This is a genomic window from Actinomyces naeslundii (assembly GCF_001956585.1).
Lineage (GTDB): Bacteria > Actinomycetota > Actinomycetes > Actinomycetales > Actinomycetaceae > Actinomyces > Actinomyces naeslundii.
This window is the reverse complement of record NZ_MSRR01000019.1, coordinates 115,169-163,266: the sequence shown is the minus strand read 5'-3', so window position 1 is coordinate 163,266 and position 48,098 is coordinate 115,169. Positions and strand designations below refer to the sequence as shown.

The 48,098-nt window shown below is 69.1% G+C and carries 38 protein-coding genes and 1 tRNA gene (1 of these 39 cut by a window edge); 8 read left to right on the top strand and 31 right to left on the bottom strand.

Going from position 1 to position 48,098, the window contains the following annotated elements:
- Nucleotides 1-573 precede the first annotated feature (573 nt).
- The 6 genes from BKH33_RS09865 to BKH33_RS09835 form a co-directional block, all read right to left on the bottom strand.
- A complete protein-coding gene (locus BKH33_RS09865; protein WP_003785347.1) occupies nt 574-1,029 on the bottom strand; it encodes a universal stress protein in 456 nt (151 codons plus the stop codon).
- 28 nt (nt 1,030-1,057) lie between these two features.
- Nucleotides 1,058-2,470 carry an MFS transporter gene (locus BKH33_RS09860; RefSeq protein ID WP_003785356.1) on the bottom strand — a complete coding sequence of 471 codons (1,413 nt, stop codon included), beginning with the start codon at nt 2,468-2,470 and terminating at the stop codon, nt 1,058-1,060.
- A 202-nt stretch (nt 2,471-2,672) separates the two neighbouring features.
- Nucleotides 2,673-3,782, bottom strand: coding sequence for a putative glycoside hydrolase (locus BKH33_RS09850; RefSeq protein WP_003785357.1), 1,110 nt, complete (start codon nt 3,780-3,782; stop codon nt 2,673-2,675).
- Nucleotides 3,779-6,460 carry a GT4 family glycosyltransferase PelF gene (gene pelF / locus BKH33_RS09845; RefSeq protein ID WP_076142719.1) on the bottom strand — a complete coding sequence of 894 codons (2,682 nt, stop codon included), beginning with the start codon at nt 6,458-6,460 and terminating at the stop codon, nt 3,779-3,781. The genes BKH33_RS09850 and pelF overlap by 4 nt, the downstream gene beginning before the upstream one ends.
- Entirely contained in the window at nt 6,457-7,905 is a 1,449-nt protein-coding gene (locus BKH33_RS09840) for a hypothetical protein (RefSeq protein WP_076070323.1), read from the bottom strand. The genes pelF and BKH33_RS09840 overlap by 4 nt, the downstream gene beginning before the upstream one ends.
- Before the next feature lie 640 nt (nt 7,906-8,545).
- Complete coding sequence (locus BKH33_RS09835) at nt 8,546-11,146, bottom strand: ATP-dependent Clp protease ATP-binding subunit (protein WP_076067373.1); 2,601 nt, start codon at nt 11,144-11,146, stop codon at nt 8,546-8,548.
- Nucleotides 11,147-11,413: 267 nt separating this feature from the next.
- On the opposite strand from BKH33_RS09835, the gene BKH33_RS09830 reads away from it, so the two are divergent.
- Nucleotides 11,414-11,767: a DUF6054 family protein gene (locus BKH33_RS09830; RefSeq protein ID WP_003784794.1), complete on the top strand. Its 354-nt coding sequence runs from the start codon at nt 11,414-11,416 to the stop codon at nt 11,765-11,767.
- Between the two features lie 171 nt (nt 11,768-11,938).
- On the opposite strand, the gene BKH33_RS09825 is transcribed toward BKH33_RS09830, so the two are convergent.
- The 4 genes from BKH33_RS09825 to BKH33_RS09810 all read right to left on the bottom strand — a co-directional run bounded on the left by BKH33_RS09825 (nt 11,939) and on the right by BKH33_RS09810 (nt 15,657).
- Nucleotides 11,939-12,688, bottom strand: coding sequence for a response regulator (locus tag BKH33_RS09825; RefSeq protein WP_003784819.1), 750 nt, complete (start codon nt 12,686-12,688; stop codon nt 11,939-11,941).
- Nucleotides 12,685-13,821 carry a sensor histidine kinase gene (locus BKH33_RS09820; RefSeq protein WP_003784805.1) on the bottom strand — a complete coding sequence of 379 codons (1,137 nt, stop codon included), beginning with the start codon at nt 13,819-13,821 and terminating at the stop codon, nt 12,685-12,687. Before BKH33_RS09820 ends, BKH33_RS09825 begins: the two co-directional genes overlap by 4 nt.
- On the bottom strand, nt 13,818-14,663 hold the full coding sequence (locus BKH33_RS09815) for an ABC transporter permease (RefSeq protein ID WP_003784811.1): 846 nt from the start codon (nt 14,661-14,663) through the stop codon (nt 13,818-13,820). Before BKH33_RS09815 ends, BKH33_RS09820 begins: the two co-directional genes overlap by 4 nt.
- Before the next feature lie 130 nt (nt 14,664-14,793).
- Nucleotides 14,794-15,657, bottom strand: a complete 864-nt coding sequence (locus BKH33_RS09810; protein ID WP_003784807.1) for an ABC transporter ATP-binding protein — start codon at nt 15,655-15,657, stop codon at nt 14,794-14,796.
- 199 nt (nt 15,658-15,856) lie between these two features.
- Between BKH33_RS09810 and BKH33_RS09805 the strand changes: the two genes are divergently transcribed.
- The 4 genes from BKH33_RS09805 to BKH33_RS09790 all read left to right on the top strand — a co-directional run bounded on the left by BKH33_RS09805 (nt 15,857) and on the right by BKH33_RS09790 (nt 22,220).
- The gene (locus BKH33_RS09805; RefSeq protein WP_232621479.1) at nt 15,857-17,845 is read left to right on the top strand and encodes a hypothetical protein; all 1,989 of its coding nucleotides are present in this window, start codon (nt 15,857-15,859) and stop codon (nt 17,843-17,845) included.
- A complete protein-coding gene (locus BKH33_RS09800) occupies nt 17,842-18,795 on the top strand; it encodes a YncE family protein (protein WP_003784820.1) in 954 nt (317 codons plus the stop codon). Before BKH33_RS09805 ends, BKH33_RS09800 begins: the two co-directional genes overlap by 4 nt.
- Nucleotides 18,796-18,891: 96 nt before the next feature.
- The gene (locus tag BKH33_RS09795; RefSeq protein ID WP_003784813.1) at nt 18,892-21,006 is read left to right on the top strand and encodes a PQQ-binding-like beta-propeller repeat protein; all 2,115 of its coding nucleotides are present in this window, start codon (nt 18,892-18,894) and stop codon (nt 21,004-21,006) included.
- Entirely contained in the window at nt 21,003-22,220 is a 1,218-nt protein-coding gene (locus BKH33_RS09790; protein ID WP_003784815.1) for a hypothetical protein, read from the top strand. The genes BKH33_RS09795 and BKH33_RS09790 overlap by 4 nt, the downstream gene beginning before the upstream one ends.
- 112 nt (nt 22,221-22,332) lie before the next feature.
- Here BKH33_RS09790 and BKH33_RS09785 read toward each other — a convergent pair whose 3' ends face one another.
- Entirely contained in the window at nt 22,333-23,316 is a 984-nt protein-coding gene (locus tag BKH33_RS09785; protein WP_003784810.1) for a ribokinase, read from the bottom strand.
- Between the two features lie 53 nt (nt 23,317-23,369).
- A complete protein-coding gene (locus BKH33_RS09780; RefSeq protein ID WP_003784828.1) occupies nt 23,370-24,287 on the bottom strand; it encodes a LysR family transcriptional regulator in 918 nt (305 codons plus the stop codon).
- A gap of 82 nt (nt 24,288-24,369) precedes the next feature.
- On the opposite strand from BKH33_RS09780, the gene BKH33_RS09775 reads away from it, so the two are divergent.
- Nucleotides 24,370-25,410, top strand: coding sequence for a threonine ammonia-lyase (locus tag BKH33_RS09775; protein ID WP_003784823.1), 1,041 nt, complete (start codon nt 24,370-24,372; stop codon nt 25,408-25,410).
- Between the two features lie 264 nt (nt 25,411-25,674).
- Here BKH33_RS09775 and BKH33_RS09770 read toward each other — a convergent pair whose 3' ends face one another.
- The 8 genes from BKH33_RS09770 to BKH33_RS09735 form a co-directional block, all read right to left on the bottom strand.
- Nucleotides 25,675-26,550, bottom strand: coding sequence for an endonuclease domain-containing protein (locus BKH33_RS09770; RefSeq protein ID WP_232621481.1), 876 nt, complete (start codon nt 26,548-26,550; stop codon nt 25,675-25,677).
- Nucleotides 26,551-26,780: 230 nt separating this feature from the next.
- On the bottom strand, nt 26,781-27,287 hold the full coding sequence (locus tag BKH33_RS09765; protein ID WP_003784796.1) for a DUF3995 domain-containing protein: 507 nt from the start codon (nt 27,285-27,287) through the stop codon (nt 26,781-26,783).
- A 209-nt stretch (nt 27,288-27,496) separates the two neighbouring features.
- Nucleotides 27,497-28,321, bottom strand: a complete 825-nt coding sequence (locus BKH33_RS09760) for an arginase family protein (protein ID WP_003784800.1) — start codon at nt 28,319-28,321, stop codon at nt 27,497-27,499.
- Nucleotides 28,322-28,550: 229 nt separating this feature from the next.
- Nucleotides 28,551-28,979 (bottom strand): D-aminoacyl-tRNA deacylase, encoded by a 429-nt coding sequence (gene dtd / locus BKH33_RS09755; protein ID WP_003784829.1) that lies wholly within the window; start codon nt 28,977-28,979, stop codon nt 28,551-28,553.
- Nucleotides 28,979-29,377 (bottom strand): DUF2516 family protein, encoded by a 399-nt coding sequence (locus BKH33_RS09750; RefSeq protein ID WP_003784824.1) that lies wholly within the window; start codon nt 29,375-29,377, stop codon nt 28,979-28,981. Before BKH33_RS09750 ends, dtd begins: the two co-directional genes overlap by 1 nt.
- Nucleotides 29,378-29,514: 137 nt before the next feature.
- Entirely contained in the window at nt 29,515-30,747 is a 1,233-nt protein-coding gene (gene ygfZ, locus BKH33_RS09745; RefSeq protein ID WP_076142718.1) for a CAF17-like 4Fe-4S cluster assembly/insertion protein YgfZ, read from the bottom strand.
- Nucleotides 30,747-31,487 carry a heme-binding beta-barrel domain-containing protein gene (locus tag BKH33_RS09740; protein ID WP_003781708.1) on the bottom strand — a complete coding sequence of 247 codons (741 nt, stop codon included), beginning with the start codon at nt 31,485-31,487 and terminating at the stop codon, nt 30,747-30,749. Before BKH33_RS09740 ends, ygfZ begins: the two co-directional genes overlap by 1 nt.
- A 300-nt stretch (nt 31,488-31,787) precedes the next feature.
- On the bottom strand, nt 31,788-32,867 hold the full coding sequence (locus BKH33_RS09735; protein ID WP_043539018.1) for a hypothetical protein: 1,080 nt from the start codon (nt 32,865-32,867) through the stop codon (nt 31,788-31,790).
- A 186-nt stretch (nt 32,868-33,053) separates the two neighbouring features.
- Here BKH33_RS09735 and BKH33_RS09730 point away from each other — a divergent pair, with 186 nt between their 5' ends.
- On the top strand, nt 33,054-33,725 hold the full coding sequence (locus BKH33_RS09730) for a winged helix-turn-helix domain-containing protein (RefSeq protein WP_075409212.1): 672 nt from the start codon (nt 33,054-33,056) through the stop codon (nt 33,723-33,725).
- Between the two features lie 392 nt (nt 33,726-34,117).
- Here BKH33_RS09730 and pstB read toward each other — a convergent pair whose 3' ends face one another.
- The 7 genes from pstB to BKH33_RS09695 form a co-directional block, all read right to left on the bottom strand.
- Complete coding sequence (gene pstB, locus BKH33_RS09725) at nt 34,118-34,897, bottom strand: phosphate ABC transporter ATP-binding protein PstB (RefSeq protein ID WP_076142717.1); 780 nt, start codon at nt 34,895-34,897, stop codon at nt 34,118-34,120.
- A gap of 72 nt (nt 34,898-34,969) precedes the next feature.
- Nucleotides 34,970-36,187, bottom strand: a complete 1,218-nt coding sequence (gene pstA / locus BKH33_RS09720) for a phosphate ABC transporter permease PstA (RefSeq protein ID WP_171972003.1) — start codon at nt 36,185-36,187, stop codon at nt 34,970-34,972.
- A gap of 1 nt (nt 36,188) precedes the next feature.
- A complete protein-coding gene (gene pstC, locus BKH33_RS09715) occupies nt 36,189-37,205 on the bottom strand; it encodes a phosphate ABC transporter permease subunit PstC (RefSeq protein WP_003785829.1) in 1,017 nt (338 codons plus the stop codon).
- Nucleotides 37,206-37,305: 100 nt separating this feature from the next.
- Entirely contained in the window at nt 37,306-38,379 is a 1,074-nt protein-coding gene (pstS, locus tag BKH33_RS09710; protein ID WP_003785830.1) for a phosphate ABC transporter substrate-binding protein PstS, read from the bottom strand.
- 169 nt (nt 38,380-38,548) lie between these two features.
- Nucleotides 38,549-39,577: an NUDIX hydrolase gene (locus BKH33_RS09705; protein ID WP_003785823.1), complete on the bottom strand. Its 1,029-nt coding sequence runs from the start codon at nt 39,575-39,577 to the stop codon at nt 38,549-38,551.
- 12 nt (nt 39,578-39,589) lie between these two features.
- Nucleotides 39,590-42,427 carry an RNA degradosome polyphosphate kinase gene (locus BKH33_RS09700; RefSeq protein ID WP_043540015.1) on the bottom strand — a complete coding sequence of 946 codons (2,838 nt, stop codon included), beginning with the start codon at nt 42,425-42,427 and terminating at the stop codon, nt 39,590-39,592.
- Between the two features lie 458 nt (nt 42,428-42,885).
- Nucleotides 42,886-43,548 (bottom strand): hypothetical protein, encoded by a 663-nt coding sequence (locus BKH33_RS09695; protein WP_076142716.1) that lies wholly within the window; start codon nt 43,546-43,548, stop codon nt 42,886-42,888.
- Between the two features lie 209 nt (nt 43,549-43,757).
- Here BKH33_RS09695 and BKH33_RS09690 point away from each other — a divergent pair.
- A tRNA-Lys gene (locus BKH33_RS09690) sits at nt 43,758-43,831 on the top strand.
- A gap of 203 nt (nt 43,832-44,034) precedes the next feature.
- Here the strand turns inward: BKH33_RS09690 and BKH33_RS09685 are convergent.
- The 4 genes from BKH33_RS09685 to BKH33_RS09675 form a co-directional block, all read right to left on the bottom strand.
- Nucleotides 44,035-44,892, bottom strand: coding sequence for a hypothetical protein (locus tag BKH33_RS09685; protein WP_003781153.1), 858 nt, complete (start codon nt 44,890-44,892; stop codon nt 44,035-44,037).
- 184 nt (nt 44,893-45,076) lie between these two features.
- On the bottom strand, nt 45,077-45,916 hold the full coding sequence (locus BKH33_RS14155) for a helicase-related protein (protein ID WP_232621482.1): 840 nt from the start codon (nt 45,914-45,916) through the stop codon (nt 45,077-45,079).
- A gap of 6 nt (nt 45,917-45,922) precedes the next feature.
- Complete coding sequence (locus BKH33_RS14150) at nt 45,923-46,603, bottom strand: DEAD/DEAH box helicase (RefSeq protein ID WP_003781166.1); 681 nt, start codon at nt 46,601-46,603, stop codon at nt 45,923-45,925.
- A gap of 229 nt (nt 46,604-46,832) precedes the next feature.
- Nucleotides 46,833-48,098, bottom strand: partial view of a GntP family permease gene (locus BKH33_RS09675; protein ID WP_003781168.1) — the 3' portion only. The gene runs 147 nt beyond the window's last position; only the last 1,266 of its 1,413 coding nucleotides appear in the window; its start codon lies beyond the right edge, outside the window; it ends in the stop codon at nt 46,833-46,835.

The window sequence follows — 48,098 nt, the reverse complement described above, 5'->3', positions numbered from 1 at the left end:
CCCGCCGACGCCGCGGGGCTCGGCGGCATGGGCGGCCGACGTCGAGGGGAGGAGATTCAGGGAACGCCGAGCGCCGCGTCCCGGAGCGGGTCGGGGCGCGGGGCCACCCGGGCAGACGCAGCGCCACCATGCGCCCAGCCCGGCCCCACGTATCACAGGAGTTACGACAACTGCTCAAAACGGGTTCTTCGTGTCGTGGGGATGGGGTTGTGCGGGGCTTTCCTCGTCGGGGTCTCGGGGTACGTGGTCGTACGCGATCCCACCCGGTCGTACGTAAAACCGCGTGGTCGTACCCCCAGCGCACGCGGTCGTACGTAAAACCGCGCGGTCGTACCTTAGAGCCCCTCTAAGGTACGACCGCGCGCCGCCGGGTACGACCACGCGACGCCGAGTACGACCGCGCAGGACCCCGAGACGCCGAACCACCGGCACCCGCTCACCCCGACCACGCCCTCACACACGAAGAACCTCAAAACATAGCGGCGGATGCCCGCCACACTTCCGCGTGGCGGGCATCCGCCGCCGGTCCGATCGCGCAGGATCCGACGCGTGCGTCCGACGTCTATCCGGCGACTAGGGAACGACGACGAGGACGTCGCACTTCGACTTGCGGAGCACCTGGACGGAGACGGCTCCGAAGATGCGGCCGAACAGCGAATCGACGCCTTTGGATCCGACGATGACGAGGTCCGCCTCGGTCTCCAAGGTGACGAGGGTGACGGCATCGACCGCCGTGCCCTCGACGACGACGCCCTGGGCGAGGGCGACGCCGCGCTCAACGGCGGTATCACGCGCCTTCTCGACGACGGCGTAGGCCTGGTCCTCGGTGAGCCGAGCCTCGACGACCCGCACATCGGCGACGGGGGCGGACTCGTTGATGCGAGCCTTGTCCCGCGCCGAGACGGGGTCGAAGCCGGCGACGAGGAGAAGAGCGGCGTCGCACAGGCGAGCCATCTCGCAGGCGCGATCGATGACGTGGGTGTTCGCCTCGACATCGCCGACTCCGGCGACAATGGTGGTATAGGTCACGGATGACATCCTTTCGTGGGGCACCCGGTCAGGCCACGGCAGTCTCAGTGGCGGACACGGCGGCGGCGCGCACCCGCGGGTCCGCATCCTTGACGGTGTCGATCCACTCGATGAGCAGACCGGCGATGATGAGGAAGACTGCGACGAAGAGCAGGGCGTTGACCGGGTGATCGCCGAGCAGGTGCTTGTAAATGGGACCGAAGGTGAGGGTCTGGATGAACTGGGGGATGACGATCATCATATTGATAACGCCCATGTAGACGCCTCGGCGCTCCTTGCGGATCATCTCAATGGCCATGATGTAGGGTACGCCCGTAATAGAAGCCCAGGCCACACCAATGCCGATCATGGGCAGGTAGAGGACCGCGGTGTGGCCGGGGCTGCCGATGCGGGTGAGCAGGACCAGGCAGACGGCGGCGAGGCACAGCGCCGCGGTGTGGACGTGCTTGGGGCCGATGCGGTTGGCCAGTCGCGCCAGGAAGAGGGCGACGACCGTGCAGGAGACGTAGTAGACGACCATGAGCCCGGTGGCGAAGCCGGAGGCGTTGTTGAAGGCCTCGGTCTCGGCGTACCCCGGGTCGGACAGGTTCACGCCGAAGTAGGTGACGGCGCACATGAGGCCCAGGTACTGCCAGAAGACGTTCATGGCGTACCACTGGAAGAGGTAGACCAGGGCCATCTTCTTCAGGCCGCGGGGCATCTCGACGATGGCGACGCCGATGTCCTTGACGAAGCCGAAGGGGCCCTCCTCCCGCTTCTTGCGCTCGAGCTCGACCAAGCCCTCCGGCGTGGGCGGCAGCTCCTTGGTGGAGAGCACCGAGATGAGCACCGAGCCGATGGAGCACACCGAGCCCACCATGAAGGCGCCGAAGACCCAGTAGGGGATGCCGGCGGCGGTGGCGCCCGCCAGGGTCTTCTCCAGAACGACGAGGGTCCCGGCGGCCAGGGCCGAGCCGGCGCCGATGAACAGGGACTGGGCGAGGAAGCCCTTGGCGAGCTGCTTGGAGGGCAGGCGGTCGCCGATGAAGGCCCGGTAGGGCTCCATGGCCGTGTTGTTCGAGGCGTCCAGCAGCCACAGGCACAGCACCGCCATCCACACGGCGGTGACGAAGGGCATGAGGAACAGGAACACGGAGCAGCCGACGGCCCCGATCAGGAAGAAGGGCTTACGGCGTCCCCACTTCTCGCTCCAGGTCCGGTCCGAGAGCGCCCCGATGAGCGGTTGGATGAGCAGGCCGGTGACGGGTCCGGCCAGATTGAGGATGGGGATCTCGTCAGCGGAAGCCCCGAGGAACTGGTAGATGGGCGACATGGCGTTCTGCTGCATGCCGAAGGAGTACTGGATGCCGAAGAATCCGACGTTCATCAGCAGGATCTGAGCAGTGCTCATCATGGGCTTGTGCGCGATGTCCGCCGCGCTATTCTGGGAAGTCTGTGCCATAGGTCATCCTTGTCCTGGGCCCTGTGGAACTCTGTCGACGCCGCCCGAGACGGACGCCGCGCTTCCTGCCCGAGAGAACGCTGTACGGGACGGCGGGGATCTCAGGAAGTCAAGCAGGTCAATGATCCACCCAACATGACTAACGTTTGACAGGTCTTTAGTCCCATTATCGGATCTCGCACGAGCCGGACCGGGTCATGACTCAGGCACGCAGAGCGATCATCCCACGATGCGCGCTGAGGCGCACCTCCAGAGCCAGCGCCTCACCGTCCGGGTCCCCGGTGGGCCCCGGTGACCTGAGGCCCGCCGGGAGACGCACGGTGCCGCCTCCCTCCTCGCCGAGCGCGACGGCGGCCACTCCGCCCTCGAACTCGCGCACCCAGGCGCCCGAGGTCCTCCGGGGCCGTCCCAGCGGGCGCCCCAGGTCGGCGTCGAGGGCGGGGAACCAGGGAGTGCGCGAGTAGTCGTCGTGACCGGTGGCCGTGTAGGCGCCCTCCCCTCCCCCGAAGACCCAGAAGGCCGCCAGCCCGTAGAGGCCGGGGGACGTGCGGGCACCGGACATGGAGCCGCCGCCCCCGCCGTCGGGCGTGCGCACGATGGACAGGCCCGGCCCTCGCAGCTCGTGAATCTGGGCCAGGGCCGTGGCCTCATCGAAGAGGTGATGGTCCCCCCAGCCCAGCCAGCACTCGTCGAAGCCACCACCCCAGGCCGAGTGGCGCTCCCAGCGGCCGGGTTCCCGGCGGGCCTCGGCCACGTTGGGGATGAGGATCTTGCCGACGCCGTTGAGGCCGGCACCGGCCTGGTCCACGAAGATGTTCAGCTCGGCGCGCAGGGCGGCGGTGTCGGCGATTCCGTCCAGGGGGAGGTCCAGTCCGTAGTAGTCGTCGAAGACGTCGTTGTCCGCCATGACGCCGTCGAAGGCGGTCTCAGCGGTGGCCTGGCAGACCTCCTCCACCCAGCGGGCGCGGTAGTCGGGGTCCCACACACGGGCCTGGAAGTGGCCGGGGTAGGTGTTCCACTCGACCAGGTCGCCGTTGTCACGCCTGGCGAGCCAACCGCGGCGGAGGGCCTCGCGGTAGGACAGCCCGGAGGCGCGCATGGAGTCCGGCTCGAAGTCTCGCGTGGAGGACAGGCACCGGTAGGCCAGGACCGTCATGTCCGGTCGCGCCTCCTTGAGGCGGGCTGCTGCCTCGGTCTCCCAGGGCTGGAGGATCGCGGCCCGGTAGTGGGCGATCGCGAAGTCCAGCTCCCCGGGCTCGAGCGGGTTTCCGTAACGGATCCAGGCGCCGACGCCGCCGGTGCTGCTCCTCATGCTCCTCCTCGGTCGGCGCGGGTACCGGTCTGCTCGCCGGCACCGCCCTGACGGTAGATCTTGTTGTAGGAGGCGTTGACCTTGACCAGGTCGTAGGCCGCCTCCACGCGGCCGCGGGCGTTGAGGCTCAGGCGCTCGTAGAGATCGACGTCGCTGATGACCTCCTGGACCTTGTCCGCCATGACGGCGGGGTCACCGGGCTCGATGATGATGCCGCAGGGGTCCCAGGTCTCCCCCTCGTCGGTGACGATCAAGTCCTCGACGACGGAGCGCACGGCGCCGACGTCGGTGCTCACCGTGGGGATGCCGGCCCCCATGGTCTCCAGGGAGACGACCGGCAGGCCCTCGTTGTAGCTGGGCAGGACGAACAGGTCGAACTCAGGCAGGAGCTCACGGACCTTGACGGTCCCGCGGATGGTGATGACGCTCTCCAGGCCCTGCTCGACGATGCGGGTGAGGCACTGCTCGAAGTAGGAGGGCATGTGCTCGGTGGGCCCACACACGTCCAGGTGGATGTTCAGGCCCCGGTCCACCATGAGGCGCACCGAGTCGATCATGTCCAGCAGCCCCTTGATGGGTACGACGCGGGCGATGTACACCAGCTTCCACAGGTGCTTGTCCGCGCCCTCCTTCTTGATCTCCTCGATGGCGGCCAGGCGGGCGGCGTAGGAGGCGTCGAACTCCTTGGTGACGATGCCGTTGGGGATGACGATGGCTCGCCCGGAGTCACCGCCGAGCTCATTGGCCTCGGTGATGGCCCGAGGGTAGAGGTAGGTGGAGGCGTAGGCGTAGGGGTAGCACAGGCGCCCCATCTCCAGCCACCAGGCCATCCACATGCGCTCGCGGCCGGTGACGTCGAAGGTGCGGTAGTCGGTGAGCCTGACGTTGAGGTCCAGCCGGCGTTCCAGGAGGGTGTTGACGGTGTCTCGCACATAGAGGTTGTGCTCGGTCAGCAGCACCCGGGTGCCGTGCTCGCGGGCGGCGTTGACCCCCAGGAGCATGGCGTAGCCGGTGGTGTGGGCGTGGTAGACCTGGGCGCGCGGGACCGGCTCGGCCAGGACCGCGTAGGCCAGGGAGAAGAAGTCACGCAGGCACCAGAAGATGTCGGTCATCGACATCCCCAGGTCCGGCATCAGGTCGTGGTAGGCCTCCATGAACTCGCGTGTGCCCAGGATCGCCCAGACCGGGTAGCGCCGTGAGGCGCTCAGACCCTCGCTGATGATCTCCCACAGCGGCTCGGTGCGCCCCTCCTGGGCCAGGGCGAGCAGTGCCCCCAGGACGCGGCGGGAGAGCTCTCGACGCTGGCGGCGGCTCATGCGCAGGTCCCGCGGGCGGGCGCGCAGGAAGTCCTCCTGGTGCTCCTCCATGGACAGGTAGAGGACCCTGACCCAGGCGACATTGTCCGGCATGCCGTAGAGGTCCTTGCGCGGCGAGTGGGAGTCCCAGGTGATGTGGATGATCCCGAAGGTGAGGTCCGGGTTGCCGGTGATGATGTCGTGGACCACCGCGGAGACACCGCCCTTGAGATAGGGGTAGGTGGACTCCATGACGATGGCGACGTCGACGTCGACGTAGACACCGTCCTCGGGGACACCATCGGGCAGGGCCTGGGAATCCGGCTCCGGCTCGGGCTCCTCGGGCGGCAGCGCGATCTCGGCCGCCCCGGCCGGAGCGTCCTCCGTCTCCTCCTCGTCCTCGCTGGTCTGCTGGGACAGGGGAATCGCGGCGGCGTCGGAGGCGGCCGAGGACACCGACTCCCAGGCGATGGCGGGGGGAGCCGAGGGGGTCGAGAAAACCTCTCGCGCTTCGTTGTCGGAGGCGCCGGGACCGTCGGAGCCGGTGACCGGGGCGGTCTGCCCCGGCTGGATCGGCACCGTCTCCTGGAAGGGGCCGGCAGCGGTGGGCGAGGGCTCGGCAGCCCCATCGGCCCTCTCCGCGAAGGGCTCATCGGGAGCCGACGGCGCGGCCGGGGTATCCGGGGAGGCGGTGGGTTCGGGGAAGGCCGCGGGAGCCGGGGATGCCACAGGTCGTGGGGAGGCAGCGGGCCTTGCAGGGGCAACGGGCTCGGGTGAGGCCGCTGAAGCCGCGGGGGCGGAGCGCACGGTCCCGAAGATCGGGGAGTCCAGGACCTCGGCATCGCCTGAGGAGGCGGGAGGCTCCGGGGTCCTGGGCCGCGGCTGAACCAGGCCGTAGCCGGCTGGGGCCGGGGTCTGCACGACGCCGTAGATCGGCACCGCGGGCACCTCAGGAGTGGAGGCCGATCCGCTCGAGGAGGGCGTGGCGTGGGCGGCCGCCGCCCTGGAGGGCGCAGGGGCCGCGGCGTCGGCCTGATCCGGAGTGCCGGCCGACGCCGTCGCGGCTGAGGGCTCGACCCGTTGCCGGCCGTAATCGGCTCGCCGCCCTCTGGAGGCCTCGGGCGCGACCGGGGCACTGTGCGCGCTGCGGGCAGTGGCGGCGCTGGGTGCCGAGGAGCCGCTCAGAGCACTGGAACCGCCGGCGGTGACGACGACGCCGTAGCCGTCGGGACCGACCTTGACCGTGGGGCCGGTCTCCTGGCCCCGGTCGCCGATGCCGGGGGCGTCGTCGGGACTGGGCATCGGGGCGTAACCACCGGCTGGGGCCGAGTAGCGAAGCGGAAGACTCTCCAGCCGGGCGCGGAAGGACGACGAGGAGCTCACCAGGACATGGCCTTTCCCCAGAAGAAGGAGTACTCGGGCGAGGCCCACCGCTTGCGGTAGAGCAGCAGGCCCAGCGCGCACAGTGCGAGGTCGACACCGGCCAGCGGCAGGTAGGCGCCGGTACCGGCCACCCGCAGCAGCAGGGCCGCGGCGACAGCCACATGGATGCCGGACAGCAGCAGCGCGGAGGTCGAGTCGCCGATGTGGTCGATCTCGTAGCACAGGAGCGTCAGCACCGTGAATAGGGTTGAGGACAGACACACCTTGAGGACCAGCACCACCTGCTCGGGGGCGATGAGGGCCATGGAGCAGATGACCACGATGACACCGGCGACCCCCACGACGCAGGCGCGGATGAGGCTGGCGTCCAGCAACCGGCGCAGAGTGCGCCCGCGGTCGCGCAGACTGGTCATGCCCTCGCGCTTGAGAACCGTCTGGAACAGGGCGATCTCAGTGTTGACCCGGGGTGCGGTGACCGCGAAGTAGTAGCAGTAGGCGACGACGGCGGGCTGAAGGCACAGGTAGACCAGTGCCACGTCGAAGTCGCGACCGGCACCCAGGAAGAGGAAGAACTTGTCTGACCACAGCACTCCCCCCAGGATCCCACCTCGAAGCATGTCCTGCACGAGGATGCCGGTGGAGACCGCCCGGGGGCGCAGGATCCTCCCCAGGGACCGTCCCATGGACGGCACCTGACTGAGGGTGCCCAGCAGCGGGGGCAGGTACCACCAGGTGGGTTCTGCCAGGAGGGCGACGGCGTAGAAGAGCCAGCCCACCGACCACAGGCGCCGTCGGCCTGAGACGTCGGCGACGATGAGCGACTGGACGAAGACGACGTGCAGGAGGAGCAGGGCGGTGTGCACGCCCATGACGTGCAGGTTCCAGCCGGTCACGGTGGCCATGACGAGGATCTCCAGCGCCGTGGGAACGAGCGCCCACAGGAACAGGGCCGGCCAGATGGAGCAGTAGCGCTCCAGAACAGCCCGAGGGCCCCGTCCGATCGAGTCACCCAGGAGACGGTAGACGGGGGTGCCGATGATCTGGCTGAGCCAGGGGACCGCCACCGACACGCTCAGGACGATGACCGGCAGGCCGGTTCCGTCGATCTGGCTGGCGGCCATCTTCTGAGAGACGACGGGGAAGCTCAGACCCAGGAGGATCGCCGGGGACATCCCCAGGAGCATCGCCGCCCCCCAGTGCCAGCGGGCTCCGGGGGCGATGCCGCCGCGCTTGAGCGCCCGGGTGGGAGGCGCCGTGACGAGCCCCAGACCGAGGAGGACAGTAACGACCAGGACGCCGATCGTCCCCGCCGTCGGCCAGGCGAACCAGGGCAGCACCACCGTCACCACGCCGACGGCGCTCAAAGCCGCAGCAGCGTTGGCGGTCCGCAGACGCGGGAAACGGTGCTGATGAAAATGTCGCGGTTCGTATCTGAGTTGGGTCATGGGAGTAGTGGCACCAAGGATGCGTCAGCACGCAGGGCGATCCGAGCCGGGCATTCAGAACCGTGGGTGAGGAGCGCTACGGCGGCCTGAATGAGGGCGGGTAGGACGGTTACGGACAAGAACGGGCAGAGACGGTTGAATGAGCCCCGCACTTCACGGGCGACGACACCGACCGACCAGGTCCTCGGGACGACTTTCGCCGGAGCGTCACTCCACTGTATCCGTCAGAGGACGCACATGAGTCAGTCAGGCCAAACTCTCAGGTCGTTCTCCCGACACACCCAGGTCGCTTTAAATCTGAGCCCACCCACCCCACCGGGACACCGACGATAAGAACAGTAAGTATTGACAATCACTGACCTCCGACCGCCGGGGCTGCAGGCACATCGCGATGACTACCACCTGGAGAAATATGGCGACCGGACGATTTTGCTCCGCTCGCATCACTGCGGTTGATGCCACAGCGGAAGGGCGGGCACAAGCGCCAACCGGGCACCGACGACGATGGGCCGCACCTCGTCCAGGTTGCGGCCCATCGTATTGAACTGATAAGGAAATCTGCTCCAGACGCCCCGACCGGAGGCCGACTCAGCCCCTCCGAGCCGGGATCCCGCTCAGCGGCCAGTCTCAGCGACCGACCTCAGTGACCGGTCTCAGCAGCCGGCGAGGCACCTCCGTCACGACTGATCGGCGTCGAGGAGATGCGCAGGGGACTGGAGGCACTGCTCCCGCCACCGGCTGCGGCCTCCTCGGCCTCGCGCAGCGCGGCGACCTCGGCCTCGCCCTGCTCCCAGGGCTCACCGCGGAAGATGAACTCGCCCAGGATGGACTCGCCCTCGGCATCGACGATGACCTTCTGTCCCCGCTCGATCTCCCCGAAGAGGATCTTCTCGCTCAGGGCGTCCTCGATGTCGCGCTGGATGGCACGACGCAGCGGACGGGCGCCGAGCACCGGGTCGAAGCCACGCTCGGCCAGGAGCTCCTTGGCGGCGTCGGTCAGCTCAATGGTCATCTGCTGCTCGGCCAGGCGCTTGTCGAGGCGCGCGATCATGAGGTCGACGATCTGGCGCACCTCCTCCTTGGTCAGCTGCGGGAAGACGATGAGGTCGTCGACGCGGTTGAGGAACTCGGGCCGGAACTGCTGCTTGAGCTCGCGGTTGACGTGGGACTTCATCTCCTCGTAGTCCATGGCGCCGGACTCGGTGGACTGGAAGCCGGTGGCCACCGACTTACCGATGTCCTTGGAGCCGAGGTTGGTCGTCATGATGATGACGGTGTTCTTGAAGTCCACCACGCGGCCCTGGGCGTCGGAGAGGTGCCCGTCCTCCAGGATCTGCAGCAGCGAGTTGAAGATGTCCGGGTGGGCCTTCTCGACCTCGTCGAACAGGACCACGGAGAAGGGCCGACGGCGCACCTTCTCGGTGAGCTGGCCGCCCTCGTCGTAACCGACGTAGCCGGGAGGGGCACCGAAGAGTCGCGAGACCGTGTGCTTCTCGGCGAACTCGGACATGTCGAGCTGGATGAGGGCGTCCTCGTCGTCGAACAGGAACTCCGCCAGAGCCTTGGCCAGCTCGGTCTTTCCGACGCCGGTGGGGCCGGCGAAGATGAAGGAGCCGCCGGGACGCTTGGGGTCCTTCAGGCCGGCGCGGGTGCGACGGATCGACTTCGACAGCGCCTCGATAGCCTTGTTCTGGCCGATGATGCGCTTGTGGAGCTCGGACTCCATGTTGAGGAGCTTGGCGGACTCGGCCTCGGTCAGCTTGACCACCGGGATGCCGGTGGACATGGCCAGGACCTCGGCGATGAGCGCCTCGTCGACCTCGGCGACCTGATCGAGGTCGCCGGACTTCCAGGCCTTCTCCTTGGCGGCGCGCTCGTCGGCCAGGCGGCGCTCGTCGTCGCGCAGGGAGGCGGCGCGCTCGAAGTCCTGGTCGTCGATCGCGGACTCCTTCTCCCGCTTGACCTCAGCGATCTTCTCGTCGATCTCGCGCAGCTCGGGCGGGGCGGTCATGCGGCGGATGCGCAGGCGGGCACCGGCCTCGTCGACCAGGTCGATGGCCTTGTCCGGCAGGAAGCGGTCGTTGATGTAGCGATCGGCGAGCTTGGCGGCGGCCTCGATGGCCTCGTCGGTGATGACGATGCGGTGGAAGGCCTCGTAGCGGTCGCGCAGGCCGGTGAGGATCCCGATGGTCTCCTCGATGCTGGGCTGGTCGACGGTCACCGGCTGGAAGCGGCGCTCCAGGGCCGCGTCCTTCTCGATCTTGCGGTACTCGTCCAGGGTCGTGGCCCCGATGGTCTGGAGCTCGCCGCGGGCCAGCATGGGCTTGAGGATGGAGGCGGCGTCGACGGCGCCCTCGGCGGCGCCGGCCCCGACGAGGGTGTGGATCTCGTCAATGAACAGGACGATGTCGCCGCGGGTGCGCACCTCCTTGAGGACCTTCTTGAGGCGCTCCTCGAAGTCGCCGCGGTAGCGCGAGCCGGCCACGAGCGAGCCCATGTCCAGGGAGTAGAGCTGCTTGTCGCGCAGGGTCTCGGGAACGTCGCCGTGGACGATGGCCTGGCTCAGGCCCTCGACGACGGCGGTCTTGCCCACGCCCGGCTCCCCGATGAGGACGGGGTTGTTCTTGGTGCGCCGGGAGAGGATCTGCATGACCCTCTCCATCTCCTTCTTGCGCCCGATGACCGGGTCCAGCTTGCCCTCGCGGGCGGCGGCGGTGAGGTTACGGCCGAACTGGTCCAGGATGGCGCTGCCGGACGGTGTGCCCTCCTTGGAGGGGCCGCCGGCGTTGACGGTCTCCTTGCCCTCGTAGCCCGAGAGCATCTGCATGACGGTCTGGCGCACGCTGGACAGGTCACCGCCGAGGTTGGTCAGGACCTGGGCGGCCACGCCCTCGCCCTCGCGCAGCAGGCCGAGCAGCAGGTGCTCGGTGCCGATGTAGTTGTGGCCGAGCTGGAGGGCCTCGCGCATGGAGAGCTCGAAGACCTTCTTACCGCGCGGCGTGAAGGGAATATGGCCGGTGGGGGCCGACTGCCCCTCGCCGATGATCTCAATGACCTGGCCGCGCACGGCGTCCAGGGAGATGTCCATGGACTCCAGCGCCTTGGCGGCAACTCCCTCGCCCTCGTGAATGAGGCCGAGAAGGAGGTGCTCGGTGCCGATGTAGTTGTGGTTCAGAGCCCGCGCCTCGTCCTGCGCGAGCACGACGACGCGGCGGGCGCGGTCGGTAAAGCGTTCAAACATCAGTAGTTCCTCCTCGGCACGTGCTCGGTGCGGTACCGCTCGTCCGGTAGTGGCGAGGGATGTCGCAGCGCTGTGGAGAGACGACGCTGGGAGCACGTGCTGACAAGGCTAACCAGCCGGATGCCTCGCCCATGCCCCTGTTCGCGGTAGGCGTGAGTAAGCCTTGAGCCGGGTCGGCTCAAGATGAGGAGCCGCACGCTTGGGCGCTCGCACATACCCTGGTGGACGCGGAGACAGTTCCAGCGAGGACAAGGAAGGAAAGTACCCATGGCAACGACCACTCGGACCGTCGTCGGACAACTCAGTGAGGTGGTCCCGTTCCTTGAGGCCGGAGTACTGGGCCGGTCCCGTTCGGCCTCCGCAGAGGCCGCTGTAGACCTGGGGACCTCCGCCGGAGGTATAGCGGTCAGGGGTTACGAACGCTTCAGCATGATGGGGAACAACCGTGTGGGAATGTCCGTCACCGCCATCCAGGACGGGCCCTACGTTCACATCGTCGGGATCACTCTGGGTGGCAGTCAGGCGATGTTCCTCAAGCTCAACACCATCGGTGAGGAGGAGTTCCTGGCCACCCTCAACTCCACGATCTCCCAGTGGGAGGAGGAACACCCCGGCGGGTGAGGGAGCACCTCGGCAACCAGCCCGCCCCGGCCGACCAGAGCCCCTGCTCCCGCCCCGTCGCGATCAGGACAGGTCGCGCGTTCGTGCCCTCTATCCCCCGAACGAGTGCCCTCAGGTACGAGCTCGCGAGGGCTCAGCCGAGGTGAAGAGCCCGGGACGCAGCGACGCAGCTCAGTCCAGCTCGAGCAGGCCACGGCGCAGCGCCTCGGTGACGGCGGCCGTGCGTGAGTCGACGCCGAGCTTGGCGTAGGCGCGCAGCAGATGGGTCTTGACGGTGGCCTCGGTGATGTAGAGCTCGGCCCCGATCTGGTTGTTGGACAGTCCGCGTGAAGCCGCCTGGAGCACCTGCCTCTCACGTGGGGACAGACTCACCGGTGCCCCCGCCCGGCACGGCGAGCCGTCGGCGCCGCGCCCGGTCCCCCGCGCCGCCCCGACGAGGCGAGTGGTCACGGCCGGGCTCAGCATGCTGCGACCCACCGCGGCGGAGAGGACCGCGGCGAGAATGTCCTCGCGCGGGGAGTCCTTGAGAAGGTAGCCGATGGCTCCGGCCTCGACGGCGCGCAGGATGTCCCCGTCGGTGTCGTAGGTCGTCAGGACCACGACGCGGGGCGCGTCGGGACGAGTGGAGATCCGGCGGGTGGCCTCGACGCCGTCGAGTCCGGGCATGCGCAGGTCCATGAGGATGACATCGGGGACGAGCTCGGCGGTCAGGGCGATGGCCTCGGCGCCGTCGGCGGCCTGCCCCACCACCTGGAGGTCCGGCTCGCCGGAGAGCATGCCGACGATCCCGGAACGCACCACCGGATGGTCGTCGACCACCAGGAGGCGGACCCGGCGGTCGTCCGCGCGGGGCGCCGAGCACACCTGAGCCGGGTCCGCGGAGCCCGGAGCACTTGCTGAGGAGGAGCCGACGTCGTTCACAGGGGCATTCTGGCCTCGACGACGGTTCCGACACGCCCGCGTTCGTCGGGTTCCTGGAGCGGGTCGACGGTCAGCGTCCCGCCGAGGGTCTCCACGCGTGATCGCATCCCGGTCAGCCCGGTTCCCTCCGGTACCCCTCCCGCGCCGACGCCGTCGTCGGCGACGGTGACGATCAGCTCGCCGGTTTCGGAGGAAACGGAGACGACGACGTCGACGTGGCTCGCATGGGAGTGGCGCACCACGTTGCTCAGGGACTCCTGGACGATACGCAGGACCGCGACCTGGAGCCCGGAGGTCATGTGGGCCGGCAGCTCGGCGATGAGGGAGATGCTCAGACCGCGGTTCTCCTGGGCCCGGGTCAGGCGCCGCAGCGCCGCCTGCAGGCCGTCGTCGCGCAGAGCGCAGGGGCTCTCACCTGCCACCAGGGCCCGAGCCTCGGCCAGGTTGTCGCGCGCGACGGACTCGATCTCGGCGAGCAGCCCGTGCACTGCCCGTGCTTCGCGGGGGTCGCCTCTCGAGCCCTCGGCGAGATCATTGAGGGCTGTCTGGGCGAGGTTGACCACGGAGATGAACCCCTGCGCCAGGGTGTCATGGACCTCGCGGGACCAGCGCTCGCGCTCGGCGGCGATGCCCGCGGCGCGCTCGGCGGCGACCAGCTCGCTCTGCGTACGGGCCAGCGCTGCGAGCGCCTCCTCCTTGTCGGCCAGGGCATGGACGGCCTCGTAACGGACGATATGGACCCAGGTGACCCAGGTGCCCGTCACCAGGACGACGATGACCATGATGAGGGGGTTGATCCACCACGTCTCGTCACCCTTGATGTACCCGACGGCGGCGAAGCCCGCCGCGAAGACGAGGTGCGCAACGACGGCGGCCCACCACTTGGTGTAGACCCACCAGAGCAGCGGCAGGACGACGAAGAAGGTCAGTGAGGCGAAATCGGAGTAGAACACGCCCAGGAGCGTGGCGGCCGCGAGCGTCCATGTCAGGACGCACCAGACCCAGCGAGGCAGATCGGCCCGATCGAGCGGCGGGTAGACGCCCGTGGGGCTGTCCGTGCCCTCGCAGGCCAGGCGCAGCTTGCCGCACAGGCCGCGGGGCCAGGACACGAGATCCTGCGTCTCCTGGCTCATCTGTCCACTGTATCGCGGCGGGTGATGATAATGGCGGCCACGACGCCGCCCACGAGCCAGGCGGCCACAACGGCCAGGCCCTTGCCGGTCTCCCAGGCGCCGGTGGGTTCTGCGATGGCGGCGGTGGCGGGCAGGAACGCCTCGCGCATGAGCTCGGCCGACCAGCGCACCGGCAGGACCGAGAAGCCGTGAACCATCCAGGCCGGCAGCTGGGACAGGGGCAGGAAGAGGCCGGAGACGAACTGGAGGATGATGATGATCGGGGTGAGGATCCCGGAGGCGGCCCGCGAGGAGGGGCAGCAGCGGCCGATAGCCAACCCCAGAGCGGTGCAGGCGCCGATCGTGAGCAGGAGGGCCAGGGCCGCCAGTGCCCAGGATCTCGCCGCGGAGGGCAGGCTCAGCCCCAGGGCGAGGCGGCCGATGCCGATGAGAACGACGATGTTGAGCCCGGACAGGGCGACGTTGGCCAGGCACTTGGCGGCCACGTAGGCCCAGGCCGGCACGGGCAGGACGGCCAGGCGCTTGAGCTCGCCGTTCTCGCGCTCGGCGGCCACGGAGATCGCCAGGATCTGCGTGCAGGTCATGAGCACGCCCATGGTGATCATGGCCGGCAGCATGTACTCGCCGAAGGTGATGCCGCCTTTCATCTCACCGGGGAAGACGGCATTGAACAGGATGAGCATGAACAGGGGGTAGAGGAGCCCCATGACGAAGGCGATGGGTTCGCGCACGAAGCTGACCAGGCTCGCCCAGGTCATGGTCATGACGGCGGTCGCTGCGCTACCGGGCCGTTGGGTCGGGGCCGCGGGTACGGCGGCGGAGGGGGCGAGCGCGGTGGTCATGAGGGCTCCTCACGTGGGCGGGTGAAAGGCTGGGCGGCAGGCAGCGAAGAGGCTGCAGGAGGGATGGGGACGCCGGCGCGCCGGGGAGACGGAAGGGGAAAGACGCGCCGGCGGGTCAGGTGAATGCGGATCAGGTGGAGTGGTGGCGGGAGACGAGCTCGAGGTAGTGGTCCTCCAGGCTCGGGGTGTGGACCTGGAGTCCGGGAACCTCGCCGTCGGGCCCGGTGAGGCGGCCCATGAGGCCGCGGACGACGGCGGTGGGGGTGGCCGTGTACTCGGTGCGCTCGACACCGTCCTCGATCCAGCTGACGGTGCGCTCGCTGCCGGCCTGGCGGGCCAGGGCCTCGGGCGTGCCGTACTCGATGACGCGGCCGCCCAGGATGATGGCGACCTCGTCCGCCAGCTGAGCGGCCTCGTCGAGGTAGTGAGTGGTCAGCAGAACGCTGGTGCCGTCGGTGCGCAGATCCTTGACGAGGTCCCAGAAGACGTGGCGGGCCTCGGGGTCGAAGCCGGTGGTGGGCTCATCGAGGAACAGCAGCTCGGGGCGGCCGATGATGGCCAGGGCGACGTCGAGGCGGCGACGACGTCCTCCGGACAGGCGCGAGGCGCGGGTGCGGGCGTCGTCGGAGAGTCCCACGCGATCGATGGTCTCGGCGATGTCGGCGGGCCGAGCGAAAAAACGGGCGATGTGGCTGACGGCCTCGGTGACAGTGAGGTCCTTGAAGTCCGCGGAGGTCTGGGAGACGACGCCGATGCGGGCGCGCCAGGTGCGCGAGGCGTGCCCGGGGTCCTCCCCCAGGACGGAGACGGTGCCGCCGCCACGACGGCGCAGACCCTGGAGGATCTCGACGACGGTGGTCTTGCCGGCACCGTTTGGCCCCAGGAGGGAGAGGACAGTGCCGGCCGGAACCGTGAGGTCCAGGTTCTCCAGGACGCGCTTGTTCCCGTAGGACTTGTTCAGGCCGAGGATCTGGACGGCGGGGAGCTGCGACATGCCTCCAGTGTGTGATCTGGATCGCGGCGCCGGTAGCAACCGGTCGGACCACGGGGGCGTCCACCACTCGGTGGACAGCCGGCCCACGGCGAAGGCGCGCCGGCTCACGTCTTCACACCGGCGAATTCGAACGCGTCGGGGAGAACTACCCCCGAGAAATCGGCCGCATGATCCGGATCGGCCCATCACAATAGGATCCATGCCTCCCGTGAGTTCTCCAGCCGATGCCGACGACACCCCAGAGGTCTCGGATGCCTCGGACGGAACGGCACCCCCTCCGCAACGCATCCTCACGATGCTGCGGGCTCTGCGGGCCCTGCGCCTCGGCTGGCTCCTGGCGGTCGGAGCGATGGCCGTGCTGCTCCTCGTCTACCAGAGCGGGCTATCGGATCCCGGTCAGGTGATGAAGACGGCCGGGGGCTTTGTTGGCGGCCTGGCCCTGCTCATATGGATCGCTGGCTACCTCAAGTGGAGAGAGATCGCGCGTTTTCCCTTGAAGAGCTATCCCACCTCACCGCGAGCGCTTGTCAAGAAGACGGTGCTCTTCCAACCGCTGTGCTTTCTGGCGGTCTCGGGCGGCTTCTCCGTCATCGCCCTTTGCTTGTGGTACACCCAGTTCCGCAGCACCTCGGTCAGTATCGACCAGCTGCTCACGCTGGCTGCCGGTGTGCTGAGCCTAGGTCTGCTGGCAGCCACCGATCTCCTGGTTCGCGCTGCCCGGGCCACCTATTTCCCACCGCCGAAGAAACGGCGCTTTCCAGAGCGGCTGCGTCGCCTGCGGAGGACTCGGATGCCCAGGCTCTCGTGGCGCTCCGCCCTCGGCGTGGCTGCTCTGATCCTCATTCCGCCGCTCACCCTCGGAGCAGCGGCCACAGTCCCGCACCTGGTTGCGAGCCGGTTCACGCCGTCGACCGCTGCGAATATCGACACCTCTGCGCTTCCGGCCCTGCCCCGGTCCTTCGCCTCTGCGGCAGCCTGGTCGCAGGACGTCCACGGCAAGATGGACGTGGTGGCCGGTGCGGCCGGGCCGGTCGTCCTGAGCAGCAACGGCGTCGTCGGCCTCAATTCCACCGATGGCTCGACCCGTTGGGCCTATCCGCGCAAGCACGCGCGCTTCATCCGCTGCCACCCGAGCCCGGATCGTCGCTACCTCGCAGTAACGCTCGATTCCATCGACGAGGAGGCGCCGAAGGGCATGAGCGTCAAGCCTTTGGTGGTAGTTCTCGACACTGTGACCGGGCACGTCACCTACGAGGGCTTCATGCAGGAAGGCGTCCTCCAGCTCACGGACTCCGTCCTGCTCAACGGCACCACCGGCTACTCGCTCACCGACGGCTCCCGACTGTGGTCCATTGATGCGGAGGACGTCTCCGTGTCACCTGGTACCAGCCCCTACTCGGGCACGGCCGGTCACTCCTCCTTCCTCCTGCGGGGCACACAACGAGGCCCCGATGGGCAGAAGTCCTGGGATGGACTGTATGGAACCTACACACTCATGCCCGACACCGCCCCCTCGGTACGCCGCGAGAGCGCCCCGATCCTCACCGACGGCCGGGGCAGTCCTCTCGTCGTCGGCGGGTGGGTGGCCGTCTTCACTGAGACTCCTCAACCGATCGACTTCGAGACCTCCCCAACGGGCTGGACGGCCCAGGCCGTCAACCTGGACGCCATGGCCGGTGTCGACGGCGCCGACACGACCACCTACGACCTGGGCCTGACCTCCGGAGCCAACATCACTGCCTCCCACGCCACGGGCACGCTGACGACTCTGCCTCGACGGACCGTAGGTAACGGAGCCAGCAGCATGCCGTCATCTCCCCAGGAGCTCGAGGGCGGCACAGCCGTCGCCGCGATCTTCGACCCGCAGACCCGTACCGTCTTCCACTCGGCGCAGGAAGCCGGGGTCCTATCCTCCGCCAGCCTCGCCCATGACGAGTCCAGTGGCAGCGGTGTCCTCAGTGTCAGCAGCGGGGAACGCACCCCGATGACGGTGGGCGTCCCCGCAGGCTCCACCTACTACCCACCCGGGACTCGGCACTTGTGGACCAGCGACGATCCTTCGCCGTTGTCTGATCCGCTGCTCACCACACTGAGCACGCCGGGCACGACCCTCGTCGTCCTTGCAACCGGCCCGGACAAGGGCTCCCACTCCTTCCGCATCTTCGGCATCCCAGGAGCCTCGTCATGACCAGGACACAACCTCATCTCGGTCGTCGGCGGCTCATCGGCTCGGCCCTCGCTGCAACGGTTCTGTTGGGGGGAACCATGAGCGCCTGCAGTCCAGCCCCCTCACAGCTGCAGCAGGTGGAGACCACGGCGTTGAGCGCCTCACAGGTCAAGGAGCGCGTCTCGGAGACTCCCACCAGCACTGACGATGACGCCTTGCCCGTCGGCGAGGACTACCTCTACGTCTCCGCCCCGGAGGTAACGGAGAAGGAGAAGGCGGGACGCAGCAGGCAGGACCGGTTGGGGCCAAACAGCTCGATCGTCGCCAGGTACCGCGGCTCGGACGGCTCGGTGCTGTGGGCGCGTGAGATCAAGCCTGCCGTCGTCAACTGGCGCGACGACGACGGCAGCTCTGCCCAGGACGTCGCCCACGACCTCCTCGCATGGAGACCGGCGGGCTACGCCGTCGTGAGTCCCGATGGCCGCTACGTCTCCCTCGTCCTGCGTCCACCGCGGATGAGGCCCGTGCTCTCCGGCTCGGACGACGACCGCAACCCGCTCGACGTCGCTGCTCAGCGCACCCACATTGTCGTCCTCGATGCCGCCACCGGGAAGACGGTCCGCACCGTGGAGGTCTCAGGGCTCGTCCTGGGCCAGGTGCTCACCGACGATGCCCTGGCCGTGGAGACCGCCCGGAACTACTACCCGGCCGGAGACGGGAAGGGGACGGTCAACGTCTACTCCCTGACCGACACGTCCGCCGCACCTACCTCGTTCCCCACCGACCAGTGGCTCATCGGGATCGACAATGGCGCCCTACTCCTGTCCCCTCAGTCACTGGTCACCGAACGGCGCACTGACGTGTCGGTGACACTCACCCGCGTTGATACCCGGGGGCGAGAGCTCGGCACCATCGACGGCGTCACCGCGCCCGATCGAAAGCACTGGGAGCGACCGAAGCCGCACCAGTAAGTCCGGTCCTCTGAAGCGTCCCCCCTTGCCCGTTCAACCGCGCGAATGCCCCGCAAACACCTGACATAGTCACGGACTGGTCATCACAATAGGCTCATGCCTTCAGCGCCCGACGCCGACGAGAACAGCCCCGATCAGCCCGACACCCAGCCAGGCACTGCCACCTCCACCGATGAACCCTCGACGGAGCCAGACACGGGTGAGGCCGAAGGCAAGAGCGAGGGTGTCCCCTTCCCACCACGCGGCACCCTGACCCTGCGCGCCCTGCGCTGGGGCGGACTCATCGACGCCGTCGTGCTCGGAGTGACCGCACTGGTGCTGCGTCGAGAGCTCAAGGAGGCCGGCAGCCTCATACCCGATGAGGCCTTCACCATGACCGGCCTCATGATCTTCGGAGGAGTACTGGTCTGGCTATTCCTCAGCTTCAGGAAGAAGAAGCGCCCCATCCTGGTAACGATCATGATCACGGTCATGGCGGCCCTGGGGATGGCAACGGCGGCATCTCTAACTCTGGCGTGGTGGAACACCTACCAGGAGACCGGATTCTCCGTCCTGTTCCTCCTGGTCCTGGCTGGAGTGGCACTTTCAGCCACGCTCTTCCTGAGCGTCGGACCATTGCTGCACTACCTGCGCATGCGCACCACCGCGGTAGGTATCGGCGATCCCGATGACCCTAGCCGCTGGCGCCGCCTCCAGCGCAAGACCGGAGAGAAGACTGACAAGGGACTCCCCCGGTACGAGAGCATTCGGGTACCTCGCCGTACGCGCACCTACCTCATGGCCATGGTCATTGCCCCCGTACTGATGCTCGGTTCCGCCCTCGCGGGAACATGGGCACTTGTCAACCCGGTCCACCATGTCATGGCCACGCCCCCTGCCGACACCTCGCTGGCACCTCCCACATCATTGGCACCGACGGCCACCTGGAGCACGGAGATCTCCTCCACCGAGCTGACAACCGTTGCGGGCGCAGGCGGCCCCATCTTCCTCACCGACGACGGCGTCATGGCACTGAGCCCCAAGGGCGGCAGTGTCCTGTGGAGCTACAGCCGCAAGCACACAACAGTCGCCCCCAACAGTTACTCCGACAGCCGTCGGCTCATCACCAGTCCCGACGGCAAGTACGTGGCCACCCGAATCCAGCTACCCGCATTCGTCGCATCCCCGCAAGGGAGCGAAGCAGCTATCACCCTGGTCTTCGACGCCCTGACCGGCAGGATCGTCTTCGAGCGTCAGAGCACCAACGGCAATCTTCAACTGACTGACTCCGCAGTCCTCGACGGCGACACCGCCTTCTCACTTACCGACAGGTCTCAGATGTGGACTCTCCCGGAGAACTCCGACGTGTCCTACTCCGGTCCGGCCGGACACGCCTCATTCATCCTGAAGTCTTCCGAGGAACCTCCCTCCGAGGACGCACCCACCAGCGTGTACAGGTCGACGGTAACCACCACGGTCTTTCCTCAGAACAACCCCACCGCCGAGGTCGAGGTTCAGAACATCCTGTCAGAACTGCCGTCTGAACCGAATGCGTTCGATAACCCTTTCAGTTCCTTCATCAACGGATGGGCTGCCCGCTACACCGGCGAGGCCGATTCGTCAGGAAACCCTGTGGCTGAGGTGATCAGTCTGGACGCGCTGGCCAAGGTCGACGGCGCCGACACCAAGACCTTCCCACTAGGAGCGACCTCGGGGATCAATACGGAAGCGTCACGCGTCTCGGGCAGCATCGTCACCTATCCCATTATCAACCGGGAGGTGAACATTCACGATCACCCAGAGAAATCACGGTCCGAAGCAGTATTCGACCCAGTCACCCGCACGGTCACCCCCGTATCCCAGGATCGGAGCCTCGCTGGTGCGAGCACTGGGCTCGTTGAGGTAACGGCCGACGACGGCTCCACCTCCGCGGCACTCGTCATTCGGCCCGGCGACGGCTCGCCCGGCACCACCATCCCCATCACACCCGGTTCCACGTATCAGCCGCCCCAGGAACTGGCCGACAAGGAAAATACGCCGGCCCAGCCACTAATTCCCCAGGACACCGACTCCGAGAGCCGAGCGAGGGCCGTAAGGACTCCTGGCGCCGTCATCGCCATTCTCAAGGCAACTCGTACGTCTTACGCCGACTGCAGTGTCGGGCCAAGCAATCGCGATCAGCGCTGCCGCACCACATATCGGATATTCGGCGTCACAGGAGGCCAGAAATGAGAGCCACACATCCCCTGCGCCTCCGCAGGTCCTCCACTCTCCGGCGACTGACGACGTTCACCGCAGCCACGACGCTCGCGCTCACAATCGGTTCATGCAACATTGGGGGGAGTGATGAGGCGCCAGTCATCTCCTCCCTCAATGCCCAGGAAGCAGATGCCGCCGCCCCAGATAATTTTAGAAACCTCATGGACAACAGGCCACTGTCATCCGCCGAAGGCACCGTAATCATGAGCACATCAGGCAAGAATGGCGCGAAAGATACCGTCACTGGCGACCTGACGACGACCGTGGTGAGCCGAGATCCTTCCTCCACTAGATTCCAGTGGGCTGTGTCCATCAAGCCCGCAGTCGCCGACCAAGAAAGGACCAAGTACACAAACAGCGCCCAAAGCACTATAAGTAAAGACATGGACCGGTCGTCGACGGGAAGCGCCGTCGTCAGTCCTGACGGACGTTACCTGTCGCTGATCCTCCTTCCCGCCGAGCAGAAGACGGAAGATACGGCAGCTGATCAGCGCACGCACATTGTCGTCCTTGACGCCAAGACCGGCAAGACAGTAAGGGACGCCACAGTTTCCGGAGTCATCCTGGGGCAGGCCCTCACCAACAGCACCCTTGCCGTCGAGACCGCCCAGAACTATTTCCCGGCCGGATCCGGCAAGGGAGCCATCAATATCTTCTCCCTGAAGGACACGAGCGCTCAGCCCTCCTCATTCCCCACCGACAAGTGGCTGGCGGGTGCCACCCGGGAGAACCTCGTGCTCGCACCCAACCTCCTCTCGGACGACTGCTTCTACGGATGCTCGCTCACGACCATCTCCCTCGTCAGCACCGACGGGACCACGGCCGGGAGCGTCTCCGGAGTCGTCGCTGTCCACCCCGGCGGCTGGATACACAGGTTCGCGGACCCGAAAGCAGCCGGCGACCTTCAGCAACGCTCAAAGGCAGCGTCAGAGGAGGAGAGGAAGTCACTCAGTCCCTCCTGGGACGCGCTTGAGCAACAACTCGTCAATCCCAGCACCAAGAAGACAATCGATATCACGGGAAAGACCACCGTCGAACGTGGCGTACCGACTGGCCCCGGACTGGTCGTCAAGCAGGACGTCCCCACAGGGAAGGGCTCAACGGAGGCCAGGCCCGCGTTCTGGCTCAGTTCCAACGATGACGGTCACCCCCACACCGAGAATCTCGAGCAGTTCAAGGATGACTGAGGCGAGATAGGCCTGCGCCCCCGCCTCCTGTCACCCCACTCCCGAGGTTTACACGCATTCTGCCGTCGCGGTAGGCGGACGCGGCTCTCTCGCCTCGCCCGTCGAGCCTCGCCTATCCGAAGTGCCGCTCGACAGCGGCGATGTCCCCGTAGGAGGCCTGCGCCCCTACTGAGGTCGTCGCGAAGGCGGAGACGGCCGAGGCCGCACGTGCCGCCTCCCTGAGTCCGGCGCCTGCAGCGAGCGCCGCCAGCAGCGTGCCCAGGAAGGAGTCGCCGGCACCGGTCGTGTCCACGACGTCGGCCGGGAAGGGATCGATCGGGGTGATCTCCTTCCCCTCGATCACCATCGACCCGCGTCCCCCCAGGGTCACCACAGCGGAGGGGATCCCCATCGCGGCCAGTCTCCTTGCGCAATCGCCCCAGTCCATGGCGTCGTCGCCTCGCTCGTGCTCCGGCTCAGCCGCTGTCTCAGGCATGCCCGGCTTCAGCATGTCGGCGAGCTCATGCTCGTTGACGACCAGGACGTCGATCGCCTCCAGGAGCCCCGCAGACAGGACAGGGTGGAATGGAGAGTTGTTGAAGACCACGCGGGTGCCGGCGTCGTGGGCGATGCGGGTCGCGGCCTCGACTGCGTCGGGGCTGACCTCCATGCACAGCCCCAGCACACGGGCCTCGCGGATGACGTCCTGGTGCCGCTGCGCCGTCGAGACGTCCACTCTCCCGTTCGCTCCGGGAGACACCACGATGGTGTTGTCCCCCGTGCTGTCGACGGTGATGATGGCGGTTCCGGTAGCCACGTCCTCACGCTGAACCGCGGCGGTGTCCACGCCGGCGCGCTGGAGGGACTCGATGAGCAGATCGCCATGACCATCCCCTCCGACGGCCCCAATCATCCTCACGCGAGCACCGAGAAGACCGGCCTGAACCGCCTGATTCGCCGACTTGCCTCCCGGCAGGATCACGAGGTCCTCCCCGCTGACCGTCTCACCGGGCTTGGGGAAGCGCTCCGTTCGGACCGTCAGGTCAGCATTGAGCGACCCGAAGACGGCGACCTCTCCGGATACGTCACCCAGGACAGCTCGCACACCAGACCCCATTTTCGGTTCCTCTCTGCGATGCAGCACGGATACACGCCCCATCACACCACACCTCACCGAGAGGCAGCACTCCCGCCGGTCCTGACCGCGGGCCGGCGCAGGCTCGTACGGCGGCCCGCCGTCCGGCACGCCTCCACCAGGACGTCAATGGCCAGAGGCCGGGGCCTCTCGGCGCGGGCGACCACCTCGACGCGCCGCTGCTCGCGGGCCAGCGGCCGCACCTGGACTCCCTCGTGCCGGTAGGCGCTCAGCGCCATCCCGGGCAGCAGGGCCGCCCCCACCCCGGCGGCGACGAGCGCCTGCACGGCCACGTAGTCGTCGGAGGCGTAGGCGGTCTCGGGCGTGAAGCCGTTGGCCCGACCGACGGCGATGAGCTCCTCGTGGCAGCGCGCGCAGCCGGTCACCCACCGGCACTGGGCGCCGTCGGCGATGCGCGTGATGCCGCCGGGGTGGGTGACGAGGTAGAGGACATCGTCGAGCAGGTGCACCGACTCCAGTCCCTCACCGGCATCGTCGTCGATGTAGGAGAAGGACAGGGCCGCGTCCACCCGCCCGCGCCGCAGCGCGTCGAGGGCCTCGGGCGGCTCGGCGTCGACGAGCTCGACCTCCAGGCCCGGATACTGCTGGCCGACGACGTCGAGCACCCCCGGAACCAGGGAGGCCACCGCGGAGGGGAAGGCGGCCAGGCGCACCCGCCCCGCTTCCGCGTGCGCCATGGAGACGACCTCGCGCTCGGTGCGATCCAGCAGGTCGAGGACCTCCTGGCCCCGGGCCGCCAACGCCCGTCCCTCCTCGGTGAGCCGCACCCCGCGCCCGGCCCGTGTCAGCAGGACCGCGCCGGTCGCACGCGACAGGGCGGCGAGCTGGTGGGAGACGGTGGACTGACTGAAGCCCAGTGACTCCGCGGCGGCCGAGACGGTGCCGAGCCGGGAGAGCTCCACGAGGGCGCGCAGCTGCTGTACATCGATCACGCCACCAAGTATGGCTCATATCGATGGGTATTCCATAAAACATTCATTGGACCGATAGCCCGGCCGTCATCATCATGGAGCCATGACCGCAACCGACACCCTGCCCCAGGCGCCCGCCACCAGCACGCAGGCGATCCTCGACTTCGATGCCGTCCTGCGCACCTACGAGGCCGTCTCGCGCGTCCTGCCCGAGACTCCCGCCTGGTCCTACCCGCTGCTCAACGCCGAGGCCGGGGTCGAGGTCGTGGTCAAGCACGAGAACGTCCAGCCCACCGGTGCCTTCAAGGTCCGCGGCGGGGTGGCGCTCATGGCGACGCTCAGCCCCGAGGAGCGGCGCCGCGGTGTCGTGACCGCCTCCACCGGCAACCACGCCCAGTCCCTGGCCTGGGCCGGCGCACGCAGCGACGTGCCCGTCACCGTCGTCGTCCCGGTGGGCGCACCGGCCCGCAAAGTGGCCGCGGTGCGCGCCCTGGGCGCCCGCGTCGTCGTGGAGGGCGAGACGATGTGCGACTCGCTCGCCCACGCCGAGGCCCTCTCGCTGGCCGAGGGGATGCGCATGGTCTCCCCCGGCGACGAGCCGGCCATCGTCCTCGGACACGCCACCGTCTACCTCGAGCTCTTCCGTCGCCACCGCGGCCTACGGAGCGTCTACGCCCCGGTCGGCTCAGGCTCCGGGGCCGCAGGCGCCTGCCTCGTGCGCGATGTCCTGGCGCCCGAGTGCTGGGTCATCGGCGTCCAGTCCAGTGCTGCTCCGGCCGCGCACCGTGCCTGGAAGTCCGGCAAGCCGGCCACCGTCGTCAGCCGCACCCGCGTGGCGGGCCTGGCCGTCGGGGCGAGCTTCGCCCTCACCCAGTCCGTGCTGGGCCGCAGCCTCAACGACTTCATCCTGGTCGACGACGACGCGATCCAGCACGCCGTCGGCCTCATGTCCACCCACGCCCACACCCTGGCCGAGGGCGCCGGGGCCGCGAGCCTGGCCGGACTCATGGCCGACCCCGTCCGCAGGGGTCCCTGCGCCATCGTGTGCACCGGCGGCAACGCCGACGACCACGAGCTCACCGGCATCTCCACCTCCACCACTGTCGGCTCCACCGTCACCGACGACGTGACTCTGACCTGCTGAACCAGGGATCTACCCATCGGACGATTTGGGGAATACTCCCCGTTGAGCCGGGGTGGCTGCCCGAGTGACACTCAGGTGAGGGCCGGGAAGCGCAGTCGGGGGCGCATACCCGGCCCTCTCCCTTGCTCCGACCGGATTGAGTGACCACCGCGCGGACATGAACACGGTCTCAGTCTGAGCCCCAATTTGAGATCCGCAGAATTCCGCGGTTCTCTCGCACGACTCCCTTCCTCAATGGCTTTTATGTCCGCTGGGTGGACATCCTCATGCGCTGCGAGACGCCATCCTCACTCTTGCCGCGCCCGGATGGGCAGCGAGGACCCTCCTGACCTCGTCGACGATCCTGCCCGAACGCACGTTGTTCGCCGTGAACCGGATGGAGGTGTATCCCAGCCGCGCCAGCTCCCGGTCACGGGAACGGTCCTGGTCGAAGGACCACATGTCCGAGTGGTACTCGTAGCCGTCAAGCTCGACGACGAGCCACCCCGCGATCAGAAGATCCACCTCACCAACGCCACCAATCTCCACCCCATCAACCACGTCGAGACCGGCACCCCGCAGTTGGATACGCGCCAACGTCTCCAGCGGGCTGCGCGCCCGGCTGCTCGTCCGCTGCAGGCGCCGGCGCCCCAGCACCCGGCGCGATCCACGCAAGTAGGTACCGACCTGCTCGTACGTAACCCGGCCCTGATGGAGGGCGGCGTCAGCCGCAACCAAGGCGGTCCATTCCTGCGCACAGCACAGAAGATCAGCGAGACAGCGTGCCAGGGGAGCAACGGGGAAGGCGCTCAAGGGCACGGGCGGGAGATCCCGGGTCTCATGCTGATGCTCACCCCATAACGGCGCCGCCTTGTGCCCCAGCGGTATGAGGACATGAAGAGTCTTCGGCGACGACGGCAGCGGCAGCCGGTAGTGCGCAGCCGCGTGCTCACACGTGATCAACCCCCGATGAACGCGAGCGATCAGCACTCTCTTGTCGACGTCGGGCAGGGCCACCACACCATGCGGATACCGCCTAAGGTGGCCGGAGTCCACAAGTGCTTGAAGGCGACGACGTTCCGAACGCTCTAGGTGAAGATCCACCTGACGAGCCGCACCATGAGCATTACTGATACGAGTGAGCAACGCGCTGGTGTCCATGACCAACATGTTGAGCCGATACGGAGACAGACACCAGAAGAACGGAGATGCCTGTGGATAACAACCGGTGGCCGCCGGCATTCTCAGCGGGGCAGGTGTCCACAGCGCGGACATGAACCGGCTCGGGCTCACTACTCCATCCGGAGAACCGCGGAATGACGCGGTTCAGAAACTGCGCCCGACGACGTCGGCGGCTTGATGTCCGCTTGGTGGACACTTGCCGCGGGGAGTCAGCGTTCAGCAGGGCCCGCGTGCACAGTGGAACCGATCGACGCCAGCCGGCTCGAGCGCAGGTAGGCGACCGTTGCGGCCAGCACCAGGATCCCGCCCACCCAGAAATGAGGCATCCACAGAACCAGCCGCCACCAGCCGTAGCGCGAGAGCGGCTCCCCCGCCAGGAGCCTCGGGATCGCCGGCGCCGAACCGGCCATCCCGTAGGCCATGAGCAGGACCCCCGAGACCCAGCCGAAGGCCAGGCGCATCCAACGCGGCACCCTGATGACGTCCGGGCGCAGCAGGGCGAAGCCGAAGACGACGAACCCCAGCTTCACCAGCCCGGAGACGAAGACGACCACGACGAACCAGGTGGGCCGCTCCTGGGCGAGCCGCAGGGCATCGCCCTGAAGGACCGTATCGACCAGCCACGGGGAGCCCAGTGACCAGGACACGCTGACGCAGCCGAAAAAGGCCCACCACAGCATCATGACGACGACCACCACCCGCGAGCGCCCCGTCATCTCAGCACCTCCTCACATCACATCGGCCACGGCATCGCATCGTCGGCCTCCTTCGACCTAAGTCCTGTTGCGTATGTCCGGACGGCGCTGCGAGGCCCACCCCGGAATCCAGATCGAAGAACGCACCCGCGCGCTTGATCATGCCTCTTTGTCGCCCCACAGCAGTCACCCCATCCATGGGCGGGACAGACCGCAAGGGCCGGCCCGGCTCAGCCGACGGCGTCGAGCACGGGGGACAGGGCGTCTAGCAGTGGGTCGAGGTCCTCCTCCCCAGTGGCCGTCTCGAGCTCGCCGATCTGGATGCCGACGACCTCGCCGCGGGCGAGGACCTCGGCCGCCTGGCGCAGCTCGGCCAGGCTCAGGCCTCCGCCGACGAGGTAGTCGGTCGGCACGACACCGGGCTCCAGCACGTCGCAGTCGATGTGGATATAGACGGGCCTGCCGTCCACCACCCGCCCGAGCCGCTCAGCGAAGCCCTCTCCAGGCCCGACGAGGGGGATGCCCGCACCCTCGATGAGATCGGCCTCGGGCGGGTCGATGTCGCGCACCCCGGCCAGGACCACGTTGTCCGTGCCCAGCCCTGCGCCGAGTCCGGAGTCCCACAGCCCCAACGGTCCGGACAGGGCCAGGCCGCCGAGGTAGCCGCTCGGCGTGCTCTCCGGGAAGTTGAGGTCGGCGTGGGCGTCGAACCACACGACGAGCGCGTCGGGCCGGTTGGCAGCAACGACGGGCAGGGTCGCCAGCGCCCCGGCACAGCGGCTCAACGCGGTCACCGGTACGGCAGAGCCGGCCCACAGCACCTCGTAGTGGGCCGCGAGCGCCTCCAGTTCGTCGCGGGCGGCGTCGAGCTCGACCTGCCAACCCACGCTCAGCGCCGGGCGGGGTGATCCGATGACGACGGGCTCGACGTCGTAGCGCCGCGCCAGGGCGGCGGCCAGGCGCGGTGAGGCCGCCATGGCTCGGTCGTTGTGGTCGCCGATCCTCCCGGCGACGTGAGTGACCACGACCCTCTCTCTTCTGGCCCCTGTGCTCATCTCCAGCTCCTCTCGTTGCGCGGGTTTCACGTTACCCGCAACGCTAGGGACCGGCGGTGCCGTGCCTCAGCCACCGAGGAGGAGCCGTAGCCCCCGCCTCCCGTCACGACTGTGGGCTGATGTCCGCACGCCAGTCGCCGACGTCGCGGTCGTACCTTACTTAGAACTCGCGTTCGAGGGGTAGAGGGTACGAACACGCGGACGCTTCACCCCACTTTCGCAACAGGCCCTACTCGGCCTCGACCAGGATCGTCACCGGGCCGTCGGCCTCCATGTCGATCTTCATGTCGGCGCCGAAGCGGCCGGTGGCCACCTCCAGGCCGCGCCCACGCAGGTCCTCGGCCACGGCCTCCACCAGGGGCTCGGCCACCTCGCCGGGGGCCGCCTTGTTCCAGGTGGGGCGCCTTCCCTTGCGGGTATCGGCATAGAGCGTGAACTGGGAGACGACGAGCACCGGCGCACCGGCGTCGGACACCGAGAGCTCGTCCTCCAGGAGCCGCAGGTCCGCAATCTTGCGGGCGACCGTGGCCACCTGCTTGGGGCCGTCGTCGTGCGTGGCCCCCACCAGGACCATGAGGCCGGGCCGGGTGATCTCCCCGACCACCTCACCGTCGACGCGAACGGCCGCCCGATTGACTCGCTGAATGACCGCGCGCATCAGCGACCAGCGCTCCAGTCGCGCGGGCCGCGACCACCGCGCCCCGGCCGACGCTGCGAGGCCCGCCCCGGGATGCGGATCGAGGAGCGCACCCGCACCGGCGCCAGCGCCTGCAGGGCTGGACGCACGTCCACCAGGTAGACGGCACTGGCCACCACACCCAGCAGGCCGAGCATCGAGGCGGCCCCGAGGACGCCGACGACCACTGTTCCAACGGCGTTGACCACGGTCCAGAACCGTTTGGTGTTCTTACCGGCCGCCACGTAGTACTGCGTCGGGCGCAGCAGCGAGTCGACCAGCGCCCAGACACCCATGAGGATCGCGACCACCTGGGCCGCGAGCCAGGTCCACTTGACGGCCGCAGCGAGGAAGACGGCAACTTGAAGAAGGACGCTCACGCGCACCAGGCTACCGGTCGGTGGCCCACGAACCCAGTGATACAGCCACGCCCAGCGAGAACACTTGACACCTCAGGCACCCGGTGGCTGCTTGGTGACGCGCCGGCCGACGAGAGGCCCCCGCAGCCGGGAAACGCTCAGAGCCGCAGCCCCTTGCGCAGCTCGGCTCCGGGGCGCTCGGCGGGGCTGGCCTGGGCGCGTCCCTCAGGTGAGACCAGCGGCTCCTGGGCGGCGTCGACCCGCCCGACGACGACCGTCTCACCAGTGGCCTCATCAACCTCGGTGATCTCAACGGTCAGCTGCTCGCCCGCAGGCACGGCGCGGCGCAGCAGGGCCAGGGCGATGGGGCCGAGCTCGTGGTGTCGCGCCACGGAGGTCACCGCTCCCACGGGCCTCTCCCCCATGCGCACGCTCGCACCCGGCCGGGGCAGGTCGCCGCCGAGGCCGTCGAGCTGGAGCACCGTCAGGCGGCGCGGCGGCCGCCCCAGGTTGAGGGTGCGCGCGATCGTCTCCTGGCCCGGGTAGCAGCCCTTCGTCAGGTGCACCGCCGTGCGCAGCCAGTCCAGCTCGTGCGGGATCGCGCGGGCGTCGGCCTCACGGGCGCGGCGCGGGCGTCCCGCCTCGATGCGCAGTGCCTCCCAGGCCAGCGCCCCGGCCAGCCGGCGCCTCGGCTCGGCGGCGAGGAAGGTTCCCGCCACGACGTCCACGCTCCGCGCGGGCACCAGGACGAAGCCGGCCCGGTAGCCCTCGCCGGGATGCGGCCGGTCCGCTCCGACGTCGTAGCTCGTGCCGCCCTCGACGACGCCCGGCCACGGGTCGCGCCACAGACCGATGAGCGAGCCCCGCACCTCGGCTGTACCGGCCTGCACGTCGGGGGCCTCCGACGCGTCCAATGCCGTGTCGCGTGCCGCCTGCGCCAAGGCGTCGAGCCCCTCCCCCACGGCAGCCAGCACCATGACGTCGGGCCGCTCGGCGATCTCGACGCGCAGCATGAAGCGCATGGAGTCCAGGAAGGCCGCCAGGTCCGCGCCGCTGCCCGCCTCGGTGGTGAGCCAGAGCGTGTGGCCGTCGTCGAGGGCCGCGAGCGCGTGGGTGATGTGCCCCTGGGCGTCGAGGAGCAGCGCCTCCGCGCCGCCGTCGCCGGGTTCCAGGGCGGTGAGGACCTGACTGGACAGCGTGGTCAGCCAGCTCAGGCGGTCCGGCCCGGTGACGGCGACGACGTCGCGCGCCAGGGCGCAGGCGGCCCGACCCTCGGCCAGGGCGGCCTGCTCGCGCCCAGGGTCGCCGAAGTGGGAAGGGACGGTCTCGTCGGGGTCGCCCGGGGCGGAGGCGACGGCGCCAGGGCGGGTCAGCAGTGGGGAGGTGAGCATCAGGCGGTCGGCTCGGCGTCGTCGGAGGCGGGCTCGGAGGGCTCAGACGCCTCGTCGGCCGGTTCGAGGCCGGAGCCGGGCTGGGCGGCGGGGTCGTCGGGGTCATCGACGCGGCCGAGCCGGCCGGAGGCGTAGGTGGTCACCTCGCTCTGACCGAAGGCGGCCATGTCCTGGGTCCACATGAGGTCGCCGCCCACGAGCCCGAACATGCGGGTCATCTCCTCCACGGGGGCGGCGGTGCGGGCCCGGCCCACGGCCTGGGTGCCGACCTGGGCGCGCGGCCCCTGGATCCAGCCCTCCCAGACACCGACGTGGCCGGCGGGGTCGGTCGAGACGAGCTCGAGCCGGGTGACGGGGATGAGCGGGCCGGTGCTCTCGGCGTCGTCGGCGGCCTCGGTGCTCTCAGCGGCGGCGTCTGCGCCGTCGGGCTGCTCCTGGCCGACGGGCCGCCAGTAGGTGGTCTCGGTGGACCAGATCTGGGCGGGGGCAAGCAGGGAGGCGCCCTGGAGGCCGGGCATCTCGAAGTCGAGGTTCTTGGAGCGCGTGGCGTCGACCGTCCAGATGGTGGTGGTCTGGCGCAGGTAGGGGCCGCCGTCGTGGTCGAAGCTCATCTCCTGGTAGACGGCCTGCTCGGGCACGGTCTCGCCGTAGGTGAGAATGCCGTAGCCGCGCCAGGTGCCGACCAGCCAGGCCAGCGGATAGAGCTCGGGGGCGAGGTCGTCAGGAAGAGTGAATGCCATGCCCGCAGCCTACGACGTCACCCCAGCCCGGGACACGCGCCGCCCGCCCGGGCCGTGCGGAACCGCCAGCGCCCTGAGTGTCCGGCGCGGTCCGGAGCTGAAGATCCGGACAGGATCAGCACCGCAGTGTCCAAATCGGAGACAAAGGCGGTGAAGAACACTGAGCGCGCCAGATGAAACCGCATGATTCCGCGGTTCCTTCGCTTGACCGCAGAGACTCGGAATCTCTTTGTCACCAATTTGGACATTCAGACACCTTGATGCGGGTTTTCGGGCCCTCGCAGGGCTGGGTGGCCGTCGTCAGCCGGCGAGGAATCCGCCCATGAGGCGGGCGATGGCGTAGACCGGGACGCCGACCGACAAGATCGGCACGAGCGCGGAGGCCACCGCCGCCCGCCCGCCGGGCACCCACCGGTGGGTCCACAGGACCCGGTTGCCGGCGGCCATGAGAACCCCGGCCACGAAGCCGACGACGAGGCAGGCCACGGCACTTTGCAGGGCCGCCATCGCGCTGATGTGGGACAGGCCGAAGAAGCCGGCTGCCGCCAGCACGTAACCGGCACCGCCGGCGAGCAGCGCCGGGACCATGACGGTGAGGGCCTCCAGCATCCGGGCGCGCACGTTGAGGACGGTCAGGACTGCGCCGACGAACAGCGCCAGACAGGTGGGCACGACGACGGCCGGGTCGGCCAGCCCGGGCTCCAGGGCGCACCAGGCCGATCCTGAGACCACGACGAGGCATCCGGCGACTGTTGAGGACAGGTCCTCCACCAGATTGTGCCGGCCGTCGCGCCGCAGCATCTGCCCGACGAAGGCCACCAGGATCGAGAAGGCCATGACCAGGCCGGCCACCCCCATGTCGTCGAGGAAATAGACACTGGCCGCGGCCGCCAGCCCACTGATCGTCATGACGATCGTGGCCCCCAGGTCGTGCCGGGCGCGTACGAGCGCGGGCCAGCCCTGGGCGGCGGCCGGCACCAGGACGGCCACAAGGGCCAGCCTCACCCAGCCGGGCAGCACCGAGCCGACCGCCAACAGCAGCGGCACGAGGCCCGCGAAGGCGAGCCTGGTCCAGGCCGGGTCCACCAGGCCCGGCTCCTTGGGGCGGTTGGAGGCCCGGCGGGTGGCGTAGCCCAGATCCTCGGCGACGTCGAGGGTGTCCACCGAGTCGGCCGAGCGCGCGGACGCCGGAGAACCGGCCGAGGACGCCGATGCGCTCGTCCCCCCGGACTCACTCGTGCCGATGACGCTGGCCCAGTCGGTCGCACCGCGCACGTCAGCGGGGGCCATAGGAATGGCTCCATCGTTGGAGTCGCGGGAGGCTCCACGGGCGCGCGCAGCCGGTTGGGCTCGTCGGTGGTGGGTAGTCACAGGAGGCATCGTCCCACACCCCGGCGACCGTCACCCCCACTCCGACCTCCCTCGGCCCGGATCCCCCTATCCGGTCGGTTGCCGTCCGAAGGATTCCTCACTCGGCCACGTGTGGTTGACTTACCCTGACAGAACCGCCGCTGCTCAGGTCGTACGCACCGGCGAGTCCCGGTCGGAGCCCTGGAAGGAGCGGCCATGCGGATCATCATGTTCACTCATGCGAGCGACGCCACCAGCGTCCTGCCCGCCGCCGCCTTCCTCGACTCCCAGGTGGAGTGCCTCCCCCCGATCCCCTCCTCCTACGTGGAGGTGGACAGCGCCGACGTCGTCATGATCGACGCGCGTGGGGACCTGACCCGGGCCCGTGCCCTGTGCCAGCTGTTCACCGGCCCCATGGACTGCCCGCCCATCATCCTCATCCTGGAGGAGGGCGGCGCTGCCGCGGTCCAGATCGACTGGGGAGCCGCCGATTTCGTCATGTCCGGTGCCGAGCCCGCCGAGCTGTCGGCCCGGCTGCGGCTGCTGCGAGCCCACGTCCCGGTGGTGGCCGAGGTCGATGACGACCGCATCGAGGTCGGGGACCTCGTCATCGACGTCACTGCCTACACTGCCCGTCTGCGCGGGGTGATCCTGGACCTGACCTACAAGGAGTTCGAGCTGCTGAAGTTCCTGGCCGCCAACCGGGGAAGGGTGCTGACCCGCGATGCGCTCCTGCACGAGGTGTGGGGCGAGGACTACATCGGCGGCTCACGCACGGTGGACGTCCATATCCGGCGCCTGCGCGCCAAGCTGGGCACCGAGCACGACAACCTCATCGGCACGGTCCGCAACGTCGGCTACCGTCTGGACGCACCCGAGGACGTGTAGGGGCGGTCGGCACTCACGGGAGCTTCGACCGCTGGGCGGACACCGGGACGGTCACAAGCCCGGACCTGTAGACTCGTGGGCGGCGTCGGGCCGTGACGGGCCCCGGGCTCCAACTCAAGCCGCCGCGAGCGGCATTCGCGCCGACTGGCGCTCTCCGGCCCGACGTCCCCATCTCTCCCGAGCGGCCTGTCGCCCGCCTCCGTCTCGTGACCGCACCGCCCTGTCACGCAAGGCGCCCAAAAGTGTCACTCCGGGCGACTTTTACCTGCGCGGCACCAGCCCCCGGAGCGACATATCACGCACTGACCTGCACAAACGTGAATCAGGGTGCGCTCAGAGCGGCCTCAGACGGCCTGAAAAGTCGCCATTCGTGACACCTGGCCTCTCATTCCTCAGCCGAAGCGCCCGGAGATGTAGTCCTCAGTGGCCTGCTGGCTGGGGGCGGAGAAGATCTTGTCAGTGGAGTCGTACTCGACGAGGTGGCCCGGCTTGCCAGTGGCCTCCAGGTTGAAGAAGCCGGTCATGTCACTCACGCGCGAGGCCTGCTGCATATTGTGGGTGACGATGACGATCGTGTCGTCCGTCTTGAGCTCGGAGATGAGGTCCTCGATGGCGAGCGTGGAGATGGGGTCCAGGGCGGAACAGGGCTCGTCCATGAGCAGAACGGCGGGCTTGACCGCGATGGCTCGGGCGATGCACAGGCGCTGCTGCTGGCCGCCGGACAGGCCCAGGCCGGGACGGTCCAGGCGGTCCTTGACCTCGTCCCACAGGTTGGCCCCGCGCAGGGAGGCCTCCACCAGGTCGTCGGCGTCAGACTTCTTGATGCGGCGGTTGTTGAGGCGCACCCCGGCCAGGACGTTCTCGGCGATGGACATGGTGGGGAACGGATTGGGCCGCTGGAAGACCATGCCGATGGCGCGGCGCACCTGGACGGCGTCGACGCCGGGTCCGTAGAGGTTGACGCCGTCGACGATGACCTGGCCCTCGACGCGGGCGCCGGGGATGGTCTCGTGCATGCGGTTGAGGGTGCGCAGGAAGGTGGACTTCCCGCAGCCGGAGGGGCCGATGAGGGCGGTGACGGACTTAGGCTCGATGACGACGTTGACGTCCTTCACGGCCAGGAAGTCGCCGTAGTAGATGTTCTCGCCGATGACGTCGATGCGCTTTGACACGTCGGTTCCTTTACCTGAGGTGAACGGTGGTGGGCTCTGGTGGCGCTGCGGGCGCGGTGGGCCCGGCGGGGCTCAGCGCCGGCCGCCCTTGGGGCTGAAGTACTTGGAGATGAGGCGGGCCGCGAGGTTGAGCAGCATGACCAGGATGATGAGCGTCAGCGCCCCGGCCCAGGCTCGCTCCATGGCGGCGGCCTCCCCGCGGGAGTACTGGTCGTAGACGAGTACCGGCAGGGTGGACATGGAGCCGTTCAGCGGGTTGGTGTTGGTGCGGATCGTCAGCCCCACGGTGATGAGCAGCGGGGCGGTCTCGCCGATGACGCGGGCGATGGCGATCATGACGGAGGTGGTGATGCCGGCCACCGCGGTGCGCAGCACGACCTTGACGATGGTGAGCCACTTGGGCACGCCCAGCGCGTAGGAGGCCTCGCGCAGGTGGGAGGGGACGAGCTTGAGCATCTCCTCCACGCCGCGGATGACCACCGGCGTCATGAGGACGCTCAGGGCCACGGCGCCGATGATGCCGGCCTGGTAGCGGGGACCGGCCGCGATGAGGAAGATCGAGTAGGCGAACAGCCCGGCCACGATCGAGGGGATGCCGGTCATGACGTCGACGAGGAAGGTGATGGCCCGGGCGATCCAGCCGCCGTTGTACTCCACGAGGAAGACGGCGGTGAACAGCCCCAGGGGCACGGAGATGAGGGTGGCGATCCCCGTGATCTGGAGGGTGCCGACGATGCCGTGGTAGAAGCCGCCGTTGGAGGCGTCGGCGCCGCGCATGTTCGTGGTCAGGAAGTCGTAGCCGAAGCGGGCCGATCCGCCGGACAGGACCATCCATACCAGGGAGACCAGGGGCACCATGACGATGGCGAAGGACAGGTAGATGAGAAGGGTCACCAGGGTGTTGCGGCCCCAGCGATCGCCCTCGCGCACCCAGGAGACGGCCGTGGCGCCCACCACCCAGACCAGGGCGGTCAGGGTGACGACGGCGGCGATGCTCCATCCGGCCAGCAGGCCGATCCCGCCGACGACGACGAAGGCGGCTCCCAGCGCCGCCCAGATGAACCAGTCGGGCAGACGGTAGGAGGTCAGGGGCACGCCCTCGATGGAGGGCGGGTCGGCCAGCGGGTCGACCGGGGCGGCCGGGGCCTCGGCGGCCGCGAGCGCGGCCTTGAGGGACTTGGGCGCGGGGGCACCGGTCTCGCCGGCAGCACCGGTGGCCGGGTCGGGGCGGGAGGCCGCGCCGTTGGAAGCGGCGTCGGAGGTGGGCTCGGGCGTGTGTGTGGGCGTCATATCAGCTGGCTCCTGAGAAGTCGGAGCGGCGCGCGATGATCCACCGCGCCAGGGAGTTGACCGCGAAGGTGATGATGAACAGGACCAGGCCGGTGGCGATGAGCACGTTGACGCTCAGCCCGTAGGCCTCGCGGAACTGCGAGGCGATGTTGGCGGCGATGGTCTGGTGCTGACCGGCCTGGAGGACGCGGAGGTTCAGCCCCATACCGGGCGAGAGGATCATGAGGACCGCCATGGTCTCGCCCAGGGCGCGCCCGAGCCCCAGCATGGACGCGGAGATGATGCCGGATCGGCCGAAGGGCAGGACGGCCTGGCGGATCATCTCGTAGCGGGTGGCGCCCAGTGCCAGGGAGGCCTCCTCCTGAAGCGTCGGCGTCTGGAGGAAGATCTCGCGGATGGTGGCGGTGATGATCGGCAGGATCATGACGGCCAGGACCAGCGAGGCGGTGGTGATGTTCTTGGCCGGGGCCGTGTAGTCGGCGAACAGCGGGATGAAGCCGAGGTTGTCACTCAGCCAGGTGTTGATGGGGTCGAGCAGGGGCACCAGCCACAGGAAGCCCCACAGGCCGAAGACCACCGAGGGGATCGCGGCCAGCAGGTCCACCATGTAGCCCAGGGCCTGGGCCAGGCGCCGCGGGGCGAAGTGGGAGATGAACAGGGCCACCCCAATGCTCAGCGGCACCGCGACACCCAGGGCGATGGTCGAGGACAGCAGCGTGCCGAAGACGAGTGGGGCCACGTAGCCCCACAGGCTGCGATCGCGCATGAAGGAGACCGACTCCAGCGTCTCGCGCGAGGCCGTCAGGGCGGGCAGCGCCTCCCGGATGAGGAAGGCGGCCACGAGAGCGAGCACCACCATGATGAGGGTGCCAGCCCCGAAGGACAGCCCGGTGAAGATCCGGTTGCCGGTCTGCCCGGGGGCCTTCCCGGGCTGGATGGCGACGTCGTCGGAGCTGCTGGGCGCGGTCACGGCGCCGGGCGGTGGGGCCGACGACAACGGTGCGGTGGTGCTGGCCACGGCTGACCCTCCTCGGGGTGTCTGAGACGGCGGCTGGGTGGGCGGGTGCTGGCTGGACATGTGCGGTTCGGTGCGGCGTCGTGATGGCTGGCCGGCCGGCTCAGGCGGAGATCTTGTCGATGGCGGCGTTGATCTTCTCGCGCATCTCGCGGGTGATGGGGGCGCAGCCGGTGGCCTTGGCAGAGGCATCCTGCCCTCTTGTGGAGGCCGCGAAACGCAGGTAGGCCTTGACGACGGCGGCGATCTGGGCGTCGTCGTAGCTCAGGCGGGCGGCGAGGTAGGAGACCAGGACGATGGGGTAGGCGCCGTCGGCGTCGTGACTGGGCGTGTAGAGCAGGCGGGTCTCGTCGGCCTCGGCGCCCAGGGTGGCGGCGTCGAGGGCGGCGGCCGCAGCGTCGGCGGAGACGGGCACGTAGGCCCCGTCGCTGCCGACGGCGACGGTTCCCAGGGTGGCGGGGACCTTGGAGGCGTCGGCGTAGCCGATGGTGCCGGTGGCCGCGGAGACGGTCTGGATCATGCCGGCGGTGCCGTCGCCGGACTGGCCGCCGCGCAGCGGCCAGGTCTCCTCGGGCTCATGGGTCCACACCTCGGGGGCGACGGTGGCCAGGTAGGTGGTCAGGGCCTTGGTGGTGCCGGAGTCGTCGGAACGGCCGACGACGATGATCCGCTGGTCCGGCAGCGCGGCGCCGGGGTTGAGGGCGGCCAGGGCGGGGTCGTTCCAGCGGGTGATGGCGCCGGAGAGGACCTTGGCAAGGACCTCTCCGGTCATCTTGACGTGGGATTCCCCGGTGAAGCCGGGCAGGTTGTAGGCCACGGCGATCGGGGAGATGTAGAGGGGCAGCTCGACGACGCCACCGATCCTGCTGATCTCGTCGGTGGTCATGGGGGTGTCGGTACCGGCGAAGTCGACGGCGCCCTCGACGAGCTTGGTGCGTCCGGCCCCGGAGCCGCCACCGGCGTAGTCGACGGTGGCGCGCAGGTTGGCGCCCATGAAGGCGTTCATCCAGGAGTCCTGGGCATCGGACTGGGAGGTGGCTCCCGCGCCGCGGATCTCCCCCTTCAGGTCGCTGGAGGCGTTGGGGTCGGCGGGGCCGGCGTCACGCCCGCAGGCGGCCAGCGCGGTCAGGGCGGCCGCGCTCAGGGTGCCCAGGGCGCCGCGACGGGTCAGGAGCACAGGCTCTCCTCGCTGAGTCGGGAGGTGGGTCGGGTGCCGGACGACTGTCAGGCAGCGGTGACGATAGGCGCCCCGGATGAAGGTTCCGGGTGACGTCGGTAAACGAAAGGTAAACACTCTCCGTGAGGAGCGTCACCGGTCGGTTCGGCGTGGTGGTCGGAGGCCCCGGTCAGCGCCCCTCGGACAGCACGGGGCGCTGTTTCTCAATGGCGACGGCGCGGATCTTGCCGCGGGGGCGGCGGGCCATGTGGACCACGAGGATCTCCCCGGTCTTGAGCCAGGGGTCCCTATCGGGCACGGAGCGCAGGAGCTTGCCGGGGGCGTACTGGGAGACGACGTCCATGATGGTGGGCAGGACGGGCCGGTGGGTGCACAGCGCCGTCGGCTCCTCGCGCACGCGCAGGACCTTCTTGACCAGAGAGCGCACGCCCTTGGGGTTCTTCGCGTGGGCCATCTCGGTGAAGGCGCCGGCCGTCTCCAGGGTCAGGCCCGCAGCCGTGGCGTAGGGGGCAACCGTGTCCACGCAGCGTTTCCAGGGGCTGGTGATGACGCGGCCCACCCCGTAAGCGGCGAGGATCGGGACGAGGGCACGGGCCCGGGTCTCGCCCTGGTCGTGGGTCAGGGGGCGGGTGGCCTCGTCGGTCTCCTTGTCCCGTTCCTTGGGGCGGTTCCACACGGAACGCTTGACAGCGCGGCCGTGGCGCACGAGGACCAGGGTCCAGGTGTCGAGCTTGCCGTCCTCCCACAGGTCGACGAGCTCGCCGAGCAGGTCACGGTCGTAGGAGTAGGTCAGGCGCTTGCGGGCCTGCCCCACGCGCAGCCACTCGACGGCGTCGACCTCCTTGGTGGAGGCGGGCTTGACGGCGCAGCGTGCGGCGACGGCGGCCGAGGCGTCGAGGGCGACACGGGCGGCCCAGTAGTGGACCTTCTTACGGGAGCCGTCGGCGAGCTTGTAGTGGACGCGGCTGAGGGGCTGACCCAGGACGACCTGCACGCCGGTCTCCTCGGCGACCTCTCGCACCGCGCAGGTGCGCACGGACTCGCAGGGGTCGACCTTGCCCTTGGGAATGGACCAGTCGTCGTAGCGGGGACGGTGGACCAGGAGCACCTCGAGGTGCTTGCCGTTCTCGCGCCACACGAGGGCGCCTGCGGCCTTCACGGTCTCACGCGAGCTGTTCTTCTTGCTGGACGAGCTCATGGCACGGCCGTCTCAGTGACGACCCTTGACGCGCGAGCGCGCCCGGGCCATGAGGCTGGTCTGGATGTCCTCGAGGCGGTTGCCCTCCGCGTCAACGAGGTGACGCTCCCAGGAGCCGTCGGGCTGGAGGTGCCAGGAGGAGACGTCGTCGGAGGCGCAGTGGGTGACCAGCCACTCAAGGTCCTCGACCATGGCGGGATCAGTGATGCGCACCAGGGCCTCGACGCGGCGGTCGAGGTTGCGGTGCATGAGATCGGCCGAGCCGATGAACAGCTCGGTCTGGCCGCCGCCGGCGAAGGCGTAGATGCGCGAGTGCTCCAGGAAGCGCCCCAGGATGGAGCGCACGCGGATGTTCTCACTGAGACCCTCGACACCGGCGCGCAGACCGCAGATGCCGCGCACGACGATGTCGACCGGCACCCCCGCGCGCGAGGCGCGGTAGAGGGCGTCGATGACGGTCTCGTCGACGATGGAGTTGACCTTGATGCGGATCCAGGCGGGCAGGCCGGCCCGGTGGTTGGTGATCTCCTGCTCGATGCGCTCGACGAGCCCGTCGCGCAGGCCTCGGGGAGCCACGAGCAGGCGGCGGAAGCGGGCGCGCGGGGCGTAGCCGGAGAGCTGGTTGAACAGGGTGGTCAGGTCCTGAGCGACGTCGCGGTCACAGGTCAGAAGCCCCAAGTCCTCGTAGCCACGGGCGGTCTTGGGGTGGTAGTTGCCGGTGCCGACGTGGCAGTAGCGGCGCAGGCCGTCGGACTCCTGGCGCACGACGAGCAGCAGCTTGCAGTGCGTCTTGAGGCCGACCATGCCGTAGACGACGTGGACGCCGGCGCGCTCAAGCTTGCGGGCCCAGGAGATATTGGCCTCCTCATCGAAGCGGGCCTTGATCTCCACGATGGCGACGACCTGCTTGCCGGCCTCGGCGGCCTCGATGAGGGCGTCCACGATCGGGGAGTCGCCGGAGGTGCGGTAGAGGGTCTGCTTGATGGCCAGGACCTTGGGGTCGGCGGCGGCCTGGGCCACGAACTCCTGGACTGAGGTGGAGAAGGAGTCGTAGGGGTGGTGCAGGAGGACGTCGTGCTCGCGCATGGCGGCGAAGACGTCCGGCGCGGAGGAGGACTCGTAGGCGGCCAGGCCCGCGGCCGTCACCGGCACGAAGCGCGGGTACTTCAGGTCGGGGATGTCCAGGTCGTGGAGCTGGTTGAGGCAGGTCAGGTCCAGGGGGGCGGGGAGCTCGAAGACGTCGTCGCCCTTGAGACCCAGGGCCCGCACCAGGTAGCGACGGGTGAATGAGGAGATGGTGTCCTCCACCTCCAGGCGCACGCAGTCGCCGAAGCGGCGCCGCTCGAGCTCCTTCTCCATGGCCTTGAGGAGGTTCTCGGCGTCGTCCTCCTCGACCTCGAGGTCCTCGTTGCGGGTGACCCGGAAAAGGTGGTGCTCCAGGATGTCCATGCCCGGGAAGAGGTGGTCGAGGTGCTGACCGACGACGACCTCCAGGGGGATGACGGCGCAGCCGGCGGCCTTGTCCGCGGCGTCGAGCTCGCGGCCGGGGACCTGGACCAGGCGCGGCAGGGAGTCGGGGACCTTGATGCGGGCGAAGTGCTCCTTGCCGCTGCGCGGGTTGCGCAGGATGACAGCGAGGTTGAGGGACAGGCCCGAGATGTAGGGGAAGGGGTGGGAGGGGTCGACCGCCAGCGGGGTCAGGACCGGGTAGATCTGGTGGCGGAAGTAGCGGGTCAGGCGCTCCTGCTGGTCGGAGTTGAGCTCGTCCCAGCCCAGGATGTCCACGTTGTGACCGGCCAGGGCGGGGCGGATGTCCTCCTGGAAGAGGGCGGCCTGGCGGGCGGTGAGCTCCTTGGCGCGGCTGGTGACCTGGGCCAGGACCTGGTTGGCGTCCAGGCCGGAGGCGCGCACCGGGGTGATGCCGGCCTTGATGCGGCGCATGAGCCCGGCGACGCGCACCATGTAGAACTCGTCCAGGTTGGAGGAGAAGATCGCCAGGAACCAGGCGCGCTCCAGCAGGGGCAGGGTGTGGTCCTCGGCCTGCTCCAGGACCCGCTCGTTGAAGTCAAGCCAGGTCAGCTCCCGGTCGATGAAGCGGTTCTTGAAGGACTTCAGGGGCGGCAGGAGGTCCTCGGGGTCGACCTGGGCGGTGTCGGCGGAGGCGGCCGAGGCCGCGGCGTCGGCCGCGGTGGCAGCGGTGGCCGAGGAGGCTGCGCTGACAGGGCTGACGGCATGGCCCGAGCTGGCCGCGCTGCCGGGGGCGGAGGCTCCCTGCTCCCCCGGCGCGGCGGTCGACGGCGTCGCCAGGGCCTCAGCGGCGGAAGGTGCCGACTGCGAGCTGGCGGAGGTGATGGAGGAGGGCGCGATGGCGGGGGTCGCGGTGCCGATGGGGCCGGGAGCCGGGGCCGCCTCGCCGCCGACGATGTCGTCGAAGTCCTCATCCTCGTACTGGGGGCCGGAGTCATCGGCGAAGTCTCGCGGATCGGCGACCTCGATGATGTGCTCCTCCTCGACGGACTCCTCGCTGTCCTCGGAGTCGGCTGAGTCGTCGGGTCCCTCTGGGTGTTCGGCAGCCTTGTGTCCCTCGGGGCTCCCGTCGTCGGTGGGCGACCCGTCGGGAGAGGCCGGGGCGTCGTCAGGCTCACTCTGGCCCTCGGGCTCGGCGACCTCGGCCGAGACCGCCGGCTCGCCGGGGCCCGCGGCCTCCGGGGACACCGCCGACTGGGCCGCCTCGGCCGCCTCGACGTCGTCGGACACCTGCTCGGGCTCCTGGGGACTCGGGTGGCGCATCCACCCGCCCAGGAAGCGGGAGAGCGGCGTGGGGGCGGAGTGGTGCGCGTCGTTGGTCATGTCCACATGGTCCCACGTCCGGGCGGCCTTGTGGGGCGGCGATCCGCTCCAGTTCGGCGAGTGCGCAAGCTACCGCCACTCCCGCCCGCTCTTGAGGACTCACGGTCGATAGGCGACCCCGCTCGCGCTCCCCCACGTCTCCTCCGGCGCACCTACCTGTTCCTCACGGCGATCCAGTCCTCGTGCAGCGGCTGTTCGGCAACCGCATCCGAGCGTCAGCACGGCCTTCCTGCCCACAGCGACAACGATGCGCGTGGGTACTGCACCGACGCAGCGCTCATGATCTCGCCGATGGTGCCGTTGGTGTCCTAATCGGTGACAAAGGAGCCTGCACACTCTTCACGCCTTCAGCAGAACCGCGGAATCATGCGGTTTTGATCCACCTACGGGCGCTTGCTCCGGGCCTTTGTCACCGATTTGGACATCCCGCGCTCGGATAGCCCCTGCGCAAGGCCCTCTCAGTCGAGGAGGCCTGCGGCGGCGCGGCGGGCGGCGTCGGTGAGCTCGTCGGCAGTGACCAGGAGGGCGGAGTCGCGGCGGGTGACGCGGTCGGCGAGCTCGTCGGCGTCGTCCTCGATCCACACGGGGTTGGAGCCGGCCGCCAGAGCGCGCAGGAAGCCGGCGGTGGCGCTGAGCAGCGGGGCGATCGCGGTGACTGAGCCCTCGACGCCACCGGCCAGGACGGCATCGAGGCGCTCGCGCAGGTCGGCAGGGGCGAGCACGGCGCGCGCCTCACCAAGGGCGGACTCGAGGCGGGCGGTGGTGGCTTCGTCGGCCTCGGTGAGGTCGACGAGGGTGGCGTAGCGGCGGGCAACGAGCCCGGGATCGCGGCGGATCCACTCGCGCACGAGGAACAGGCGCCACAGGGTGCCGGGCAGGGTGGTGGCCGGGGAGTCCGCCCACAGCTCGGCGATGTCGTCGACGCCGTTGGTGGCGACCGCGGTGACGATGCCGGAGCGGGTGATGGGGTCGTCGCCGTCCTCGGTACCGGGAAAGCCGCCGATGAGGGCCTGAGCGGCCCGGTGGGCGAGCTCGGAGGCGACGGCGGTGTCGGCGCTGCCCTCGATCTGCTCGGCGGCCTCGGGGTCGAGCCGGGCGGGACGGTGGAACTGGCGGGCCATGGGGACTCCTCACGCGGTGTGGGCGCGCCGGCGACGACGCGCAGGCTTATTGTCTCGCGAGAGGACAAGCCCTCCCTCACCGGTTCACTTCCGGCCGACGGCGGAAAGGCCGGCGGCCAGCCGCGCGGCGGGTTCGACACAGTGGTCGGTTGTCCGGTTATGCTGACACCTGCCGACGGCGTCTGGACTCTGCTTCCGGCCGTTGGTGCGCCCCCTTAGCTCAGTTGGTCAGAGCTGCGGACTTTTAATCCGAAGGTCGTGGGTTCGAGCCCCACAGGGGGTACCGCACCGGCCTCGGCCCCACCAGGGACCGGGGCCCTACTCGTTCCTGGGACGTAAGCCGAGATAGGCACTGAGGGAGTCACGGACAACGGTAGTGGGGCCAGGCCGCGCGGCCACAACGACATATCCGGGTCTCACGGCTGAGTCTTACGTTTCGCGTACTGCTCCAAAGACTCACTATCCAACCTCCGAGGCAGCCTTTTCTTACTTTCCGCTTGCAGCAGCATCAAGCACGCGCCCGACGTAGCGGCCGAATTTCTCGGTGATGCTGCCATGGTCGTCGTCGGGCCATTCGCTCCAGGTGTGACCGAAGCCCGCCGAGCGGTAGTAGGCCAGGCTGTTGCGGGCGTGCCCGATGCCGTCGAATCCATCGAGGCTGTTGCTGGAGACGTCACGGGTTCCGGTCACCCAGTTCAGCGAGAGCCGTTCCTTGGCGTCTCCGGAGAAGGCCGCCGCCCTCTCCTCGGGCGCGTCACCGCCCCCGAAGTTGATGAAGCCCCCGCCCGGCATGCGCTCGGCATAGGCGGGGAAGAACCGCTGACTGATGAACTCAGAGCCGCCGGAGTAGCCCACGAGCCACAGCTGATCCATGTTGGCCCCGCACTCGGCGGCCACGTAGTCGAGCGTCTCCTCCAGGTAGCGGATCTTCCCGTCCTGGTCCTCCAACCACCACATTCCATCGTCTCCGGGAGAACGCACCGAGACGACGTCGAACCCTCGAGCGCCCGCGGCCTCGACGACGCCCCCAACACCTGCCAGGCCGCCGGGAGACCTCTCATCCTGACTCTGACCGCCCTGACTGTGGAAGAACTGCCCATCGCCGTCGAGGTAGACAACCAGCCCCACAGGCGCACCGTCCGCTGCGTAGAAGATGCAGTCGGAGGTCTCGTCGTCGGAGTCGGTGTAGGAGAAGGCCGCGGGAGCAGGCAGGTCCCCCGACGCCGGGTCCAGGTTGGGCTCATCGCCCAGCCCACGCGAGCGCAGGTACGGGGGCGGGGTCGGGTGCGCAGACGCCTGCCTCGGACCGCGAGCAGCACACCCGCCCAGGAAGAGACCTGCCATCGCCCCGGTCAGGGCCCTCCGCGAAAAATGCGCCGCCACGACCTCCACCCGCCTTCCCGATCGTCGTCAGCCACTCGACCGTAGCACTGGTGCTCCAGTTCCGCTCGGCCCGGGCCTGGGTCGGGCTACCAGCGTCCGACGACGCTCACCGACGCGGATGGGGACTCAGTGCGGGAGCGAGGCGTCAGGCAGGACTTCCCTGGCCTCCCTTGGCTCCGCGACCCCGGGCTCCGCGCCCACCACGAGCTCCGCCGCTGCGGCCTCCCCGACCGGAGGGCTGCCCGGAGCCCCGTTGGCCGCTTCCGCCGCGCCGCTTCGCACCGCGCCCACCGTGCCCTCCACGCGCCCCGCCGCTACGGCCGGCTCGTCCGGCTCGGCCCCGTCCCGCCTCACCGTGACCGTGTCCCGGCCGTCCGGTGGAGGCCCGCCCGCTGGGGCTGCCGCCCTTGACGGCCACGCCCTCGGGCATGTCCTCCAGCGCGATCGCGTCGGTGACCTGTCCCACGAGGGCGGTCACGGCGCCGTCGTCGGGTCGGATGCGCTCGATATCCGCGCGGATCCTCGCCTTCTTGAGCAGGACCTGGACATCGTGCTTCTGCTCGGGCAGGACGAGGGTGACGACGCTCCCGGCGGCCCCGGCGCGGGCGGTGCGGCCCGAGCGGTGCAGGTAGGCCTTGTGCTCGGCGGGCGGGTCGACGTGGACCACGAGCTCGACGCCGGAGACGTCGATCCCCCGGGCGGCGATGTCGGTGGCGACCATGACGTGGACCTGCCCGGTGGAGAAGGCCCGCATGGCGCGCTCGCGCGCGTTCTGGCTCATGTTGCCCTGCAGCTCGGCGGCGGGGATCCCGGTCTGGACGAGCTTGCGAGCCAAGCGCCGGGCGAGGTGCTTGGTGCGGGTGAACAGGATGCGCTGCCCCTCCCCGGAGGCCAGGCGCCGCACGACGCCGTCCTTGGCGGTCTTGTCCGCGACCATCCATACGCGGTGGGTCATGGCGTCCACGGGCGAGGTCGAGGGGTCCACGGAGTGCTACAGCGGGTTGTGGAGGAACTCCTTGACCAGCGCGTCCACGCCGTTGTCGAGGGTGGCGGAGAACAGCATGCGCTGGCCGCGCTGCGGGGTGGCGCGCAGGATGCGACGGACATTGGGCAGGAAGCCGAGGTCGGCCATGTGGTCGGCCTCGTCCAGGACGGTGATCTCGACCTCGTCGAGGCTGACGAGCCCCTGCCCCATGAGGTCCAGGAGCCGGCCGGGGCAGGCGACGACGACGTCGACCCCATCCTTGAGGGCCTTCTCCTGCGGCTTGGCGGAGACCCCGCCGAAGATGGTGGTCACGTCCATGTCGACGACGCGGGCCAGGGGCTCGATGACCTCGGCGATCTGGAGGGCGAGCTCGCGGGTGGGGGCCAGGACCAGGCCGATGGGGTGGCCGGGGCGGGCCTTGTCCTGCTGAGCCAGGCGCTGGACCAGCGGGAGGCTGAAGGCCAGGGTCTTGCCCGAGCCGGTGCGGCCGCGTCCGAGCACGTCGCGCCCGGCGAGGGTGTCGGGCAGGGTGGCGGCCTGGATGGGGAAGGGCGCGGTGAAACCGCGGGCGTCGAGGTCGGCGGCGAGGTCAGAGTCCACGCCGAGGGAGGCGAAGGTGGCCTCCCCGGCGGCCGGGGTCTTCCCAGAGGCGAAACGATGGGAGGCGGAGGTGCGGTGTGCGGCCACGAGGGTCCTGTCGATTGGGACCGCGAGCACGCCGGCGCGAGTCGCTGGCGGCGTGCGCGTCGGTGCGTGAGGTGCCGGCGGACACGGTTCGACGGCGCGGCGCGTAGATGTGTCGACGCGCGCCGGGACCGGGGCACCAGCCAGGCCGGGCGGCGCCCGGACCAGGGAGCCATCCTGCCCGAGGATCCGCCACGTCCCAAGGACCCCGCTCACATACCTCGACGGCCGGTCAGAGGACTCCCAGGGCGAGCGCCAGGAGGCTGATCGTCGCCATCGCGACCACGGACAGGACCGTCTCCATCAGCGACCAGGTCTTGAAGGTTTGCCCCACAGTCATCCCGAAGTACTCCTTGACCAGCCAGAAGCCGGCATCGTTGACGTGAGAGAGGAAGACGGAGCCGGCACCGATCGCAAGGACGAGAAGAGCGACCTCGGTCTGCGGCATGTGACTGGCCAACGGCGCCATGATGCCGGCCGCGGTGATGGTGGCTACGGTCGCCGATCCGGTGGCCAGGCGCACGGCGACGGCAACGAGCCACCCGGCCAGGAGAGCGGGTACGGCCGCCTGCTGGATCCACGTGGCGATGATGCTGGCGATCCCTGAGTCGACAAGGGTCTGCTTGAACCCTCCTCCTGCCCCGACGATGAGCAGGATCCCGGCGATGGGTCCGAGCGAGGCCCCGACCCGTCCGCTGACGTTGTCGGCGCTCAGCCCCAGGCGGGTTCCGAAGAGGTACATGGAGGCCAGGACCGTGATTAGCAGGGCGACGATCGGCTTGCCCACGAACAGGGCCGCGTGGACTGCCGGGTTGTCACTGTCCTCGGGGACGAGGGTCTCGACGACGGTGCGCAGAAGCATGAGTCCCACGGGCAGCAGGACCACCATGATCGAGGTCGCGAAGGAGGGTCGTGGCCCCTCGTACTCGTCGTCCGAGGCCCCCAGTGGCTCGGGCGCCTCAATCGGCACCCACCTGGCCATGAAGCGGGCCGCGATGGGCCCGGAGATGATGACCGTGGGTACGGCGACCAGCAGCCCCAGTCCGAGGGTGAGCCCCAGGTCGGCCTTGACGGCGTTGATGGCAATGAGCGGTCCGGGGTGCGGTGGCACGAGACCGTGGAGCGCGGACAGACCAGCCAGGGCGGGCACGCCCAGCGCGATGAGCGGCTGGTGGGCCCGCCGGGCGACGATCATGACCACGGGGATGAGCAGGACGATGCCGACCTCGAAGAACAGCGGGATGCCGACGACGAAGGCGATGAGCGCCATCGCCCAGGGAAGGCGGGGGCCGGGCGTGCGGGCCAGGACGGTGTCGACAATCTGGTCGGCGCCACCGGAGTCGATGAGGAGACGGCCGATGATCGCCCCGAAGGCGATGAGGGTGCCCACGTCACCGATCGTGGATCCCATTCCCTTGGTGAATGCGGTGAAGGTATCGGCCAGCGGGATGCCTGCGACAACGGCCAGGACCGCCGAGCCCAGCGTCAGGGCAAGGAA

What these genes read in the sequence shown, in the direction of transcription:
- BKH33_RS09860 (WP_003785356.1), bottom strand. Translation starts at nt 2,470, where the DNA reads ATGGCACAGACTTCCCAGAATAGCGCGGCGGACATCGCGCACAAGCCC.
- BKH33_RS09850 (WP_003785357.1), bottom strand. Translation starts at nt 3,782, where the DNA reads ATGAGGAGCAGCACCGGCGGCGTCGGCGCCTGGATCCGTTACGGAAAC.
- BKH33_RS09840 (WP_076070323.1), bottom strand. Translation starts at nt 7,905, where the DNA reads ATGACCCAACTCAGATACGAACCGCGACATTTTCATCAGCACCGTTTC.
- BKH33_RS09835 (WP_076067373.1), bottom strand. Translation starts at nt 11,146, where the DNA reads ATGTTTGAACGCTTTACCGACCGCGCCCGCCGCGTCGTCGTGCTCGCG.
- BKH33_RS09830 (WP_003784794.1), top strand. Translation starts at nt 11,414, where the DNA reads ATGGCAACGACCACTCGGACCGTCGTCGGACAACTCAGTGAGGTGGTC.
- BKH33_RS09820 (WP_003784805.1), bottom strand. Translation starts at nt 13,821, where the DNA reads ATGAGCCAGGAGACGCAGGATCTCGTGTCCTGGCCCCGCGGCCTGTGC.
- BKH33_RS09815 (WP_003784811.1), bottom strand. Translation starts at nt 14,663, where the DNA reads ATGACCACCGCGCTCGCCCCCTCCGCCGCCGTACCCGCGGCCCCGACC.
- BKH33_RS09810 (WP_003784807.1), bottom strand. Translation starts at nt 15,657, where the DNA reads ATGTCGCAGCTCCCCGCCGTCCAGATCCTCGGCCTGAACAAGTCCTAC.
- BKH33_RS09805 (WP_232621479.1), top strand. Translation starts at nt 15,857, where the DNA reads ATGCCTCCCGTGAGTTCTCCAGCCGATGCCGACGACACCCCAGAGGTC.
- BKH33_RS09800 (WP_003784820.1), top strand. Translation starts at nt 17,842, where the DNA reads ATGACCAGGACACAACCTCATCTCGGTCGTCGGCGGCTCATCGGCTCG.
- BKH33_RS09795 (WP_003784813.1), top strand. Translation starts at nt 18,892, where the DNA reads ATGCCTTCAGCGCCCGACGCCGACGAGAACAGCCCCGATCAGCCCGAC.
- BKH33_RS09790 (WP_003784815.1), top strand. Translation starts at nt 21,003, where the DNA reads ATGAGAGCCACACATCCCCTGCGCCTCCGCAGGTCCTCCACTCTCCGG.
- BKH33_RS09785 (WP_003784810.1), bottom strand. Translation starts at nt 23,316, where the DNA reads ATGGGGTCTGGTGTGCGAGCTGTCCTGGGTGACGTATCCGGAGAGGTC.
- BKH33_RS09775 (WP_003784823.1), top strand. Translation starts at nt 24,370, where the DNA reads ATGACCGCAACCGACACCCTGCCCCAGGCGCCCGCCACCAGCACGCAG.
- BKH33_RS09770 (WP_232621481.1), bottom strand. Translation starts at nt 26,550, where the DNA reads ATGGACACCAGCGCGTTGCTCACTCGTATCAGTAATGCTCATGGTGCG.
- BKH33_RS09765 (WP_003784796.1), bottom strand. Translation starts at nt 27,287, where the DNA reads ATGACGGGGCGCTCGCGGGTGGTGGTCGTCGTCATGATGCTGTGGTGG.
- BKH33_RS09760 (WP_003784800.1), bottom strand. Translation starts at nt 28,321, where the DNA reads ATGAGCACAGGGGCCAGAAGAGAGAGGGTCGTGGTCACTCACGTCGCC.
- dtd (WP_003784829.1), bottom strand. Translation starts at nt 28,979, where the DNA reads ATGCGCGCGGTCATTCAGCGAGTCAATCGGGCGGCCGTTCGCGTCGAC.
- ygfZ (WP_076142718.1), bottom strand. Translation starts at nt 30,747, where the DNA reads ATGCTCACCTCCCCACTGCTGACCCGCCCTGGCGCCGTCGCCTCCGCC.
- BKH33_RS09740 (WP_003781708.1), bottom strand. Translation starts at nt 31,487, where the DNA reads ATGGCATTCACTCTTCCTGACGACCTCGCCCCCGAGCTCTATCCGCTG.
- BKH33_RS09735 (WP_043539018.1), bottom strand. Translation starts at nt 32,867, where the DNA reads ATGCCTCCTGTGACTACCCACCACCGACGAGCCCAACCGGCTGCGCGC.
- BKH33_RS09730 (WP_075409212.1), top strand. Translation starts at nt 33,054, where the DNA reads ATGCGGATCATCATGTTCACTCATGCGAGCGACGCCACCAGCGTCCTG.
- pstA (WP_171972003.1), bottom strand. Translation starts at nt 36,187, where the DNA reads ATGACGCCCACACACACGCCCGAGCCCACCTCCGACGCCGCTTCCAAC.
- BKH33_RS09705 (WP_003785823.1), bottom strand. Translation starts at nt 39,577, where the DNA reads ATGAGCTCGTCCAGCAAGAAGAACAGCTCGCGTGAGACCGTGAAGGCC.
- BKH33_RS09700 (WP_043540015.1), bottom strand. Translation starts at nt 42,427, where the DNA reads ATGACCAACGACGCGCACCACTCCGCCCCCACGCCGCTCTCCCGCTTC.
- BKH33_RS09695 (WP_076142716.1), bottom strand. Translation starts at nt 43,548, where the DNA reads ATGGCCCGCCAGTTCCACCGTCCCGCCCGGCTCGACCCCGAGGCCGCC.
- BKH33_RS09685 (WP_003781153.1), bottom strand. Translation starts at nt 44,892, where the DNA reads ATGGCAGGTCTCTTCCTGGGCGGGTGTGCTGCTCGCGGTCCGAGGCAG.